This is a genomic window from Variovorax sp. GW458-11-26-14-LB1 (assembly GCF_059423965.1).
This window is the reverse complement of record NZ_JBWKYW010000020.1, coordinates 1-55,628: the sequence shown is the minus strand read 5'-3', so window position 1 is coordinate 55,628 and position 55,628 is coordinate 1. Positions and strand designations below refer to the sequence as shown.

Here is a 55,628-nt window from a genome sequence, read left to right as displayed (position 1 = left end):
CTGTTCAAGCTGGGGCTGGTGACGGTGCTGGCGCGGGTGCTGGGCGCGACCTCGGGCGTGTCGCTGCGCACTGGCCTGTACCTGGCGCAGGCCGGCGAGTTCGGCTTCGTGCTGCTGGCGCTCGCGCAGGACCGCAACCTGCTGCCGCCGTGGCTGGCCAACCCGGTGCTGGCGTCGATGGTGCTGTCGATGCTGGCCACGCCCTTCATCATCATGTACAGCAACGCCATCGTGCGAAAGCTGGTGGCCAGCGACTGGCTGCAGCAGTCGCTGCAGATGACGAGCATCGCGCGCAAGACCATCAACACCGCGCAGCACGTGATCATCTGCGGCTACGGGCGCTGCGGCCAGAACCTGGCGCGCATCCTGGAGCGCGAAGGCATCCCCTACATGGCGCTCGACCTGGACCCCGACCGCGTGCGCCAGGCCGCAGCCGCCGGCGATTCGGTGGTGTTCGGCGACGCGGCGCGGCTGCAGGCGCTGATGGCCGCGGGCCTGGCGCGCGCCAGCGCGGTGGTCGTCACCTACCTGGACGTGGGCGGCGCGATGAAGGTGCTGGCCAACACCCGCGCCCACGCGCCGCACGTGCCGGTGATCGTGCGCACCCAGGACGACCACGACCTCGAGAAACTGCAGGCCGCCGGCGCGACCGAGGTGGTGCCCGAGGCCATCGAAGGGTCGCTGATGCTCGCCAGCCATGCGCTGGCGCTGGTCGGCGTGCCGATGCGGCGCGTGATCCGCGTGGTGCAGGACCAGCGCGACGCGCGCTACAACCTGCTGCGCGGCTACTTCCACGGCGCCGACGACGACAACGCCGACGAGATCGACCACGAGCGCCTGAACAGCTTCACGCTCACGCCGGGCGCACGCGCCATCGGCCAGACGCTCGGACGGATTGCGCTGCCGACGCTGGGTGTGCGGGTGGCCAGCCTGCGCCGCCAGGACGGCCAGGCGCGCGTGCCGGCCGACGACACGCTGCTGTCGGACGGCGACACCCTCGTGCTGTCGGGCAAGCCCGCCGCGCTGGCGATTGCCATCGAGCGGCTGCAGAAGGGCTGAGGCCGCCGGCGCGGGCTCAGTTCAAGAGCGACGGGTTGCGCTTTTCTTCTTCGATGCGCTGCTGACGGCGCACCGCTTCGCACTGCGCGTGCGACCTGTACTCGGGCTTCACGCACTGGGCCGCCATGCATTGCGCCTTGGCGATGAAGTTGCGGTCGCCGCATTGGGCCTGCGGGTCGGCCGGCGGGGCCGGTGACGCGGGCGCAGGTGCCGGTGCAGCCGCCACGGGCGCCGCTGCGGCTGGGATCTGCGGCGTCGGTGGGGGAGGTGTCACAGGCTTGCGCGGCTTCGCGGCGGGCGCGGGCTTGGGTGCGGCTTCCGCCGGCTCGGCGACCGCTTCCGCGGGTGGCGCTTCGGCCACGGGCGGCGCAGGCTCGGTCGCGGCCGGTGGTGCTTCGACCGCCGGCGGCGTCGCGGCGGGCGCCGGCGCTGCGACAGGAGGCGGTGCCACGGCCGGCTCGGGCGCCTTGCTGCCGGTCCCGTAGCCCAGCCAGCCCGCGACCACCAGCAGCAGCGCGACCGCGAGCAGCCCCAGCCACAACCCGATGCCGCGCGGGCGCAGCACCGGTTCGGGCGGCTTGATGCGCTTGACCTTGATCCGCGTCTTTGGCCGGTCGGCCCGCGGGGACGGAGGCAAGGACGATGCGGCACCCCCGCGTCCCGGCGCGACGATCACGGTTTTTTCATCCGCGGGCGGAGGAGGTGGTGGCGGCTCGGACCTCCAGCCACTGGACGCCGGCGACGACGCGCGCTTCGACTCGGCGGGGTCGAACAGCGGCGCGGGAATGGTCGGCGCGCGCAGCTGGGCCGGCGCGGTGGTGGCCCATTCGCGGTCGGAAGGGCTGGGCGCCGGGGGCGGCACGCGGTCGGCGGCCGACAGCCGGCCGCCGCAGTTCCTGCAGAAATTGGCACCCTCGCGGTTGTCCGCGTCACAGACCGGGCAGATCAAGGCCATGGCTCACCAGCAATTCTCGGGATCGGAAACGAAGACTTGTTCTTGTTGTTGTGGGGCGGCTGGCAGCGCGCGGCGAGCCGAAAGGCTCAGGTGACGGCCACCCGCTTGGAGCGGTGCGCCATGCGCTTGGCGATCACGGCGCCGAGCGCCATCGCGATGTCCAGCGCCATGTTGGGCTGGCGGTTCGACATCTCGGAGAACCGCACGGCCGTGAGGCGCCACACGCGCCCCGCGCCGGTGACCACCACGTTGGCCGCATGCGGCTCGCGCGAGAAGAACGAGCCTTCGCCCACCACCGAGCCCGGCGACAGCACGGCCAGGCGCATCTGTTCCTTGCTGCTGACGCGGTGCACGCTGATGGCGCCGCTTTCGACGAAGAACACCGAGCGGTCGTGCGTGCCCTGCGAGATCAGCACGTCGCCGATCGCGGTTTCGATGGGCTGCAGATAACCCGCGAGCGTGTCCCACTGCGCGACGCTCAAGGTCAGCGCGAACGCGTCGGCGCTCAGGTTCTCCGCAATGGAGCGGCTCAGGTTCTGGATGGACATGTTTTTCTCGACCCCCGCAAGTGATCCGAAGTATCCGCGAAGGCCCCGAGGTTCGGCTACAACTGTTTACGCTTTCACCAGCGAAGCGCACGCATGTGTCGCTATTTCCCGATACAGAAGCGCGAAAAGATGACCCCCAGCAGGTCGTCCGCGCCGAACTCGCCGGTGATCTCGTTGAGCGCGTTCTGGGCCAGCCGCAGCTCCTCGGCCAGCAGGTCGAGCAGCTGGGCCTGCGCCGCCAGGTGGGCGGCCGCCAGCGCGAGGTGCGTCTCGACACGGGCCAGTGCCTGCACATGGCGCGCGCGCGCCAGGTAGACACCTTCGGGCACGGCCTGCCAGCCGGCCATGGCCAGCAGCTGGTCGCGCAGCGCCTCGATGCCCGCACCGGTCTTGGCCGACAGGGCGATGCCTTCGGACGGCGGCGCGGCCGACGCCGCCGCGTCCTGCTTGTTCCACACATCGAGCACCGGCACGCTCGCCGGCAGCTTGCGCTGCAGGCCGGCCAGGATCTCGGCGTCGGCGGCGGTGTAGTCGGGCTGGCCGGCGCGCGTGAGATCGTGCAGGAACAGCACGGCGTCGGCGCTTTCGATCTGCCCCCAGGCGCGCGCCACGCCGATCTGCTCGACCTCGTCGGTGCTGTCGCGCAGGCCCGCGGTGTCGGCCACATGCAGCGGCACGCCGTGGATCTGGATGGTCTGCGAGACCACGTCGCGCGTGGTGCCCGCGATGGCGCTCACGATGGCCAGCTCGGCGCCAGCCAGCGCATTGAGCAGCGAGCTCTTGCCCGCGTTGGGCTGGCCCGCGATCACCACCTTGATGCCTTCGCGCAACAACGCGCCTTGCTTGGCGCGCTGTTGCACGGCGGCCAATTGCGCCTGCAGCCGCTCCAACTGGCCGTTCGCGTCGGCTTTCTGCAGGAAGTCGATCTCTTCCTCGGGGAAATCGAGCGTGGCCTCGACCAGCATGCGCAGGTGGATCAGCGCGTCGCGCAGCGTGTGGATCTCGCGCGAGAAGGCGCCCGACAGCGAGCGCCCGGCGCTGCGCGCGGCGGCCTCGGTGCTCGCGTCGATCAGGTCGGCGATGGCCTCGGCCTGCGCCAGGTCGATCTTGCCGTTGAGAAAGGCACGCTGGCTGAACTCGCCCGGCTCGGCCACGCGCAGGCCGGGCAGGCGCGGGCGGCCGGTGGCCGGATCGATTTCGGCCGCGGCCTCGAGGCAGCGCGACAGCAAGAGCTGCAGCACGACCGGGCCGCCGTGCGCCTGCAGTTCGAGCACGTCTTCGCCGGTGTAGGAATGCGGCGTCGGGAAATGGATCGCCAGGCCGTGGTCGACCGGCTCGCCCTGCGCATCGCGAAAGGGCAGGTAGGTGGCTTCGCGCGGCTTGAGGGCGCGGGCGCACAGCGCCTGGACCAGCGGCGCCAGCCGGGCGCCCGACACGCGAACGATGCCGACCGCCCCGCGCCCCGGGGCGGTGGCGATGGCGACGATGGGATCGGTGGTGCGGGCGAGGGTCATGACAGCGCGATTCTTTCAGCAAAAAGCAAAGGGCCGCGGATGCGGCCCTTTGCGGGTGGCGGAGGCCGGCGGGCTTATTTGCCGAGCACGCCCAGTCGCTTGTTGATGAACCACTGCTGCGCGATCGACAGCACGTTGTTCGTGATCCAGTACAGCACCAGGCCGGCCGGGAAGAAGATGAACATCACGCTGAACGCGAGCGGCATGATCCACATCAGCTTGGCCTGCATCGGATCGGGCGGCGTCGGGTTGAGCCAGGTCTGGAACAGCGAGGTGGCCGTCATGACGATCGGCAGGATGTACCAGGGATCGGGTGCCGACAGGTCGGTGATCCAGCCGATCCACGGGGCGTGGCGCATTTCAACCGACGACAGCAGCACCCAGTACAGCGCGATGAACACCGGGATCTGGATCACGATGGGGAAGCAGCCGCCCATCGGATTGACCTTCTCGGTCTTGTAGATCCGCATCATTTCCTGCTGCATTTCCTGCGGCTTGTCCTTCAGCCGCTCGCGCATTTCCATGATCTTCGGGTTGATGGCCTTCATCTTGGCCATGCTGGCGTAGGCCTTGGCGTTGAGCCAGTAGAAGGCCGCCTTCAGCAGCACCACGAGCGCCACGATCGCCCAGCCCCAGTTGCCCAGGATGCCGTGCAGTTGGGTGAGCAGCCAGTACAGCGGCTTGGAGATGATCGCGAAGATGCCGTAGTCCTTCACCAGGTCCAGGCCGGGGGCGATGGCTTCGAGCTTCTTTTCTTCTTCGGGGCCGGCGAACAGCGCGCTGTTCACGACCTGCGTGGCGCCCGGGGCGATCTTCGGCAGCGTGGCCACCATGGCGACGGTGAAGAGGTTGTCGCCCAGGTCCTTCACGCGGAATTCACGGCGCAGCTGTTCGCTGGCCGGATCGCCCTTGAGCAGCCAGGCCGACGCGAAGTAGTGCTGCACCATCGCGATCCAGCCGTCGTTGGCCGGCGGCGGCGGCTCGACCTTGCCCTTGGCGATGTCCTTGAAGTCGAGCTTGTGGAACTTCTTCTCGTTGGTGTACGCGGCCGGGCCGGTGAAGGTGTTGGTGCCGAACATGGTGCCGGCGGCCACGGTGCCGTGGCGCAGCAGCTGCATGTACAGCTGCGCGTCGCGCGGCTGGTCGCTCACGTTGACCACTTCGTGGCGCACGCCGATGACGTAGTCGTCACGCTTGAACACGTAGGTCTTGATGTACTTCAGGCCGCCGACGGGGGCGCTTTCGAAGCTCACCTCGAGCGTGTTCTGGCCGTCGGCCATCGTGCGCGGACCGGCCTTGGGCGTCATGGCCGTCAGGTGGTTGGGGAAAGCGTCGCCGGCGACGGGGTTCAACAGGCCGGTCTGCGCCACGTAACGCGTGGCGGGCGAGCCGTTTTCGAACAGCACGACGCGCTTGGTGCGGTCGGCTTCGTCGTACTTGAGCAGTTCGAGGTGGTTGACCGTGGCGCCTTCGCTGTCGATCGTCGCCTTGAACAGGTCAGAGGTCACCACAACCTGCTCGCGCGGTGCGGCCGGGGCCGCCTGCGTGGGCACGGCGCCCGCGGTGCCGCCGGCTGCGGCTGCCGCGGTCGGCACGCCGTTGTTGGCAGCGCTGCCCGTGGCCGGTGCCGTGGCGGCGGGCTTGGTCGACGGCAGGAAGGTCGGCTTGTTGCCGTTGAAGACCTGCCATTGGTCCCACAGCAGCACGAGCGAGAAACCAAAAATCACCCACAGGATCGTGCGGCGGATATCGTTCATGACGAAGACTTCTTGTCGGAGGAGAGAAGAGACGAAAACAGCGATCCTGACTTGTCAGTGCGACGCTGTGATTTCGGTGGAACCGGATCGTGGCCGCCCTGGCACCAGGGCTGGCAGCGCGCGATGCGGTGCAGAGTCAGGTAGCTGCCCTTGAGCGCGCCGTGCACTTCCAGCGCCTCGATCGAATACACGGAGCAGGTCGGCGTGAAGCGGCACGACTGCCCGAGCCAGGGGCTCAGCAGCAGGCGGTAGCCCTTCACGAGGCCGATCAGCAGGCGTTTCATGCGGAGGCGGGTGCGGGGGAGGCGGCAGCCGGTGCTGGCGGACGCCCGGCGCGCGCCAGCAATTGCTGGAGCTCGGCGCGCACGGCGGCCTTGAGCTTGTCCGAGGAGGCGCTCACGAACGCCTTGCGATCGAAACCGGCGCGCAGACGCACCACGTGCGCGGCACGCGGCAACACGACGCCGGGCGCGGCGCTCACGGCGTAGATCTGGCGCTTGATGGCGTTGCGCGTCACCGCGCGGCGTGCCCAGCGCTTGGGCACCATGGCGCCCAGCCAGACCTCATCGGACGGAAACAGCGAAGCGGCGCCCGATGGAGAAACATCGAGCGCACAGCGGTGCAATGCGAAATGGGCAGTGCGCGCCACGGTGGCACCTGCGAGGACGGCCTGGAATTGCGCGCGGGTCTTGAGCCGCTGCAAGGAAGCCGGGCCGCGGACGTCGCTGCTGGCGGGGCCAGGCGCAGAGGCTGCAGGAGCCTGCGCGGACGTGTCGGCGGCTGACAACGGCAGGTGGGGTGCCGTCAGACGGCCAGGCGCTTGCGGCCCTTGGCGCGGCGTGCGTTGATCACGGCGCGGCCGCCACGGGTCTTCATGCGGACCAGAAAGCCGTGGGTACGGGCGCGGCGGACTTTGGATGCTTGGTAAGTGCGTTTCATGATGGTTTCCTGATTCCCTGTTTGCGCCGGTTTCCGCATGAAGGCATGCAAAAACCCGGCGAGCGCTGGGGGAGCGAGTTTCGGATGGCCCCCGAAAGACGCTGTGAAGGCTTTTCAGGGAAACCCGCAATTATCGCAAACATTGGCCGCCGGAACAATCTTCGACTGGATTTGCGGGCCTTTCCATGTGCAGCGCAGCATGTGGATAAGGTTTTGACAAGTTAGAATGCCCAGCGCCTTCCAGCAGAGAATATCCACAATACCTATACAAGAAATGCCCGAGGGTTCCATCACTTTTTCAAGCGCCCATGTCGACTGACGGCATCGGCGAAAGCCTGTGGCAGGCCTGCGTCGACCAGCTCGCGCAGGAGCTGTCCGAGCAGCAGTTCAACACCTGGATCAAGCCCCTCACCGCGCAGGTCGCCGACGACCTTTCGCGCATGACGGTGTTCGTCGCCAACCGCTTCAAGCTCGACTGGATCCGTGCCCAGTACGCGGGCAAGATCGCGGCCATGGCCGAGAAGATGTACGGCCAGCCGGTCACCATCGAGTTAGCGCTCGCTCCGCGAGAAACCCCCGTCCGTGTTGCACCCATGGCCATCATGGCCGAAACGGATGTGCCGCGCGACGTGGCTGGCCCAGGCGAGGAACCGGCGGCGGCCGGCTTCAAGAACCGGCTCAATTCGGGGCTCACGTTCGACACCCTGGTCGAGGGCACGGCCAACCGCATGGCGCGCGCCGCGGCCATGCACGTGGCCGGCATGCCGGGCCACCTGTACAACCCGCTTTTCATCTACGGCGGCGTCGGCCTGGGCAAGACCCACCTGATGCACGCTGTGGGTAACCGGCTGCTGGCCGACCGGCCCGATTCCAAAGTTCTCTACATCCACGCCGAGCAGTTCGTGTCGGATGTGGTCAAGGCCTATCAGCGCAAGACTTTCGATGAGTTCAAGGAGCGCTACCACTCGCTCGATCTGCTGCTGATCGACGACGTGCAATTCTTCGCCAACAAGGACCGCACGCAGGAAGAGTTCTTCAACGCCTTCGAGGCCCTGCTGGCCAAGAAGTCGCACATCGTGATGACCAGCGACACCTACCCCAAGGGGCTGGCCGACATCCACGAGCGGCTGGTGTCGCGCTTCGATTCGGGCCTCACGGTGGCGATCGAGCCGCCCGAGCTCGAGATGCGCGTGGCGATCCTGATCAACAAGGCCCGCGTCGAAGGCACCGAAATGCCCGAGGAAGTCGCCTTTTTCGTGGCCAAGAACGTGCGCTCCAACGTGCGCGAGCTCGAAGGCGCCCTGCGCAAGATCCTGGCGTACTCGCGCTTCAACCAGAAGGAGATCTCGATCGCCCTGGCGCGCGAGGCGCTGCGCGACCTGCTGTCGATCCAGAATCGGCAGATATCGGTCGAAAATATCCAGAAGACGGTGGCCGACTACTACAAGATCAAGGTCGCCGACATGTACAGCAAGAAACGCCCGGCCAGCATTGCGCGGCCGCGGCAGATCGCGATGTACCTGGCCAAGGAGCTCACGCAGAAGAGCCTGCCGGAAATCGGCGAGCTGTTCGGCGGTCGCGACCACACGACGGTGCTCCACGCAGTGCGCAAGATTTCGGGCGAGCGCCAGCAGCTCACCGAACTCAACCAGCAGCTGCACGTCCTCGAACAGACCCTCAAAGGCTGAAGCCGAATGTCATCAAGAACGCCCCTCGCGACAGCGGAGAATGGCGTCCTGAAAGCTGATTCAAAGAGATAAGAGAAGAGGAAGAAGACATGATCGTTTTGAAGGCAACCCAAGACAAAGTTCTTGCCGCGCTGCAGTCGGTGGCCGGCATCGTGGAGCGGCGTCACACCCTGCCGATCCTGGCCAATGTGCTGATCCGCAAGACCGGCGGCCAGCTGCAGCTGACCACCAGCGACCTCGAGATCCAGATCCGCACCACCGCCGAACTCGGTGGCGACGAGGGCAACTTCACGACCACCATCGGCGCGCGCAAGCTGATCGACATCCTGCGCACCATGCCGGCCGACCAGACCGTGAGCCTCGAGTCGAGCGCCAGCAAGCTCGTGCTCAAGGGTGGCAAGAGCCGCTTCACGCTGCAGTCGCTGCCCGCCGAAGACTTCCCGCTGGTGCAGGAAGCCGCCAATTTCGGCCCCGTGTTCAGCGTCCCGCAAAAGACGCTGAAAGACCTGCTCTCGCAGGTCTCGTTCGCGATGGCCGTGCACGACATCCGCTACTACCTGAACGGCATCCTGTTCGTGGCCGAAGGCAAGCAGCTGAGCCTGGTGGCCACCGACGGCCACCGCTTGGCGTTCTCCTCGGCCATGCTCGACGTCGAAGTGCCGCGCCAGGAAGTGATCCTGCCGCGCAAGACCGTGCTCGAAATGCAGCGCCTCTTGTCCGACGCCGAAGGCGCCATCGAGATGCAGTTCGCGAACAACCAGGCCAAGTTCAGCTTCGGCGGCATGGAATTCGTCACCAAGCTGGTCGAGGGCAAGTTCCCCGACTACAACCGCGTGATTCCCAAGAACCACAAGAACACCGTCACGCTCGGCCGCGCGCCGCTGCTGGCCAGCCTGCAGCGCACTGCCATCCTGACCAGCGAGAAGTTCAAGGGCGTGCGCCTGAACATCGAGCCGGGCACGCTGCGCATCGCGTCGAACAACGCCGAGCAGGAAGAAGCCCAGGACGAGCTGGACATCGACTACGGCGGCGACAGCATCGAGATCGGCTTCAACGTCACCTACCTGATCGACGCGCTGTCGAACATGGACCAGGACATGGTCAAGCTGGACCTGGCCGACTCCAACAGCTCGGCCTTGTTAACCATCCCCGAGAACGCATCTTTCAAGTACGTCGTGATGCCGATGCGCATCTAGACCCTGGAAAACACAGCGCCTTGCGCACACGACCCGCGGCCCCCCGCGGGTTTGCGCTTTCAAGAGGCGGCGAATTGAGCTTTTGAGAGCCCGAAAAATCACGGGAAACCCGTGAGAGACAGAGGAATATCCGAATGAGTGCAGAAGAGAACAAGCCCGACGTGCCGCACACCGAGCCGGTCTATACCCCCGAAATCCAGATCGTGGCGCCCGAAGGCGTCCCCGCCGACTCCAGCTACGGCGAAGGTGCGATCACGATCCTCGAAGGTCTGGAAGCCGTGCGCAAGCGCCCGGGCATGTACATCGGCGACACCTCCGACGGCACGGGCCTGCACCACCTGGTGTTCGAAGTGGTGGACAACTCCATCGACGAAGCGCTCGCGGGCCATTGCGACGACATCGTCGTCACGATCCACTCCGACAACTCGATCTCCGTCACCGACAACGGCCGCGGCATTCCCACGGGCGTGAAGATGGACGACAAGCACGAGCCCAAGCGCTCGGCCGCTGAAATCGCGCTCACCGAACTGCACGCCGGCGGCAAGTTCAACCAGAACAGCTACAAGGTGTCGGGCGGCCTGCACGGCGTGGGCGTCTCCTGCGTGAACGCGCTGAGCGTGAAGCTGCGCCTCATCGTGCGTCGCGAAGGCAAGATCCACGAGCTCGAATTCAGCCGCGGCTTCGTGCAGAACCGCCTGCTCGAGACCGTGAACGGCTTCGAGGTCTCGCCCATGAAGGTCATCGGCGACACCGACAAGCGCGGCACCGAAGTGCACTTCCTGCCCGACACGGAAATCTTCAAGGAAAACAACGATTTCCACTACGAAATCCTGAGCAAGCGCCTGCGCGAGCTGAGCTTCCTGAACAACGGCGTGCGCATCCGCCTGCTCGACGAGCGCACCGGCAAGGAAGACGATTTCTCCGGCGCCGGCGGCGTGCGCGGCTTCGTGGAGTTCATCAACAAGGGCAAGACCGTCCTGCACCCGAACTCGTTCTACGCCGCGGGCGAGAAGCCGGCCGACACCTACGGCGGCATCCCCGGCACGCACATCGGCGTCGAAGTGGCGATGCAGTGGAACAGCGGCTACAACGAGCAGGTCCTCTGTTTCACCAACAACATCCCGCAGCGTGACGGCGGCACCCACCTCACGGGCCTGCGCGCCGCGATGACCCGCGTCATCAACAAGTACATCGAAGAGAACGAATTCGCGAAAAAGGCGAAGGTCGAGGTCACCGGCGACGACATGCGCGAAGGCCTGTGCTGCGTGCTGAGCGTGAAGGTGCCCGAGCCCAAGTTCTCCAGCCAGACCAAGGACAAGCTGGTGTCCAGCGAAGTGCGCGCGCCGGTGGAAGACATCGTCGGCCGCCTGCTCACCGACTACCTGCAGGAGCGTCCGAACGACGCCAAGATCATCTGCGGCAAGATCGTCGAGGCCGCCCGCGCCCGCGAAGCCGCCCGCAAGGCCCGCGAAATGACGCGCCGCAAGGGCGTGCTCGACGGCATGGGCCTGCCCGGCAAGCTGGCCGACTGCCAGGAAAAGGACCCCGCCCTGTGCGAGGTCTACCTGGTGGAGGGTGACTCCGCCGGCGGTTCCGCCAAGCAGGGCCGCGACCGGAAGTTCCAGGCCATCCTGCCGCTGCGCGGCAAGATCCTGAACGTCGAGAAGGCACGCTACGAGAAGCTGCTCACCAGCAACGAAATCCTGACGATGATCACCGCGCTGGGCACCGGCATCGGCCGCGCCGGCGCGACCACCGCGGGCGGCGGCGCGGACGACTTCAACGTCGCCAAGCTGCGCTACCACCGCATCATCATCATGACCGACGCCGACGTGGACGGCGCGCACATCCGCACGCTGCTGCTCACCTTCTTCTACCGGCAGATGCCCGAGCTGGTCGAGCGCGGCCACATCTACATCGCGCAGCCGCCGCTGTACAAGGTGAAGGTCGGCAAGGAAGAGCAGTACCTGAAGGACGGCCCCGCGCTGGACGCCTTCCTGCTCAAGGTGGCACTGAAAGACGCGAGCATCGAGACCGGCGGCGCCGCCTCGACCACGCTGTCGGGCGACACCCTGGCCGAGCTGGCGCGCAAGCACCAGGTCGCCGAGGCCGTGATTGCGCGCCTGCGCAACTTCATGGACGCCGAAGCTCTGCGCGCCATCGCCGACGGCGTGGCGCTCGACCTCGACACGCCGGCCGCCGCCGAGGCCTCGGCCGTGGCGCTGCAGGCCAAGCTGCGCGAGCTCAACACGACCGGCGTGCCGGCCGAGGTGAGCAGCGAGTTCGACGCTCGCACCGACAAGCCGCTGCTGCGCATCAGCCGCCGCCACCACGGCAACATCAAGTCCAGCGTGATCTCGCAGGACTTCGTGCACGGCGCCGACTACGACGCGCTGGCGCAGGCCGCCAACACCTTCCGCGGCCTGCTGAGCGCCGAAGGCGCGCTGGTCAAGCGCGGCGAGGGCGAGCGCGGCAAGGAAGAAAAGGTCGACGACTTTCGCCAGGCCATGAAGTGGCTGATCGGTGAAGCCGAACGCGCCACCTCGCGCCAGCGCTACAAGGGCCTGGGCGAGATGAACCCCGAGCAGCTGTGGGAAACCACCATGGACCCGACCGTGCGCCGCCTGCTGCGCGTGCAGATCGACGACGCGATCGAAGCCGACCGCGTGTTCACGATGCTGATGGGCGACGAGGTGGAACCGCGCCGCGAGTTCATCGAGCAGAACGCGCTGCGCGCGGCGAACATCGACGTCTGATCGATCGATGGCGCGGCACCGGCGGTGTCGCGCTGTTCACCAAGGGGGCGCCTGCAAGCGCCCCTTTTTTTTTGCCTCCTCCTACTGCTTGCGCTGCACGAACAGGTTGCGCTTCGCGTCCTCCGGGTACGCGAAGCTGATCTGCCCGTTGCGCACCACGCCCATCACCAGCATGTTGGGCGACAGCGCATCCTTGTCGTTTTCCGAGAACGACTTGTCGTAGGTCGTGACCACGCCGTAGTAGGGCCGCTTGGGCTGCTCGAGCGCGGCCTTGATGAACGGGCCTTCGAGCTTGCCGCTGGGCACGTTGAACATCGCGTGGGCCAGCAGGTAGGTGGCGTCGTAGGCCTGCGCGGCGGCCATCGGCACCGGGATGCGCTTGGTGTTGAATTTCCGCGCGTAATTGGAAAGAAACGACGAGCGGCGCTCGTTGCTCGGCTCGGCGATGAAGCTCTGCGCCATCAGCGCGCCCTCGGAGGCTTCGCGGGCGCCCTCGATGAAGGACGGAAAGGACAGCGTCCAGGCGCCGACCTGCGGCACCTTCCAGTTCAAGGCCTGCCGGCTGCGCGCGATGACGGCGTTCTCGGGGCCCACGGTGTAGCTGAAGATCACGTCCGCGCCGGCCGCCTTGGCCTCCGACAGTTCCTTCGTCAGGTCTTTCACGCCGAGCGGAAATTTCCCCACGTACACGGGCTTGAGGTGCTTGGCCGCCAGCGCCTTCTCGACATCCTTGGCGCCCGCCTCGCCGTAGCCGGTGCTGTCGTGCAACACGGCGACCCGTTTCCAGCCGCGCGCCAGCAGGTCGTCGACCACGAAAGGGGCCTGGATGCTGTCTTTCGGCGAGGTGCGAAATACGTAGCTCGTGGCCGGCGGATAGGTCGAGGTCAGCGGCGAGCCGGTGGCGCAAGGCACGATCAACGGCAATTTCGCGTCATTGAAAACGGCCAATGAATTCATCGCCACGCCGGTATTGCAGAAGCCGATGGTGGCGACCACTTTTTCGCTCACCAATGCCTGGGATTGCGAACGGCCGGTGTCCGGATTGGCCTGGTCGTCCTTGATCACCAGTTCGAGCGAGCGGCCCAGATACCCGCCCACGGCATTGATTTCGTCGACGGCCATCTTCACGCCGTTGAGCATGGGCAGGCCGAAATCGGCCGACGGCCCGGTGAAAGGGCCGATGACGCCGATGCGGATCGGCACCGGCTGCTCTGCGCTTGCCTGGGCGGCCAGTCCCAAAGCCATCAGCAAAAAAACGAATCGGCGATTTGAATGAAGCATTTGGTTTGCGCGCTTTGAAAGGAAGCGCCGAGCCTAATTTCTTTGCGCGCCCTCCAATAGCTAGGGAATGCCCAGTCAATTGCGCACCAATTCCGTCTTGTGTTGCCAATTCAGCACAGGCTGTGAGGCTGGCGCCGGATCGGAAAGCGCTCGTTCTCGGCGCGTCCGCGAGCCCCGTCTCAGGGTTTCCGATGAAAGACTCCCGAAAAGCGGGACTGGCGCCCGTCACACGGGCGTCACCAGCTATGAAAACAATAGCATTCACCTGCGCAACGCAGAAGCTTCCTCGTAAACGCTATATCTAGCCCGACTCTTGCTAAGCAAAATTCCTGACGGATTTCCTGTCACGCAAGATCGAGGACACACAGAGCAATGAACCCCAAGCGTTTCCAACAGCCCGTGGCTGCACTGGTTCTGGGCGCCGCATCGGTCGCCGCGGCCTTCCTCGTGGCCGTGTCGCCGGCCCATGCGTTCTCGAACCCGCCGATCCAGGTCGCGCAGGGCATCGAATACATGTGCGGCGGTGCCGCCAAGGGCGAGGCCGCCTTCCTGGAAATGGTCGCGCCGCGCTGGGCCGCGACCATCGACTTGCGCGTGAACGACGGCAAGGGCGCGCAACAGGCCGGCTTCCCGGCCAAGGCCTCGATCCAGGTGCGCCAGAAGTACACGGGCCAGACGGTGATGGAAGTGCAGACCCAAGCGCCCTACATGCTCGCGCGGCTCGAACCGGGCGCCTACGACGTCGACGTGACGCTGGGCGGGCTCACGCTCACGCAGCAACTGGTCGTGATCGCCGGCATTCCGGCACGTGCCTCGTTCGTCTGGCCGTCGAACTTCGACATGGCCTCGGTCGCGCCACCGCTGCCCCAGGCGCTGGCACAAACCGCCGCGCGCTGATCACCGGACGCGGGCCGCTGCGGCCCGCGCGCAGTTAAGTCTTCCTTAAGTCGTGCCCGGCACAGTGCCTTCCTGCGTGGCGTGTCGCCACCACCGCCCGGAAAGGAAGGCTCCGATGTCTCTCACCACCAATCCCCTGTTTCTGTTCTCGCACGCCCGGCCCGTGGCCGCGGCGGCCGGCGCCGCCTTGCTGGTGCTGCTCGGCGGCGCGCTCTCGGCGCAGCCGGCCCAGGCCGCGATGAACCCACCGATCCACATGGCGCACGGCGTCGAGTACATGAGCGGCGGCATCGGCCAGGACGAGGCGCAGTTGATGGAAACCGTGTCGCCGCGCTGGCCCGCGAGCTTCGAATTCGCGATCAAGGACGGCCGCCGCGCCGATTTCGCGGCCGGCGTGCACGTCACCGTGCGCGACAGCCACGGCACGGCGCTGCTCGACAACGTGGTCTCGGGCGGACCGTTCATGGTGGCGCGGCTCGAGCCGGGTCGCTATGAAGTGGAGGCTCGCATCGGCGGCCAGACGCTGAAGCAGACGCTGCTGGTGTCGCCCGGCGCGCCGGCCAAGGCGCTCTTCGAATGGCCGGCGGGCACCGACATGGCGTCGGCCGGCACGCGCGCGGTGCGGTAAGCACGGCGCCGCCACGCCGCAGCCGACACCGAAACGTCACGCCCGAGGCGCCATAACGCCCGCTATCCGGTTGCCCTGCGCTATAGAAAAAATAGCGACCCAGGCAGCTTTCGACGCCTTGAATGCGCGGCATGCGCCTTGCAGATGACGTGTCCCGGGCAATGCCCGCGTCCCCCCAGTCCTCATGCCGATCCGTCCCCTGAGCGTCCTGACCGCGCTGCTGCACGTCTACATCGCGCTGCGCCTGCTGCCCGCGCTGGCGTCGCTCACGCCTGCGTGGCCGCTGGCGCTCGTGCTGCTGGCGGTGTCGGCGGTCACGATGCCGCTGCCCTTCGTGTCGCGCAGCCACCGCGCCGACCGCAAGGCGAAGCCGGCGGGCGAGACGCTGCACTGGATCGGCCTGATCAGCATGGGCTGGTTCTCCTCGCTGTTCGTGCTGACGCTGGTGCGCGACCTCGGCCTGCTGCTGGCCTGGCTGGCGAGCGCACTCGGCGGCCTGCAGGTGCCCTGGGATCGGGTGACGCCCTGGAGCGCGCTGGCGGTGCTGGCGCTGGCCACGGGCGTGTCGCTGGTCGGCTTCGTCAACGCGCGCCGCACGGCCGGCGTGAAGCAGGTCGATGTGCCCATTCGCGGCCTGCCGGCGGCGCTGGCCGGCTTCACGATCGCCCAGCTCAGCGACATCCACGTGGGCCCGACGATCCGCAACGGCTACATCCAGCGCATCGTCGACGCGGTGAACCGGCTCGGCGCCGACGCCATCGCGATCACCGGCGACCTGGTGGACGGCAGCGTGCCCGAGCTGCGCGATCACATCGCGCCGCTGGCGGGGCTGCGCGCGCGCCACGGCACCTTCGTGGTCACGGGCAACCACGAGTACTACGCGGGCGCGCACGCCTGGATCGACGAGCTGCGCCGCCTCGGCCTGAAGGTGCTGCTGAACGAGCACGTGGTGCTGCAGACGCGCAACGTGCGCGGCGCGCAGACCGACGAAGAGCTGTTCGAAAGCGCGCTGGTGCTGGCCGGCGTGACCGACTTCACCGCCGGCCACTTCGACGCCGCGCACGCAAGCGACCCGCACCTGGCGCTGTACGACGCGCCACCGCTGGTGCACACGCGCGTGCTGCTGGCGCACCAGCCGCGCAGCGCGCCGGTGGCGGCCGCGGCCGGCTACCAGCTGCAGCTGTCGGGCCACACGCACGGCGGCCAGTTCTTTCCGTGGAACCTGTTCGTGCCGATGCAGCAGCCGTTCACGGCCGGCCTGCACAAGCTGCACGACATGTGGATCTACGTGAGCCGGGGCACCGGCTACTGGGGGCCGCCGAAGCGTTTCGGCGCGCCGTCGGAAATCACGCTGGTGACGCTGGTCCCGGCGCAACCCTGAAACGCAGCGGCGTCAGGCCTGCAGTTCGGCCAGCAGTCGCCGCGCGTTCGACGTGGCGGCCGCGTGGATCGGCTTCAGGCCTTCGCGCGCAATGCGCACCGCCACACCCGTGAGCTGACCCGCCGTGCTGGCACCGCGCGCCGTGGCCTGCACGAGCGCGTCGCCATGCGTGGCCGCCTGCGCCGGCGTGAAACTGCCGGCCAGTGAGAAGAGCGCCGTGGCGCCCTGCAGCCATTGCTGCCATGCCCGCTGGGCCAGCGAGGCCTGGCTGCTGTGCCACTGCCGGGCCATCGCCAGGCCCGATTCACTCGCCGCGGCGAGCTTTTCGTGGCCCATCAAATGAAATTCCGCGAGGTCGGCGGCGCTGGGCGTGAGCCCGGCCTTGGCGATGCGCTCGGTGCGCATGCGGATCACCGTGCCGGACGACAGCAGGGTCTCGTGGGTCTTGAGGGCCAGGTCGACCCATTGCATCAGCGGGCTGGCCACGCGGGCGGTGGTACTGAAGGACGACATGGGAAGAGGGCACGTAGGGGAACAGAGGGCCACTATAGGCCTGCAAAGTGAAAATTGTTGCAGTGCAACAATTCCTGACCGTCATTTCACCGATTGATTGCTTTCTGCGGGCAATATTTGACGTTTGTTGTGGTTGTTGCCGGCATCCGCGCGCAAGCGCCGTGCACGCGCCTCGGTGACGAGGTAGGCGACGAGCGCCACGGCCAGCGGCAGCAGGTAGTACAGCGCGCGGTAGGCCAGCAGCGCCCCCAGCAGCCGGGCGCTGGGCACCTCGTGCGCGAGCAGCGCGACGAACACCGCCTCCAGCACGCCGAGCCCCGCCGGCACGTGCGTGACCACGCCCGCCACCGCCGCGACCAGCAACACCGCGAGCACCTGCGGATACCCGACCTCGCCCTGCAGCAGCACCCAGATCACGCCGCCGATGAGCGACCAGTTGACGCACGACATCGCCAGCTGCAGCAAGGCCATCGGCAACCTCGGCGTGCGCAGCGCATGGCCGCGCACGCGCCAGACGTGGCCATCGGAGAACGCGCACAGCGCCAGGTAGGCCAGCGACACCATGAGCAGCACCGCGCCGAGCATGCGCAGGCCGCCGCCGTCGATCTTCCAGTCGGGCGGCAGCGCCATCGGCCAGAAGCAGAACGCCGCGCCGGCCACCACGAGGTAGCCGAGCCAGTTGGTCAGCATGCTGAAGCCCAGCACGCGCGTGATGGTCTCGTTGCCCAGCCCCAGGCGCGAGTACAGCCGGTAGCGGAAGGCCACGCCGCCCACCAGCGAGCCGAAGTTGAGGTTGAAGGCGTAGCTGATGAAGGTCACGCCGATGACGGTGCCCGCGCCGAGACGGTGCTTCGTGAGGTGGCGCCCAAGCAGGTCGTAGGTGCTGTAGAGCGCGAAGCTGGCGGCGGCCAGCGCGCCGGCCGCGAGCAGCGTGAGGGCCGGCAGCGCGCGCAGCGCAGCGAACACCTCGGCCCAGTCGATGGTGCGCGCCTGCTTCAGCAGCAGCCAGGCGATGCCGCCGAAGAATGCCCAGATCGCCACGCGCCGCGCCCACGGCCACCAGGGCCGGTGCGTGAGGGCGAGGGATGCGCTCATGCCGTCTCCGTGCGCGCCGTGCCCTCGTCGCCGCGCTTCTTCTGCTGCGCCATGAGATCGGTCGCCTCGGCCGGCGTCAGGCGCGGCGCATGGCGCGGCAGGCGGTTCAGCCACGACGGGTACCAGCGCAAGAAGTGGAAGACGAAGAAGCTGCGCACCAGCCGCCAGCCGCTCCATTCGCTGGCCAGGTCGTGCGTGCCGATCTGCTTGCAGCTGTGCTGCATGAGATGGTCCATGCGCTCCCACAGCACCTTGTTGAACGCGGTGTCGCGCACCACCACGTTGGCCTCGAGGTTCAGCGACAGGCTCAGCGGGTCGAGGTTGCTCGAGCCCACCGTGCTCCAGCGGTCGTCCATGAGCGCGACCTTGCCGTGCAGCGGGCGATCGCAGTACTCGTAGATGCGCACGCCCGCGTGCAGCAGGTGGTGGTACAGCATGCCGGCGGCCGTCTTCACGATCGGCATGTCGGGCTCGCCCTGCAGGATGAGGCGCACATCGACGCCGCGCCGCGCCGCGCGCCGCAGCTCCTTGATGAGCCGGTAGCCCGGAAAGAAGTACGCGTTGGCGATCACGATGCGCTCGCGCGCGGCGCGGATCGCGGCGCGGTAGTGGCGCTCGATGTCGTTGGTGTGGCGGCGGTTGTCGCGCGTGACGAAGATCGCGTCGGCCTCGCCCGCCGCGGCCTGCAGCTGCGACGCGGGCGGTGCCTGCTTCAGCCGGCGCCGGAACCAGCCCACGCCCTTGCCGCCGACCGCGATGGCGCGCAGCACGAACTGATGGATCTCGGCCACGATCGGCCCGGCCAGCTCGACCGCGTAGTCCTGCTTGGCCTTGGGACCGAAGTCGAGCAGGTGGTCCTCGGAGTAGTTGATGCCGCCCACGAAGGCGCGTTCGCCGTCGACCACCACGATCTTGCGGTGCATGCGGCGGAACACGTTGAGCCGCTGGCCCAGGAAGCGCTGGCCCGGGTCGAACACGCGCACCTTGACGCCGGCCGTGGCCAGGCTCTCGAGGTACGCGTGCGAGAGATCGGGCGAGCCGAAGCCGTCGATCATCAGGTCGACCTTCACGCCGCGCTGCGCCGCCGCGCGCATGGCCGCGTGCAGCGCCAGGCCCACCTTGTCCTCGAACAGGATGAAGGTCTCGATGATCACTTCGCGCCGCGCCGCGCCGATAGCCTCGAACACGCGCGGAAAGAATTCCTCGCCGTTCTCCAGCAGGTCGATGCGATTGCCGCCGGTCCAGTGGCCGGCGCGCTCGGGGGTGTCGCGCATGGGGGCCTCGCTGCTCACAGGTCGATGTCCGCCACCAGCGGGGCATGGTCCGACAGGTGCGACCAGGGCCGGCGCGGCAGCACCACGGGCGCGTGCGCGCCCGCGTTGCGCACGTAGATGCGGTCCAGCGGCAGCAGCGGCAGGCGCGCCGGAAAGGTGCGCGCGGCGCGGCCGTGGGCATGCACGAACACCTCGCGCAGCGACGCGCCTTCGGCCAGCACGTCGTGCGCGCGGGCGCGCCAGTCGTTGAAGTCGCCCGCCACGATCAGCGGCGCGTCGGCCGGCACCTCGTCGCGCACGATGTGGCACAGCAGCTCCAGCTGCTGCTGGCGGTGCGCCTCGGCCAGCCCCAGGTGCGCGCAGATCGCATGCACGTCGACCGTGCGCCCGGGCAGGCGCAGCACGCAGTGCAGCAGGCCGCGCTTCTCGGGGCCGCTCACCGACACGTCGTGGTTGCGGAAATGCACGATCGGAAACTTCGACAACACGGCGTTGCCGTGGTGCCCCTTCGGATACACCGCGTTGCGCCCGTAGGCGAACTGCGGCCACATCGTGTCGGCCAGGAATTCGTAGTGCGGCGCCTCGGGCCAGTTGTTCACGGTGCGCGAATGGCGCGCGTGCGTGCCCATCACCTCCTGCAGAAACACCACGTCGGCACCCACGGTGCGCACCGCGTCGCGCAGCTCCGGAAGGATGAAGCGGCGGTTGAGCGCCGTGAAGCCCTTGTGGGTGTTCACGGTCATGACCTTGAGCGAGGCCGGTGCGGCGGCGACAGCGGCCTCGGGCAGCGGGGAAGTGATGGGGGAGGACATCGGTGTTCCCGTTGTACGTGCCCGCGCCCGCGCCGACTGTAGGAACGCGCCACCTTCTTCGCGTGCCTTTCACGCAAGGGCGGCGGGCTCCTACAGGCAGGCCTGCCGCACCCCCACATCACGCCCTAATCGAGGCTCCTACGGTGGTTTCAAAGCCGATGCCAACGCGCTCGTGCTTTGTGCCTTTTTCCATCTGCAAAGGAGCTTTCCATGATGACCACCCTGCAACGCCTGACGATCCCCACCGCGCTGCTCGCCGCCCTGCTGGGCGCGGGCGTCGCCCAGGCTCAGAAACCGGCGCCCGTCGAACCGATGGCGGGCGACAGCTCGATGCCCGTCTCGCGCGAAGCCGTGAAGGCCGAGGCCCGCGCACAGAACCGCAACAACGCCAACAGCGTGGTACCCAAGGGCGAGGCCAGCACCACCGTGAACCACCAGCCCAACGCGATGCCGTCGCCCACCGGCGAGCGCTCGCGCGCAGAGGTGCGCGCCGAGACGCAGCACGTGAAGCCGCGCTTCGGCCAGCCGGGTGAACGCCCGGCGGTGCCGACCAACCCGACCGAGAAGACGGGCACGCCGCAGTAACACCGCGCGCCCACGAAAAAGCCCGCGATGCTTTGCGCATCGCGGGCTTTTTTCCTGCCCTTTCCTGGAGGCCGGCTCCCTTCAGCCGGCCGCCTGGTCAGCCTCAGCTCTTGGCAGGCGCTGCACCGTGGTGGCCTTCATGCCCACCGCGATGGAAGCGATGGCCGTGGCCTGCGAACTTCGCGGTCTCGGCGTCGAAGGTCTTCTGCTGCTCGGGCGTCAGCGCGGCGTAGAAGGTCTTGGTCGCTTCGGCGCGCTTGGCGAACCGGGCGCTGCGCTCGGCCTGGCGGGCCTGCATGTGCTCCAGGCGCTGCGGCGTGGTCAGCTTGGCGAACTCGGCGCGGTCCATGCGCTGCGGGCGGGCGGCACCGGCCGGCGGCTGGCTGGCCTCGGTGAAGCTGCTCCACGCGCCTTCTTGGGCGCTGGTGAGCTTGAGCTTGTCTTTCAGCGCGGCCAGGCGCTTGGCACGGTGCTCCTTCATGCGCTCCATGCGCTGGGCCGGGTCCATGCGCTTGTGCTGCGCCTTGGGTGCGGCGGTGGCATCGGCGGGGGCCGTGGCGGCCGTGGGCGCGGCGGTCGACGGCGCGGTGGCGGCCGGCGCCTGAGCGAAGGCACCCGAAGAGGCGAGGGCGGCCGAACCCAGCAGGCTGGCCCAGACGATGCGTTGGCGAAGAGAGATCATGAGAGTCGCTTCCTTTCGAAGAAGTCCGCCACCAAAGGGCAGCGGGTGAGACGAAGTGTGGAGCGCCTCTGTAACGCGTCCGTGAGCCGAACGTGAGCGTGCGTAAAGAAGCATGAACCGCAGCGCGGGCCTGCCGCCTGCAGCGTGACTTATTTGGGCCGGGGCGCCTTCAAGCCGCGGTCGGGCACCTGCAGCTTGCCGGCACGCAGCGCGGCCACCGCCAACACCACGGCGCGCGCGACATTGCGCACCTCTTCCTGCACGTCGGCATCGGCGTCCAGCGCCTCGTGGCTGGTGGCGTAGGGCGCGTAGTAGCCGATGTAGCGATCGAGCCGCGCCTGCGCGCCCGCGTCGACCAGGCCCATCCAGTCGAGCCAGTCCGTGAGGTTGCGGCGCAGGCCCTCGGGGCCGGCCACGTCGCCGTGCACCACCACGCCGTAGACGCGGCCTTCCAGGTGCTTGGGATAGCCCCAGCCTTCGAGCTCCAGGGCCTTGGCCTCGTCGGGCTTCTTGCCGTGCGTGCTGGTGGGGTCGGGGTTGCCGCCGTCGGCGCACACGAGGCGGTCGATCATGAGCTTCAGCGGGCTCGCGGCCTGGTACCAGTGCGTGGGCGTGAGCACGATCACGCCGTGCGCGGCCACCCAGCGTTCGTAGATCTCGTTCATCCAGTCGCCGGTCTGGCGCAGCGCGTGGTTGGGGTAGCAGCTGCAGGGCCAGTGGCACAGCGGCATCGCGGTGGAGACGCAGCCCTTGCACGGGTGGATGTGGCGGCCGTAGTCCGACGTGAGCCGGCTCAGGTCGAGCACGTCGACCTCGATGCCGCCGCCTTCGAGCACCTCGCGCGCGCACTGCGTGAGGCGCCAGGTCTTGGAGATTTCGCCGGGGCAGGTGCCGTCGTTGCGCGGCGAGCCGTTGACGAGCAGCACGCGCGAGCGCGTCTCGGGCCGGCCCCAGGCGTCCTGCGCCGCGTCGATGCGCGCGCGGGCGTCGAGCCAGTCGACCGAGAGCTCGTAGTCGGGGTCGGCATAGCCCGGCCCGGCGCGGCGCGTGACGGGCGCCTTGCGGCCTTCGTCGTAGGCTTTCCAGGCGATGTCTTCCAGGCGACGCAGCGCCTCGGTCTCGGCCCGGAACGCCGGGTCGTGGAAGCTCTGCATGAAGCGGTCGTGGAACTCGGCGCGCTGCAGCATGGGCGGCGCCTGTCCCTTGCGTATCGTGGGAGGCATGACCGCAATCTAGGCCGCGCACCGGCCGGCGCGAACCGCACGCGACGCCGACTTGCGGTAGGCGAGCGACTACAGAGGCTTCGGGCTCAGCCCAGCTTGCCGTTCTGGAAGTCGTGCACCGCCTGCTTGATCTGCTCGGGCGTGTTCATCACGAAGGGCCCGTACTGCGCGATGGGCTCGTTCAGCGGGCGGCCCGCGATGAGCAGCGCGCGCGCCGGGCTGTGGTTGCTGGCGCCGGCGCGCAGCACCGTGCCGTCGCTGCCGGGGTCGTTCGCGAGGATGGCCATGCGCCGCGTCGGCACCTCGCTGCCCGCGATCCACAGCGATTCGCGGAACACGTAGACCAGCGCGTTGTGGTCAGGCGGCAGCGGCTGCGCGAACTCGGCGCCGGGCGGCAGCGTGATGTCCAGGTACAGCGGTTGGGTGTGCGCGCGCTGCTCCGCGCCCACGACGCCGTGGCTGGTGCCGGCGATCACGCGCACATGCGCGCCGCTGGCGGTCGTGAACTCGGGGATCTCGCTGCTGCGGATGTCGCGGTACCAGGGCTCGCGCATCTTGTCCTTGGCGGGCAGATTGAGCCAGAGTTGAAAGCCTTCCATCAGGCCTTCTTCCTGCTCGGGCAGCTCGCTGTGCACGAGGCCGCGGCCGGCCGTCATCCATTGCACGCCGCCGTTCTCGAGCAGGCCTTCGTGGCCCGCGCTGTCGCGGTGGCGCATGCGCCCGGCGATCATGTAGGTGACCGTCTCGAAGCCCCGGTGCGGGTGGTTCGGAAAGCCGCCGATGTAGTCGCCCGGGTTGTCGCTGCCGAAGGCATCGAGCATCAGGTAGGGGTCGAGCCGCTTCTGCAGCGGCTGCTGCAGCACGCGGGTGAGTTTGACGCCGTCGCCGTCACTGGTGGAAACACCGGCCACGATGTGGTCGATGCCGCGCGGGGTGGCGACGGGATCGGTGGGGTGGTGGTGGGCATGAACGTTCGTCATGCCGCCCATGGTGGCACCAAAGCCCCGACCGCGCCACCGGTGGGGATGCCCGCCGCCCGGAGCCGTTCAGCTCAGCGCGGCCACTGCTGGCGCTGCCAGTAGCAGTACTGCCAGCGCGTCTCGAAGCCCGCGCGGCGGTACAGCGCCAGCGCCGGCTGGTTCTGCGCGTCGACCTGCAGGAACACCCGCTCGACGCCGCGCGCCAGCGCCGCCTGCGCCAGGCCCGCCAGCACGCGCCCGGCCAGGCCGCGCCCGCGCTGCGACTGTTCGGTGCGCATGCCATGCACGCTGGCCCAGCCGTGGCCGAAGGCCATGGCGCCGGCCGCCACGGTGGCGCCGTTTTCGCGCACGCTGGCAAAAAGCGAGCCCGTGGCGCGCGACAGCGAACGCACGCGGTGCACGCCGTCGACCGGGTCGAAGCCCTCGCCCAGGAACAGCGCGGCCCAGTCCGGATCGGGCGTCGCGTCGACGTCGGCCAGCCGCGCGTCCGCCGCGACGAGGTCGCGCATGCGCCGCGCCGAGCCGGTCTGCACGCAGGTCGGGCTGTCGGCCATGTAGTGCCGGCGCGCGAGTTCGGCGCGCAGGGTGTCGAAGCAGGCGGCGTCGGCCAGCCGCAGCGCGGGCGCGACCTGGCGGCTGTCGCAGCGGTCTTCGATGCGGTCGAGCGTGGCGGGCTCGACCGGGTCGCGGTGCAGCGGCACGGCCGAGCGGGCGCGCTTGACGGTGCCGCGGTCGAAGGGCAGCAGCCAGCCGTCGAGTTCCTCGCAGGCTTCGGGTGCGACCGCCGCGACGGTGGCGCGCTCGATGGCTTCGATGTCGTGCGGGGCAATGCTCATTGCACGGCCTCCGGCGGCGCGTACTTGGCCGCGGCCACGCTCTTGAGCAGCGCCTCGCGCTGGTTGCGGCTGATGCCGCGCACGCTCTCGGCCACCCACTTGGTGCGGTCGGCATCGATGTGGCCGTCGCGCCGCCATTGCTCCAGCACGGCCTGCGGCTTGTGCAGCATGGCCGCGAGCCAGACGGCCTGCGCCGGTTCGAGCGTGCGCGCGCTGCGCTTGAAGTAGCGCCGCGCCGCGGCCTCGCCGCCGCAGAGGTTGCCACCCCACGGGGCGTTGTCGAGGTACAGCTGCAGGATGCGGGCCTTGCCCAGCGTCTGCTCCATCTCGACCGCATAGAGCAGCTCGCGCAGCTTGCGCTCGGCCGTGCGGTCGCTGCCGGTGACCAGCAGCTTGGCCAGCTGCTGCGTGAGCGTGCTGCCGCCGCGCCGGGTCTGGCCGGGCTTCTGGTTGTGGTCGATCGAGGCGAGGATTTCGGTCAGGTCGTAGCCGGCGTGGCTGAAGAAGCGCTGGTCTTCCGCCGCGATGACGGCGCGCGCCAGCCAGCTGTCGTTGGCCAGCTTGCCCGACGGGCCGCAGCTGGTGCGCGCGCCCAGCATGGCCTCAGTGCCCAGTCCTTCGACCGTGAACTGGCCGATGGTCGGCTGCACCGCGAAGGTGGCGTCGGGCAGCAGCAGCTGCGCCTGCAGCGCCAGCGTGCCGCCGATGCGGGCGCGCTGCAGCTCGGGCAGCGCCGGCACCAGCACGGCGTACCAGCGGGCGATGGGCGCGTCCTGCACGCGAACGTCGAGCTGCAGGTTCTTCGGCGCGAGGCGGCCGGTCCAGGTGCCCTGCAGCAGGGCGTTGCTGTCGGCCGCCTGGGGCGTGGCCTCGAAGGTGCCGGCCAGCGTGTTGCCGTCGCGCCGCACGGTGGCCACCAGCCGCTCGACCTTGATCGGCTGCGTACCGAGCGCAGGCACGTCGGCGCTGCACGGCGCGCAGCGCATCTGCTGCTGGCCGGTTTTCTCGTCCCAGGTGAAATGCACGGTGCCGAAGCGGGTGTCCAGCGCGTGGCCGTTCAGCCGCGGCGCGAACCAGGACGAAGTGGCCAGGCGCACCGCGGTGGGCACGCCGATCTCGAACGAGAGCGGGCCGGCCTTCACCGTGGTGCTCCATTCGCCCGCCGCCGGCGCAAGGGCGATCTTGGCGATCAGGAAGATGGCCACCAGGGCGGTCAGGACGAGGGCCAGCAGCCCGAAAAGCACGAATCGCAGGGTCTTCTTCACAAACACGTTCTCATCACATCGGTCTTGCCACGGTGACAGCTTGCCACGGACCGTGCGACTGGCCGCTGGCCGCCGCCCAGTACCAGGCCGAAGTGTCGGTGAAAGCCGTGCCTTGGGCGTCGACGATGCGCTCGCAGACGCGGAAATTTGCCGTACCGTGCCGTTGCGCCACAAAACAGCGCCACATCCGCGCCTGCGCGTCGCGTTCCAGCCGCGCCTGCTCGATGCGGTAGCCCAGCGCGCGGTAGCAGTCGGCGGCCGGATGCAGCATGCGCGTGGGCCGGTTCACGGCGCGCATCACCAGCGTCTGGTGGCCGTCGGTCATGCGGCCGATGGCGCCCGGGAAGCGATCGGCAAAGCGCTGCTCCACCTCGCTCAGCGCCAGCGGGCGCAGCGGCACGCCGTCCCACTGGCTGGGCCATTCGTGGGCGCCCACCGCGTCGGCTTCGGCCACCGGCGCGCGCAGCGCCGCGGCGGCCGACCAGAGCACGCACAGCAGCATCGCCAACGCGAAGGCGCTCTTGTGGCCCACGCGGTTGATGAAATGGTTGGCGAACCAGCGCTCAACGAACGGTATCGACACGGTGGCCTCCTTCGGCGGTGATCAGGCCCGGCAGCGGGCGGTCGAATTCGATGCGCGGTGCGACGCGCGCCGGCACCATCAGGCGCGCGATGGCGCCGCACACCACGGCCAGCAGCACCAGCCCCAGCGCGTTGTGCGCCCACGGCGCGAGCGCGTGGCCGGCGCCTTCAAAAGCGATCAGCACGCTGTTGCGCACGATGTTGCCGGCCAGCACCAGCAGGCCGACGGCCGGCAGGCGGCGCAGGAAGGTGCGGTCGCTGCGCCGCGCCCACAGCGCGACCGCGCAGGCCGTGAAGTAGCCCAGCCACACCATCTGCACGCCCGAGCAGGGCGCGTCGACGATCACCAGGCGCCCGTCGACCATCAGCGTCGCGCCTTCGCGCGCCACCTCGAAGCCCGGCGCGAGCAGCCAGCGGCTGGCTTCGGCCGTCACCACGCGCAGCGGGTAGCCGGCGTAGAACTGCAGCGACGACAGCAGCGGCAGCGCCAGCACCGACAGCCCGGCCACCGGCAGCGCCGCCACGCCGCGCGGCAGGAAGGCCAGCAGCCCGGCCGCGAGCGAGAGCACCGCCACCAAGCCCGAGGCCAGCGGCGGCAGCGCGGGCAGGCCGCCCCCGCCCGTGCGCAGGAGCGTGGCGAGCACGGTGCCGGCGCCGGCCAGCGCCAGCCAGCCCAGGCGCGGCGAGGCGCGCAGCTCGCGCCGGCACTGCCAGGCGAGCGCGGCCAGGGCGACCAGCGCCACGAGGCCCAGCGGATCGTCGGAACCGTCCTGCAGGCGGCGCGCCATCCAGGCCCAGGTGGGCGCGAGCGCGGCGCACTGCAGCGCGAGCCAGCCGAAGGCCGGCGTGCGGTCGATGCGGATGGCCCAGTCCACGACGCGCGGATGGTGGTGGGCCAGGGTTGCCAGAGACATGGTCGTGCGTCCTGTGTTCAAGCCGTGAAACGACGGGGATCGTTGCGGCGTGCGCGGCGGCGCAGCATGGCCAGCATCGACAGCACGACGGCGATCGCGCCCAGCGTTTCCGGCTCCGGCGTGCTCGGCACCTCGGCGCCCAGTGCCAGGTCGCTCACGCCTTGCGGCATCGGCAGCGGCTGGTTCACGTCCACGCTGTTCTGCGGCGCGACGTTGCGCACCACCTTGTCCACCGCGATGAAGCTGGTGTACTGCGTGAGCAGGCTGTACTTCAGGCCCAGCTCGGTGATGCGGTCCTTGAAGGCGGCGCTGCCCTCGAGCGCTTCCTGGTCGCTCAGGCTCTGGATGCGGTGGCGTGCCCACAGCGTGCGCAGCGCGGCCGTGTCCTGGCGCGTCTGCGGCGTGATGCGCACCTCCTCGCGGTACGGGCCGGTGGCGCTCTGGCCTTCGATGATCACGCGGCCCTTGGGCTCACCGCGCCATTTTCCGAAGACGATCACGGGGCGCTCGCCCAGCACGTCGGGCAGCGCCTGCGGCTCCACGTCGTACACGTCCAGGCCGCCGAAGGTGGCCTTCACGTTCGTGAGCACGGGCGACTCCACCATGCGGCGAAAGCGCGCGGCCTGCTCGGGTGCCTGCACCGGGTCGGTGATGATGAAGGGCTCGCCCATGCCGGCGCGCGCAATGCCTTCCATGAGGCTGCGGTTCACCGACGAGCCGATGCCGAAGGCGAACACGTTGGCCTTCGACAGGTTGTTGCGCACCAGCTCGAAGGCTTCGCGCTCGACCGTCACGTAGCCGTCGGTCACCATCACCACGGTGCGCGACACGTTCGCGGCCTTGGGTTCGGCGTACACGCGCTTGAGCGCGGGGATCAGCTCGGTGCTGCCGCTGCCACTGTAGTTCTTGATGGTGGCGAGCGCCTGCTCGATGTTGGCGCGCGTGGCCGGCACCGACTGCGGCGACAGCATCTTGTTGCTGCCCGAGAACAGCAGCACGTTGAAGGTGTCGCTGGGGCGCAGGCCGCCGATCAGACGTTCGAGCACGGTCTTGGCCGTGTCCAGCGGAAAGCCGTGCATCGAGCCCGAGATGTCGACCACGAAGATGTAGTCGCGCGGCGAGATGGCGCTGGCGGTCACGGCCTTGGGCGGCTCGACCATGGCGAGGAAGAAGTTTTCTGCGTTCTCTCCCTGGCCCTTGTAGAGCATGAGGCCCGATTCGATCTTTTCACCCGCCAGGCGGTAGTCGAGCACGAAGTCGCGGTTGTCGGCGGGGCGGCCGTCGGCGCTGAGCGCGATGTCGGCGTGCTGGTCTTCGTCGCGCTTCTTCACGTCGATGGTGTGCGTGGCGGAGCGGATTTCCTTCAGGCCCATCGGCGTGTCGATGCTTGCCGTGAGCTTGAAGCTGGTGCTCGGTGCCACGCCGGCGCGCAGCGTGGGCTGCGCCGGCCATGAGGCCTTGGCGTTCTCAGACTGCGGCGAGTTGTAGCGCGGGCCGACCACGGTCGGGAACACGAACTGGTAGTTGCCCGACTGCGGCACCAGCAGCTCGGTGTAGCGCAGCTCGACCTTCACGTCGTCGCCCGGCAGGATGTTGGCGACGTTCATCTGGAACACGTTGGGCAGGTGCTGCTCGAGCAGCGCGGCGGTCTTGCCTTCCTTCTTGGCGGCGTCGTATTCGATCTTGGCCTGCTGCTTCTCGCGGATCTGCGCCGTGATCAGGCGGTCGGCCAGGCGAACGTTGAGGCCGCTCACGGCCGCCTTGGTGGAACCGGGGAACACGTACTTCGCCTCGATGGCGCGCTGGCCTTCGTTGCGGTAGGTCTGCGTGACCGTCACGTCGGCGATCACGCCCGAAATCTTGACCGAGACCTCGGTGCCCTTCAGCGGCAGGCGGTCGACCGAGGGGTCGTCGCTCTTGACGAAGAAGTACGGGCTCTCGGTCTTCAGGCGCGGACCGGCGGGCGCTTCCTGCGCGTGGACCGGGCGGGCGCCCATGGCGATGAAACCCACGGTGGCCAGGCTCACGGTGGCGAGCCAGAGCCAACGGCCGGGGCGTGGGGTGGTGGGGGTGTCCATGGCGGGTGTCCTTCTGCGTGCGAACTTGCACGGCCCTCACTGTCGTGAGCGTGCGAGAAGGCAGTTGGAAGGCGCGTTGAAGTCGCCACAAGCGGATGCGCCGCTGTGTGAAGTCTGTGTGAAGTGCGCGGCGCGGCGGCTTCATACGGCCTTCGGATCGGCCGGAGAGCATCGGCGCCTCATCACGAAAAACCCGGAAAGGAGGGGAGAAACCCATGCTTCAACTGTTGAAGGCCCTGCAGGCTTCGGTGCTGGTCAAGGTGGCCGGCCTGTTCTTCCTGCTGCTGGTGCTGTGCATCCCGCTGGCGCGGATCGACGACCTGAACCGCGCCCGCGGCGAAAGCCAGCAGGAGGCCGCGCGCGAACTGGCCGAGTCCTATGCCGGGCCGCAGGCCATGGTCGGCCCGCTGCTGCTGGTGCCGTACGTGGAGCGCTGGATGGAGCCGCTGCGCGACGCGCAGGGCAAGGTGATCGGTCAGGCCCCGCAGAGCAAGGAGATGGTGCACGCCGTGTTCCCCGACAAGCTGCACATCGAAGGCGACATGGCGCCGCAGGAGCGCTACCGCGGCATCTTCCGCATTCCGTTCTATACGCTCACGGCCGCGCTCGGCGGCGGCTTCGCGGGCTTCGACCCGCAGGCCGTGCCGCACAGCGAAAGCGGCTCGTCGATCGAGTTCCGCCCGCCGTTCATCGCCTTCCACGTGAGCGACCTGCGCGGCCTCGACGGCTCGCCCGCGCTCACCGTCAACGGCGAGGCACTGCGCTTTCGCCAGCGCGTGCCCGGCCTGCCCGACAACGCCACGTACGCCGACGGCATCCACGCGCCGCTCACGGGCGCCGCGCTCGCCGCCTGGCAGACGGGCAAGCCGCTGGCCTTCGACATGAAGCTCTCGCTGGTGGGCCAGGACACGCTCTCGATGGTGCCGATCGCCGAGGAAACCACCGCGCACCTGCGTTCGCCGTGGGCGCACCCCAGCTTCGGCGGTCGCTTCCTGGCCACGCAGCGCGAGGTGACGCCGCAGGGCTTCGACGCGCACTGGCGCGTGTCCTCGCTGGTGACCACGGCGCGCGAGCAGGTGCGCGCCGGCCTGTGGGGCGGCGAAGGCGATGCCGCGCAGAACGCCGCGGCGGCGGTCGTGCGCACGGCGCCCCCGCCACGCCATGCCTCGGGCCCGCTGCAGACCTTCGACGTGTCGCTCGCACAGCCCGTCAACGTGTATTCGATGAGCACGCGGGCCGGCAAGTACGGCGCGCTCTTCATCGGCCTGGTGCTGATGGCGGCCTTCATGTTCGAGCTGTTCCGCAAGCTGCGCCTGCACCCGGTGCAGTACGGGCTGGTGGGCCTGTCGATCGCGCTGTTCTTTTTGCTGCTGCTCGCGCTGTCGGAGAAGTTCGCCTTCTGGATGGCCTACGCGGGTGCGGCCGCAGCCAGCGTGGCGCTGCTGGCCATGTACTTCAGCGCGGTGCTCGAAGGCTGGCGCCGCGGCCTGTCGTTCGCCGCCTTCGTGGGGCTGCTGTACGGCGCGCTCTACGGCCTGCTGGCTTCGGAAAGCAATGCGCTGCTGCTGGGCGCGCTGCTGATCTTCGGCATGCTGGCCGCGCTGATGCTCGTGACGCGCAAGGTCGACTGGTATGCGCTGTCGCGCCGCAACGAGGCGGCGCCAGCCGCCACGGTGGACGCATGAGGCTGCTGCGCGCCATCCCCGGCGTGCTCGGCTGGCTGCTGCTGGCCGTGCTGTGCGCCTGGGCCTGGCACCTGAAGGACCCGCACCTGCGCTTCCTGCGCGAGGAGGAGCTGCCGCTGCTGCTCGCCGCGCTGTGCGCCGCCGCCGCGATCGCCTGGCGCAGCGCGCGCGGTGCGCGCCGTGTCGTGGCGCTGGCCCTGACGGTGGGCGCGATGCTGACGGCGCTGGGCCACGAGCTGGCCTCGCGCCAGCACCGGCTGGAAGTGAACGCGGCCTCGGGCCCGGTGGCGCAGGCACTCGACGCGCGCTTCATCGTCGGCTACGACGACGCGAACGACCTGCGCGAGCTGGCGCGCCGGGGTCTGATCGGCGGCATCTTCGTCACCGGCCGCAATGTGAAGGGCCGCAGCGCCGACACGCTGCGCGCGGAAATCGCCAGCCTGCAGGCGCTGCGACAGGCGGCCGGCCTGCCGCCGCTGGTGGTGGCGACCGACCAGGAAGGCGGCGGCGTCTCGCGCCTGTCGCCGATGGTGCCCCGCCAGCCGGCACTCGCCAGCCTGCTGGAGACCGACGTGCCCGCACACGAACTGTTGCAACGTGCCCGCGCCTACGGCGCGCAGCAGGGCGGGGCGCTCGCCGCGCTGGGCATCACGCTGAACTTCAGCCCGGTGGTCGACCTGCGTCCCGGCCGCGCCCCGGGCCGCTGGGACCTGCACACCCGCATCGAGGAACGCGCCATTTCGAGCGACCCCGACGTCACCGCGCAGGTGGCGCTCGCTTACGAGCAAGGCCTCGAATCGGCTGGCGTGCGCGGCACGCTCAAGCACTTTCCCGGCCTGGCGGGCGTGACCGAAGACACGCACCACATGGGTGCCGAACTGCGCACGCCCGTGGCCCGGCTGGCCGCGCACGACTGGAAGCCGTTTCAAGACGTGTCGAAACATTCGGATGCCGCGATCATGCTCGGCCATGTCATCCTTCGGGAACTCGACGCGGACGCGCCGGTCTCTTTCTCACGCAAAATCGTGCGGCAGGTGATTCGAGGCGAATGGGGCTTTCAGGGCCTGCTCGTCACCGACGACCTCACGATGGGCGGGGCCTACAACCGAGGTCTTTGCAACGCCACGCTGGGCGCACTCGACGCCGGGGTGGACCTGCTGCTCATCGCCTACGACCACGACAAGTATTTCGATGCCATGCACTGCGCGCTGGAAGGCGTGCGGCGCGGCGCGCTCGATCCCCGGGTGACGGAACGCCCGCGCGCGCCACGGCTCCAACCTCTTCGCTAGCCCCCATCCCATGTCCCAAGAACCTCGCCCTTCCCAACCCGCCGGTGCGCTGCGCCAGCTCCCGTGGAAACGCATCGCCGGCTGGAGCGCCATCGCGGCCGGTGCCGGCGCCGTCGCGCTGCTGGGCGCCGCCATCGTGGGGGTGGTCGCCATCTACCCGAAGCTGCCCGACATTTCCGAGCTGGCCGACTACCGGCCCAAGCTGCCGCTGCGGGTGTACACGGCCGAGGGCTCGCTGATCGGCGAGTTCGGCGAGGAGCGCCGCAACCTCACGCCCTTCGCGAACATTCCGAAGGTCATGAAAGATGCCGTGCTGGCCGTGGAAGACGCGCGCTTCTACGACCATGGCGGCGTGGACTACAAGGGCTTCGCGCGCGCGGCGGTGGCCAGCTTCAAGGGCGGGCGCAAGCAGGGCGCCTCGACCATCACGATGCAGGTGGCGCGCAACGTCTACCTGAGCTCGGAGCGCACGCTCAGCCGCAAGGCCTCGGAGATCGTGCTGGCCTTCCGGCTCGAGCAGCAGCTGAGCAAGGACCAGATCCTGGAGATCTACCTGAACCAGATCTACCTGGGCAACCGCGCCTACGGTTTCGCCGCCGCCTCCGAGGCCTACTTCGGCAAGCCGCTGCAGCAGGTGACCATCGCCGAGGCCGCCATGCTCGCCGGCCTGCCGAAGGCGCCCGGCGCCAACAACCCGGTGGCCAACCCGCGCCGCGCGCGGGCGCGCCAGCTCTACGTGATCGACCGCATGCACGAGACCGGCTTCATCACCGCCGAACAGGCGGCCGAAGCCAAGAAGGAAGAACTGCACCTGCGCGACGCCGCCGACCCGAACCGGCTGCACGCCGAGTACGTGGCCGAGACCGTGCGCCAGATGATGTACGCGCAGTACGGCGACAGCATCTACACCAGCGGCATGAAGGTCTACACCTCGCTGGTGGCGGCCGACCAGGCGGCGGCGTACAAGTCGCTGCGCAAGGGCATCATGGATTACGAGCGCCGTCAGGTGTACCGCGGCCCCGAGAAGTTCGTCGACCTGCCGGCCAGCGGCCAGAAGGAAATCGACGAGGCGGTCGACGAAGCCCTGGCCGAGCACCCCGACAACGGCGACGTGATCTCGGCCGTGGTGCTGGAAGCCAGCGCGAAAGAAGTGACCGCGGTGCGCGCCAACGGCGAAGCCTTCGAGATCTCGGGCGAGGGCCTCAAGCCTGCGCAGTCCGGCCTGGCCGCGAAGGCGCCGCCGAACATCAAGATCCGCCGCGGCGCCGTGATCCGCGTCGCGAAGACGCCCAAGAACACCTGGGAGATCACGCAGCTGCCCGAAGTGGAGGGCGCCTTCATCGCCATGGACCCGCGCACGGGCGCGATCACGGCGCTGGTCGGCGGTTTCGACTTCGGCAAGAACAAGTTCAACCACGTGTCGCAGGCCTGGCGCCAGCCGGGCTCCAGCTTCAAGCCCTTCATCTACTCGGCCGCGCTCGAAAAGGGCTTCACGCCCGCCACCGTGGTGAACGACGCGCCGCTGGTGTTCGATGCCGCCGCCAACGGCGGCCAGCCCTGGGACCCGAAGAACTTCGATGGCGGCTTCGAAGGCCCGATGCCGCTGCGCAACGCGCTCATGAAGTCGAAGAACCTGGTCACGCTGCGCGTGCTGCAGTCGATCGGCGCGCCCTACGCGCAAGACTGGGTCACCAAGTTCGGCTTCGACAAGGACAAGCACCCGGCCAACCTGCCGATGGGCCTGGGCGCCGGCTCGGTCACGCCGATGCAGATGGCGGTGGGCTATTCGGTGTTCGCCAACGGCGGCTACCGCGTGAACCCGTACCTCGTGACGCGCGTGACCGACCTCAAGGACAAGGTGCTGATGGAAACCGAGCCCCCGGTGCTCGACGAAAGCCGCCGCGCCATTCCCGCGCGCAACGCCTTCATCATGGAATCGCTGCTGCAGAGCGTGGTCAAGGGCGGCTCCGGCTTCAAGGCCTACCAGGCGCTCAAGCGCGACGACCTGTACGGCAAGACCGGCACCACCAACGACTCCTTCGACACCTGGTTCGCGGGCTTCCAGCCCACGCGCGTGGGCATCGCCTGGGTCGGCTACGACACGCCGCGCCAGCTCGGCGTGCGCGGCGAGACCGGTGGCAGCCTGAGCCTGCCGATCTGGATCGGCTACATGCAGTCGGCGCTGCGCGGCGTGCCCGTGACCCTGCCGGCCGAACCGCCCGGCGTGGTGAGCATCGACGGCGAGTGGTACTTCGACGACTTCACGCCGGGCCACAACGTGGCGAGCCTGGGCCTGGAAAGCGCCGAGCAGCCGATCCAGCCGGTGGAAGTGCTGACGGGCGCGCCGGTCGGCGCGCCGCCGCCGCCTGAAGAGCGCAACCGCATCCTTGATTTCTTCAGGTAACGGCACTCCCCCAGGCTACGCGCACTTCGTGTCGCTACGCCAACCCCCTCGCCGGGGGCAACACCAGCGGCCCGGCAAAGCCGGTTCCGCGGTGTTTCACGAAAAGACGATCCAGCAGAAGGAAAACGCGGGCGGTCTGCGGTGCCTACACTCGGTGCCGCGGCCCCCGCGTTTTTTTCGTCTCTTCTCTTTTCTCCCCTTTTCTCGCATCCATGGAAATCCTCACCCTGGTGGCCCTGATCGCCGCCGGCTTCTACATCCTCAAGTCCAAGGAACAGCGCCAGCGCATCGCGCTGCTCGGTCGCCATCTGGGCCGCTACCAGATCGAGAAGCTGATGGAGAGCCTGACCCAGGGCTACCTGCGCTGCCTCGGCGAAGACGACGCCGAGCGCCGCCAGCAGATCTGGCACCTGCTCGACGCCACCGAGGAAAAGCTCGCCGCCCAGTTCGAAACCTTCGCTGCCGAACTGGCGCGCGAACCCGAAGCCGACACGCGCGTGAGCCGGCTGCCGGTGGCCCTTCCATTCGCCACCACGCTGTTCCCCGCCGCCAGCTTCAACCTGCGCGAAGCGCTGCGCATTCATGCGCGCGGCATCGCGGGCGTGGCGAAGAACGCCGCCGGCCGCTCGCCGAAATCGAAGGCCTTCACGATGTCGGCCGAGCTGTTCCTGATGCAGCACACCTGCCACTGGTTCTGCAAATCGAAGGCCGTGGCCTCGGCGCGCATGCTGGCGCGGCACCAGACTTCGTACGAGCAGCTGCTCGACGCGGTGAGCCCCGAGACGCGCGAGGCGTATCGCGCGCTCGTGGGTCAGTGATGGGTTGACAGCAGCGGCAGCGTGAGCGTCGCCACGGCGCCGCCACGCGTCGCGTTGCCCAGGTCGATGCGGCCCCGGTGCAGGGTCGCGATTTCCTTCACGAACGCCAGGCCCAGCCCCGTGCTCTTCTTCTGGCTGTGCGGCCGGGCGAGCGAATAAAACTTCTCGAAGACTTTTTCCTGCGCGTAGTCCGGAATGCCCGGGCCATGGTCGCGCACGTTGATGCGCGCCAGCCGCGAGGTGGTTTCCAGCGTCAGCAGCACCTCGCTGTCGGGCGGTGAAAAGTCGAGGGCGTTGTCGAGCAGATTGCTGATCGCGCGGCGCAGCAAAAACGGATCGCCCTCGACACGCGCAGGCTCTCGAATATTCACGATCAACCGGATGTTGCGTCGCGACGCGGCGGGTTGCGCGCTGGCGGCAATGTCCTCGATGAGCGGCCCCAACGCCACCGGTTCGGTGCGGTCGAGCGTGCGCCGCGTCTCGAGCGCGGTGAGCTCCATCATGCGGTCGACGATTTCCTGGATGCGCTGGGTTTCGCGTTCGATGTTCTTCAGGAAACGCTCGCGTTGGTCGTGCGGCATCTGCGGTTCCTGCAGCAGCTCGGCCGCGCCGCGGATCGCCGACAGCGGGCTCTTCACTTCGTGCGTGAAGGTCTGCACGTAGTCGGCCACGTAGTTGCGCCCGGTGAGCGCATCGCGCATTTCGCCGAAGCCGGTGCGCACGGCATCGACCGCGCGCCGCGCCATGCGAGACAGGCTCAGGCTGCGCTGCGCGCGCACCCAGGTCCAGTAGTCGCGGATCAGGCCGAAGGGCCGCACCAGCCAGACCGAGACGATCACCGTGAGCAGCAGCAGCGCCAGCGCCGAACCCACGCCGACCCAGATGGTGCGCACGCGCGCGTCCTCGACGAACTGGCCGAAGCTCTGCACCGGCTTGCCGACGCTGACGACGCCGACGATCTCGTCGTTCCAGCGGATGGGTGCGCCGACGTACATCACGGAAGTGCGCGGGTCGCCGTCGACGTCGCGCGAAGTGCGCGCGCCGTACAGGCCGCCGAGCGTGCGCTTCACGTCGCTCCACTGCGAGTAATCGTTGCCCAGGTGGCGGCCGAGCGAATCGAACATCACGCGGCCAGTGCGGTCGGTGACGTACACGCGCAGCTCGACCCGGCTCTTGTGCAGGTTGTAGATCTGGGCCGAGAACTCGCGGGTGTAGACGCTGCGAAACAGCGGCTCCAGCCGCGCCGTGTTGATGGCGCCGGCGATCACGTCCTGCTCGACCAGGCTGGCCATGAGCTGCGAGGTCTCGACCAGCGATTCCTCGGCCGACTCGCGGTAGCGCGGGTCGATGTCGGAAACGACGCGGTACAGCAGGAAGGCGATGCCCGCCGTGTAGATCAGCAGGATGCCGATAAAGATCCGGGTCCGGCGGGTCAAGTTTTGACTCTCCCCCAGGCTTGCCCACTTCGTGTGGCCTCCTTCCCCCTCACCGGGGGCAATACCAGCGGCCCGGCAAAGCCGGTTCCGCGGTATTCCACGAAAAAGCGGGCCCGCGCCGATGTCATGGGCTGGTCGGCAGATCTTCGTGCAGCGCGTAGCCCGTACCACGCAGCGTGCGGATCGGCTCCACCTCCGGCGCGATGGTCTTGAGCTTGGCGCGCAGCGTCTTGATGTGCGCGTCGACCGTGCGGTCGAAGCTGTCGCTGGCGTCGTCCCAGACGAGTTGCAGCAGTTCGTCGCGCGTGAACACGCGCCCCGGGCGCTGGACCATGAGTTTCAGCAGGCCGTATTCGTAGCGCGAGAGTTCGAGCAGCCGTCCGTAATACCGGATCTGCATGCGCTCGCTATCGAGCGCAAAGGGGGTTGTGGGGGTCTGTGGCGCCGCTGAAGGCGGCGTCGGCGCGTTTTGATGGGGTACCCCATGAATCGGCGCTGCGGCCACTGGCGGGCTTCCTGGGCCGTTTCTGGCGCTGCGCCGCAGGATGGTGCGCACGCGGGCGACCAGCTCGCGGGGGGAAAACGGCTTGGCAATGTAGTCGTCCGCACCCAGTTCGAGGCCCACCACGCGGTCTATTTCGTCGCTGCGGGCCGTCAAAAACACCATCGGTACCTCTGGGCCGCCCATCGACTGGTTCAGCGCCTGGAGGCGTTTGAAGAGCTCGAAGCCGTTCAGGTCGGGCAATCCGATGTCCAGGATCGCGAGGGCGGGGCGCTCCTGCGCGAACTGCGCGATGGCTTCTTCGGCCGTGGCGCACCAGATCGGCTGGAAACCGTCGCTGCTCAAAACGTACTGGAGCGTGTCGGCGATGCCCGATTCGTCTTCGGCAATCAGGATCCGGGGTTTGAAGCTCATCCGGCGATGTTAGCGAGGGCCACGGACGACCCGTGCCCGGTTTTCCGCCCGAGGCGCCGGCGACCGGCGCGGCCTTTCGCGGCTTTTTTTTCGGGCGCGGCTTTTCCTCTTCCTGTCTTCTTATTCTTCTTATTCAAATTAGTAGTAGTAGATAAGGGTCGCACCCGTCTGTGGAAAGGTCGCTTTTTCCTTGACGTGACAACGACTTGTCATGCCCGCGTCACTGTGCGCACCCGCGCTTCCGTGGTGTACCCGCAACTTGGACAACATGGGGTAACCCGCCGGCCCTGTGGATAACCGATGGCTTGTGCAAAAACTCTCCCCAGAGTTGTCCTTTGACAGCCCTCCGGAATTCTGCGAAAGACGGTTTTCGGGTCGAGAAATTCATTGCCTGTTAATTGAGCAGGCTGTAGATTTCCCTTGCAAATCAATGACTTGCGACGCCCCTACAGAGCAGTGCCGGGGTTATCCACAGAGTTGCCCCAGTTTTGTGGGGAGAACGCGTGGAGGAACCTTCGGGCGCCGGGCGGACCCAATCCGCTCCTTCACATGACGAAAAAACTCGAACATGACACCTTCTGAAACAAAAGCGATCGTCACCTTGAGCCTGCTGGCGGCCTTCGTCGATGGCGAAAAGCACGAGCGCGAGCGTGCCGAGATCAAGCGCATTGCCGAGGGCCTGTCGCAGGCCGACGGCGTGAACCTGCCGACGATCTACCAGGACGTGCTGATGAAGCGGGTGTCGCTGGCCTCGGTGGCCGGCGAGCTGAAAAGCGCCGAGTCGCGCCAGCTGGCGTACGAGATGGCGGTGTGCATGTGCGACGCCGACGGCGTGCAGTCGGAGCCGGAGCGGCTCTTTTTGATGGACGTGCGCAGCTCGCTCGGCCTGGACGCCTCGGCGGCGCAGTTCTCGCAGCGGGCGGAAGACATTGCCGCCGCGGTGCCGGCGGCGGTGGCAGTGACGGCCGGAGCGGCGGCAACCTCCGCGGCGCCGCAGGCGCCCGACAGCACCGAGCTGGACCGCGCGATCCTCAACGCCGCCATCCTCAACGGCGCGCTCGAGCTGCTGCCCGAGACGCTGTCGACCATGGCGATCATTCCGCTGCAGATGAAGCTGGTCTACCGCATCGGGCAGGCGCACGGCTACCAGCTGGACACCGGCCACATCAAGGATTTCCTGGCCACCGTGGGCGTGGGCCTGACCTCGCAGTACCTGGAGCAGGCGGGTCGCAAGCTGCTCGGCGGCCTGCTGGGCAAGGTCGGCGGCGGTTTGCTGGGCGGTCTGGGCAAGCAGGCCGTGAGCTCGGGCATGAGCTTCGCGTCGACCTATGCGCTGGGCCACGTGGCCAAGCGCTATTACGCGGGCGGGCGCACGCTTTCCACGCAGATGCTGAAGGACGCGTTCTCCAGCGTGGTGAAGGAAGGGCAGGGCCTGCAGACGCAGTACCTGCCGGCGATCAAGGAACGCGCGCGCACCCTCGACACGAGCCAGGTGCTGTCGCTCGTCAAGAACGCCTGATCGCGGGCTCGCCCCCAGGCTTCGCGCACTTCGTGTCGCTTCTCCAACCCCCTACCGGGGGCAACACCTGAGGCCCGGCAAAGCCGGTTCCTCGGTGTTCCACGAAGGGACCGCCGGCTAGACCTGGCTCAGGTCGTCGAGGATGGGGCAGTCAGGCCGCGCATCGCCGTGGCAGCAATGCACGAGGTGCGCGAGCGTGCTGCGCATCGATTGCATGTCGGCGATGCGCTGCTCCAGTTCACCCAGGTGCTTTTGCGCGATGCGCTTGACGCTCGAGCTGGCGCGGCGGCGGTTGTGCCACAGGCCGACCAGTTCGGCGATTTCTTCCATCGAGAACCCCAGGTCGCGCGAGCGCTTGATGAAGCGCAGCGTGTGGATGTCGGCGTCGTTGTACTGGCGGTAGCCGCTTTCGGTGCGCGCCACCGCGGGCAGCAGGCCCAGGCCTTCGTAGTGGCGCACCATGCGCGCCGACACGCCCGACAGCCGCGCGGCCTCGCCGATGGCGATCTGGCGGCCGTGGGCGGAGGTCGCCGTCATCATTGAACGGTGTAGCCGGCGTTCTCGATCGCGACCACGATGTCCTGGCGCGGCTGCTGGCTCAACACGTCCACATGGCCGGTTTCGAGATCGACCGTGACCTGCGCATGCGGGTCGACCGTCTGTACCGCGTCCTGCACCGCCTCCACGCAGTGGTTGCAGCTCATGCCGGAGACCTGGAATTTCTGGCTCATCGTCGTTGCTCCTTGTCGGAATGAATGAAGGGTGGAAGGATTGAACACCCGAATCGGGGACAACGCCAGTTTCAACCCTCTCACGATGTCAACGTCCAGCCAAGGGCTTTGAAGCCACCGCGCTTGACCTTGCCATGGTGTCAGGCTTTAGCCTCGGGACCATGGAACACATTCAGCCTCAACCTTCCGCGGCCGCCGCCACGCTGGACCTCTCGGTCGGCGGCATGACCTGCGCCTCGTGCGTGATGCGCGTGGAGCGCGCGCTCAAGAACGTGCCCGGCGTGCAGAACGTGAGCGTCAACCTCGCGACCGAGTCGGCCCGCATCGTGACCACCGGCGGCGAGGACATGGCCCTGCTGCTGCGCCGCGCCGTGCGCGCCGCCGGCTACGAGCCGCGTGCCGAAAGCACCGCGCAGGACGAGGCCGCCGCGCTGTCGCCCTGGCACGGCTTCATGCCCGTGGCCATCGGCCTGGCGCTGTCGATCCCGCTGATGGCGCCGATGCTGGGCGACCTGGTCGGCCAGAGCTGGATGCTGCCGCCCTGGGTGCAGCTGCTGCTGGCGACGCCGGTGCAGTTCTGGCTCGGCGCGCGTTTCTACCGCGCGGGCTGGCATGCGGCCAAGGCCCGCACTGGCAACATGGACCTGCTGGTGGCGCTGGGCACCAGCGCGGCCTTCGGCCTGTCGCTGTGGCTGTGGTGGCGCGCCGCCACCGGCGAGCATGCGGGGCACGGCATGGTGCCGCACCTGTACTTCGAGGCCTCGGCGGTGGTGATCACGCTGGTGCTGCTGGGCAAGTGGCTCGAGGCGCGCGCCAAGCGCCAGGCCACTTCGGCGATCCGCGCGCTGCAGCAGCTGCGGCCCGAAGTGGCGCACCTGATCAACGCACGCGGCAAGGAAAGCGACGTGCCGCTGGCCGAGGTGATGGTCGGCGACCGGCTCGCCGTGCGTCCCGGCGAACGCGTGCCGGCCGATGCGCGCGTGCTCGAAGGGCAGTCCGAAGTCGACGAATCGATGCTCACGGGCGAACCGCTGCCCGTGGCCAAGAACCCCGGCGACGCGCTGACCGGCGGCGCCGTGAATGGCGACGGCCGCATGGTGATCGAAGTGCGCGCGGTCGGCGCCGAGAGCGTGCTGGCACGCATCATCCGGCTGGTCGAGGACGCGCAGGCCGCCAAGGCGCCGATCCAGCGCATGGTCGACCAGGTGGCGGCCGTGTTCGTGCCGGTGGTGCTGGTGATTGCGCTGGTCACCTTCGCGGGCTGGATGGTCGCGGGCGCCGGCGTCGAGACCGCGCTGATCCATGCGGTGGCGGTGCTGGTCATTGCCTGTCCGTGTGCGCTGGGCCTGGCGACGCCGGTGGCGGTGATGGCGGGCACGGGCGTGGCCGCGAAGCACGGCATCCTCATCAAGGACGCACGGGCTTTGGAAATTGCACACCGCGTCGACACCGTGGCCTTCGACAAGACCGGCACGCTGACGGTGGGCCGCCCCGTGCTCACGGCGCTGCTGCCCGCGGCCGGTGCGCTGGCGAAGGAGAACGACCTGCTCGCCACGGCCGCCAGCCTGCAAGGCGGCAGCGAGCATCCGCTCGCACGCGCCGTGTTGTCTGCCGCTGCCGAACGCGGCGTGCAGGCACCGCCGCTCGGTGCGATGCAGGCGATGCCGGGTCGCGGCGTGCGCGGTGAGGTGAACGGCGCAACCTGGGCCATCGCCAGCCTGCGCTGGTGCCGCGAACTCGATGCGATGCCCGCCGAAGCCGACATCGAGCGCCTGCAGTCGCAAGGCGCCACGGTCTCCGCGCTGCTGCGCTTCGACGACGCCGGCTCCGCACATGTGCAGGCGCTGCTGGCCTTCGCCGACGAACCCAAGCCGCAAGCCGCCGAAGCGATCCGCACCTTGCGCGGTCGTGGCCTGCGCGTGGTGATGATCTCGGGTGACAACCTGCGCGCGGCGCAGGCGATGGCCGCGCGCCTGGGCATTCCGGCCGAGGACGTGCGCGCGGACGTGCTGCCCGCCGACAAGGCCGAGCAGGTGAGCGCGCTGCGCAAGAACGGCCATGTGGTCGCGATGGTCGGCGACGGTGCGAACGACGCGCCCGCATTGGCCGCGGCCGACGTGGGCATCGCGATGGCGCCTTCGGGCGGTGGCACCGACGTGGCGATGGAAGCGGCCGGCATCACGCTGATGCGCGGCGACCTCGCGCTCGTGGCCGAAGCGCTCGAGCTCTCGGGCCGCACGGTGGCGAAGATCCGGCAGAACCTGTTCTGGGCCTTTGCCTACAACGTGGCCGGCATCCCGCTCGCGGCCTTCGGTTTGCTGAGCCCGGTGGTGGCCGGTGCGGCGATGGCGCTGTCGAGCGTGAGCGTGATGGCGAATGCGCTGTTGCTGCGGCGCTGGAAGCCGAAGCACCAACAACATTGATCCGACAGCGGATCAGTCGAACAGCAGCGCCATCAGGTGCTCGTCGATGAAGTCCGCTTCACCGGCCCGGCGGTAGAACTGGCGCAGCGTGCCTTCCTGCACGAAGCCCAGCCGGGCATAGAAGCGCAACGCCGTGGCGTTGTCGCTTTCGGCCATCAGCTCGACGCGGCGAACGCCTTCGGCCTTCAGCCGCGCGAGCACGTCGCTCACCATGGTCTGCGCGATGCCGCGGCCATGGAATGCGGGATCGACCGCGAGCGTGCCCAGGCTCGCCACATGCTGCGCGCGGCCCGGGTAGCGTGTGACGCGGTAGAAGCCGGCGAGCTGCCCATCGACTTCGAAGATGAAGAACGCACCGCTGTCGAGCAAGCCCTGGAAGATCGGGCGAAAGTCATCGCGCGGCATCGGGTCGTAGCCCAGGTAGGGCACGACCCGCTCATGCATGTAGAGATCGAAGACGGCGTCGAAGTCCGAGGGGGCGGCAGGGCGGTGCAGGGGCATGTCGCGCTTCTTCCGTGAGGTCTGCAGGGCAGGATGCGGCCGAGCATAGCAAGGCGGTGCCGACGACCGCACCGCTTTTGTCCTCCCCCGAAGCTCAGCCCTCCGAGACGCGCTGGCTCGCAACGATCACCGCGTTGGTGCCGCCGAAGGCGAAGGAATTCGACAGCACATGGCGCAGCCCCCGCGCCTCGCGCGCCGCGCCGCGCACGAAGTCGACGTCGCCGAACGCAGCGTCCGGCGTGTGCAGGTGGGCGATGGGCGGCAAGGTCTCGCGGGCCAGTGCGCGCAGTGCGGCCACGAGTTCGATGGCACCGCCGCCGCCCAGCACGTGGCCGTGGATCGCCTTGGTCGCGCTGACCGGTGCGGCGTCGCCGAACAGTTCGCCGATCGATGCGGCCTCGGCCGCGTCGCCCGCGCTCGTGGCCGTGCCGTGGGCGTTGATGTGACCGATGTCCGAGGGCACGAGCCCGGCGTCGCGCAGCGCGGCACGCATCGCGCGCACCTGGCCGGCTGGGTCGGGGTTGGTGATGTGCGTGCCGTCGCAGTTGCTGGCGTAGCCGCTGAGCACGAAGGGCTGCGCGCCGGCGCCACGGGCGCGCGCATGGGCTTCCGATTCGAGCACCAGCGCCGCCGCGCCCTCGCCGATGGCGAAGCCCGCGCGGTCGCCCGAGAACGGACGGCAGGCGGTGGCGGGCGCATCGGCCGGCGGCGGCGCCATGACGCGCATCGCGTGCCAGCTGGCCATCACGCCGGGCGTGAGCATCGCGTCGTGGCCGCCGACGATGGCGATGTCGATCCAGCCGCCGCGGATGGCGCGCATGGCCTCGCCGATGGCCACTGCCGATGAAGCGCAGGCGCAAGCATAGGCCAGCGCCGCGCCGCGTGCGCCGAAGTGCAGCGCCAGTTCAGCGACCGCGGCGTTGGGCATCACGGTGAGCACGGTGGTGGGGCGCATGCGGCGCTGTTCGCCGTAGAGCGCGCGCGTGGTGGCGTCGAAAGTGCCGGCGCCGGCCAGGCCGCTGCCCCAGAAGACGCCGAGGCGGTCGCGGTCGATGGTGTCGAGGTTCAACCCGGCATCGGCCGCGGCGTCTTGTGCTGCGGCCAGGGCCATCGCGGTGCCGCGGTCCAGCGGCAGGCGCGAGGCACTGCGCACGCTGCTGGCGTCGAAGTCGCAGGTGGCGGCGGCGATGGCCATCGGGTCCATGCCCGGGATCTCGAGGGTCTGAGCGCGCACCGCGGAGCGGCCGGCGAACAACGCGTCGTCGAAAGCTTCGATGCTGCGTCCGAGCGGCGTGATGAAACCGAGCCCGCTCACGTGCACGGGCGCGGCGGCGGTGTGGGCCGTGGCGGTGGCCGCCAGCACGGCATGGGCGGCGCCGCTGCTCATGCGGCCGCTGCCATGGGTTCGGCGCGTGCGGCGGCGGCCTCGCCCTCGGCGTCGATCACCTCGCACAGCCGCTGCAGCGTGATGCCGGCTTCGCGCGGGTCGAGCCGGTCTTCGGGAATGCGCAGGTGGAAGGCGTCTTCCACCGCGAAGACGAACTCCATGAGTGCCAGCGAATCGAGGCCGAGGTCCGACAGCGCGGTGGTGGGCGAGATGTTCACGCGTTCCACACGGAAATCGGTCTCGAGGATGGTGGCGATGCTGTTGAAGGTGGGAGAGGAAGACATGAGGAGGTTCCTTTCTTTCAGGCGTGAAGGGCAAGTCCGCGGACGCGGAACACGGGTTCGGGCACCGGGCCGTGGGCCACGGTCTCGGCGAAGGCGAGGGTCTCGCGCACGACCTGCTGGCGGTCGTTGTCGATGCTGATCATGTGGTAGCTGTTGTTCAGGACCACGGTGCGCAGCGAGGCGCAGCGCAGCCCGCGCACCAGCAGGTCGAGGTTGGACAGGCTGGCCACCTCGTCCTCGCGCGCATGCAGCGCCAGCACCTGCTCGCACTGCACGTCGTTCAAGCGTCGCCGCACGTGGCGGATCAACCGGTCGTGTTCGCGCAGGTGGCCCACGCCGATCACCGCGCTGCCGGCGCGCGAGACCTGGCGATGCCGCAGCTCGCGCTCGATCCAGGTGCGCACGCGCTCGTTCTTCACGCCATAGGGCGGGCGCTCGCGGTACTGCCAGAGGCGGCCCAGCGGCGTGTAGAAGGCCAGCGGCAGCAAAAAGCGCGTGCGCGGCACGGCCCAGCCGTCGAAGCGCAGCGTGGTCGACATGAGCACCAGCGCGTCCACCTCGCGCCCGCAGCGGATGGCACCGCCCAGGGCCAGCGAGGCGCCGGCCGAGATACCGACCAGCATCACGCGGTCGTGCGTGCACCGCAGCGCCTTCACGTGCGCCTCGAGGGTGTCGAGCCAGCGTTCGAAGGGCACGGCCTGCTGCAGCGGCGCGGCGGCGTCGAACGAGTAGCCGGCGATGCACAGCGGCTGCACCGCATACCCGTGGCGCTGCAGGGTCGATTGCACGGTCAGCAGCTCGTCAGGCGTGCTGCATAAACCATGCAGCAGAACCACCGCGGTGCGCTGCACGGCGGGGGACACCAGGCTCAAGGGATCGGAGGGATCGCGTGCACTCATCGGAAGGTGTGTCGTATGCTCATGTCGCGTTTATCGCGGTGAGCGACTGACCGGCCGCTGACGCGTCCATCGCCAGGGCAGACCCACAAATCACCCACCACTCATTCACTCACCATGCGAATCCTGCTTGTGGAAGATGACACCGTGCTGCGCGACGTGATGCTGCGCAGCCTCGCCGACGCGGGCCACCGGGTCGACGTGTCGACCAACGTCGAAGATGCCGACCACCTGTGGCGCGTGCAGCCCTTCGATGCCGTGCTGCTTGACCTCAACCTGCCCGCCACCGCCAGCCCCACCAGCGGCCTGGCGAGCGGCCTCACGGCCTTGCGACAGGCGCGTGCGCGCGGCGACCGCACGCCGGTGCTCGTGCTCACGGCGCGCGGGCGCACCGAAGAACGCATCGCCGGGCTCGACGCCGGCGCCGACGACTACCTGGGCAAGCCCTTCGACCTCGCCGAGGTGGAGGCGCGGCTGCGCGCCCTGGTGCGGCGCGCCAAGGGCACCGAGGACATCGTGGTGCTCGGCCAGCTCAAGCTCGACCGCAAGGCGCGGCGCTTCGCGGTCGCGAACGCGCCGCTCGACCTGCCGGCGCGCGAGTTCGAGGTGCTGTGGGAACTCATGAGCCCGCCGGGGCGCACGGTGAGCAAGCGGGCGCTGTCGGACAAGCTCTCGGGTTTTGACGAATCGCTGGGCGACAACGCGCTCGAGGCCTTCATCTCGCGCCTGCGCAAGAAGCTGCTCGGCTCGGGCGCGGGCATCCGCACCTTGCGCGGCATCGGCTACCTGCTCGAAGCCGAGGTGTGAGAAGCGACCCGTGAGCGAGGCCACCACCCCACCGGTCACGCGCACTGCACCTTCGCTCACGCGGCGCGTGCTGCGCAACGTGCTGGTGCCGCTGGCGCTGACCTGGATGGCCGGTGCGGTGATCGCGCTGGTCATCGCCAACTACTTCTCCGAGCAGGCCTTCGACCGCGGCATGCTCGACGACGCCTATGCGCTGTCGGCCAACGTGCAGGCCGGCGAGCGCGGCATCGAGCTGCTGCTCACGCCGCGCGAGGTGGCGACCGTGCTGTTCGACCAGACCGACAAGGTCTACTTCTCGGTGCAGCGGCTCGACGGCACGCTCATCTCCGGCAGGGGCGACCTGAAGGCGCCGTTGCCCGACGAAGGTTCGCGCTACCGTTTTTCCGACATCGACTACGACGGGAACGTGCTGCGTGCCGTCGTGCTCGATCACGACGCCGAGCCCGGCCTGCACATGCCCTACCGCGTGATCGTGGCGCAGACCACGCTGAGCCGCGCCGCCCTGGTGCAGCGGCTGCTGTTCTATGCCATGGCGCCGCAGGTGCTGCTGCTCGTGCTGCTGGCCGTGTGGCTCTGGCACGGCATCCGGCGCGATCTGCGACCGCTCGGCGAGTTGCAGCGTGCACTCGACACCCGCGACGTGCGCGACCTCTCGCCGGTGGCCGTGGCGCAGACCTCGAAAGAGTTGCAGCGCCTCGGCGATGCCGTCAACGCGCTGTTCGACCGGCTGCGCTACAGCGTGCGCGCGCAACGCGAGTTCGTGGGCAACGTGGCGCACGAGCTGCGCACGCCGCTCGCCGGCATTCGCGCGCTGGCCGAGTACGGGCTCGCGCAGCACGACACCGAGGTGTGGCGCGAGCAGCTCACACGCGTGTCCGAACGGCAGGCGCGTGCGAGCCACCTCATCGACCAACTGCTCGCGCTGGCATTGGCCGACGAGGCGCGCACCGACCTGCAGCGCACGCCCGTGTCGCTCGACATGCTGGCCGAGCAGACCGTGCTGCGCCACCTGGCGCGTGCCGACGCGCGCGGCGTCGACCTGGGCGCGCGCGGCCTCGACGACGGCGTGACGGTGCTTGCAAACGAAGCGCTGGTGGAGGGCATCCTCGACAACCTGATCGACAACGCGCTGCGCTACGGCGGGCGCACCATCACCGTCGAACTCGCGGGCCGCACGCTGAGCGTGATCGACGATGGGCCCGGCATTCCGCTCGAGGCGCAGCGCGACCTCATGCAACGCTGGGCGCAAGGGCCCGCGGGCCAGAAGCTGGGGCAGGGCGCGGGGCTGGGGCTGTCGATCGTGGCGCGCTATGCCGAGCTGCTGGGGGCAGAACTGCGGCTCGATGCCGCGGAGCCCACGGGCCTGCGCGTGAGCGTGACCTTCGGGGACGACGCCTGACAGGTCACGCGCTTGTCAGTGGCTTGCGCAGATAGACGCGCGTGCGCCCGTCGAGCGATTCGCGCCGGAACTCGACATAGCCGATGCGCTGGTAGAGCGCGAGGTTCTCGGTCATTTTCTCGTTCGTGAACAGGTAGATCGATGCGTGGCCCTGGCGCAGCGCTTCGCGCTCGGCCAGTTCGAGCAGCGCGCGGCCCGCGCCACTGCCCTGGTGGTCGGGGCGGACCGCGATCACGTCGATGAGGAAGCCTTCGTCGGTGACGTCGAGCAGCAGCGCCGCGCCGATCTGTTGCTCCGGCCGCTCGGCCACCCAGACCTGCAGGTGCGCGATGGCCTGCGCGTAGTCGCGCGTCATCGGCCGCGGCGTGAGGCCCAGGCGCGGGATGTAGGTGCGGAAGGCTTCGACGGCGCACGCGGTGACGGCCGCCACGTCGTCGGCGGTGGCGCGGCGCAGATGCCAGGGTGCAGCGTTGTCGCTCACGCGTCGAACTCGACCTCGCCCTCGATCTCCACCGGGATGCCGAAAGGCAGCTCGGCCATGCCCACGGCGCTGCGCGGATGGGCGCCAACCTCGGGACCGAAGAGCTCGAGGATCAGATCGGAAAACCCGTTGATGACCGCCGGCTGCTGCTGAAAGCCGGGTGCCGAAGCGACCATGCCGAACACGCGCGTCCATGCGGTGATGCGGTCCAGATCGCCCAGCGCACGCTGCAGGCTGCCGAGCATCGCGAGCGCGGTGAGGCGCGCGGCGGCGTAGCCCTGCTCGACGGCCAGCTCGGTGCCGAGTTTGCCGAGCGGCGCGGCGATGCGGCCATCGGCATCCAGCGGACCATGGCCCGAGACGATGGCGCGCCGGCCGACGAGGCGGACGAACTGGAAGGGAAGGACGACGCCGGGTGGTGGCGTGACAGGGGGAGGAAGGGCGAGGCCCAACGCAGTGAGGCGATCGGTGATGCGAGGCATGGCGATGGTCGGAGGCGCGTGATGGACAGGCGCCGAGGGTATGCGCGGACGTCCTGGGTGGCAATCCGGAATGAGCACTTCAGCGCTGGGCGCGAGGCTCTAACTCGATGTTCGAGCCATCCATCTGATCGACGCGTCCGAGGGTACTGCCAGCGCGCAAATCGACTTTCTGCTTCACGGCCTGGGTTCCACGCAAATCGAGTTTGCCGGTGATGCTGGTGCTGGAAACCTCCAGATTTCCAATGCGACTGTTCGAAATGTTGGCACGCGTGATCTGGTTGTTTGTCAGCACGAAACGCTGGGTGTTGAGGTAGCTTGCGTCAAGCGTGGGGATGGTCGAATTCCTGATGTCGATCGATTGACTGACATTCGAAATCCGGTCGGCGCTCTTGAGCGAGAAGCCACCCGCAATCATCACTGGCTCGGAGGAGAGGTCGCCGCCAAAGACGACCCCGTCGATTTCGATCGACAGAATCCCTCCGGCATAGGCCTCGAAGATCTTCTTGCCGTTGCCCTGAATCTGGCTGTTGCGTACGCGAAGGCTGCGAGCTTGTTTGACATAGGCGTTGATGTAGCCGCCCTTAACTCGCTCCACAACCAAGTCACCTTTGATGGTGGTGTCGCTCAGGTCCAGACGTTCCAGCAAGGTGTCGCGAACAGTGAGTGAATGCAAAAGTGAGCCGGCCCCCGATAGATCGACGAGGCCCTTCAGTTTGCACTTGTCGATAAGTACGTGGGAGCCGCCATGTTCATGCCAAGGCGCTGCATTCACATCCTCAATGTTGCAATCGACGATATCGAGTTTTGTGTGACCACGCAAGTTGAACCACTTTGCCTTGCAGGCCAAAAACATGGCTTGGGCATAGCTCCCGACAGAACCCCATTCATTGGGTTCAGCGGAATTCCCCGTGAAGGAACACTCTTCGAAGACGAGATTCTTGCTATCGGATTGCCCTTGTAGAAAGGTGCGTCCCCGGACCTGACATCGCAAAAATTTGACGTCGACCATGTTGCCGAAACTGTGAATTCCGACGAATCGACAATTCTCGAGGAGGGCCTGCTCCAAGCGTTCGAGTTTGGTTTCATAGGCCCCAATGAAATCGCAGTTCACCAGCCTGACTTTTCGCCATGTCAAGTCCATGAAGTTAACGTCGCTGAACTCCGCGTTCTCGATGGTGAGCACGCTGTCACCGATTTCTCTGGCGCGCAACGTTGGGTCTGCCAAATAACTGTAGCTCTTGCCAAAGCTCTTGATGTTTGGGTTTTTCATAGAACAAAACCCAGGTGACACAGATGCTCCTCCGGCAAGGGCGGCCGCGCTCTCGAGAAAAAAACGACGTTGCATGGCTGCCCCCTCATTGTTTTTTCTCGCTTGCTTTGGCGGGATCGATGGCCTCATCCGCCGGTGTATATCCCTTGCCCGCGTAGTACTTCGCCAAGAACTTCCAATCGGGAACTTCCCCTCGTTCTTCCGCGGGTCTGCGGAAGAACCACTTCGAGCTCCCCGTTGCTCCGTAGGTCATGCCTCCGCCCTTGAGCGCCGTGCCGAAAACGCCGATCTCGAGTGGAAACATCCAAGGGTCGGTGCAGTCCATGTCCTTGCTCCAATCGTCCTTGCCGACCTTAGGTTGCTTGAGCAGCACTTCGCAAAAGGCCTGCGTGGTGATCGAGCCTTCGCCTAGAGCTCGGATCAGCACGGCATGATCTTCCGCTGTGAATGCGATGGAGGGCGCTTTGGTGTCCGGGTTGAATGTGGTTGTCAGCATGTTCCATTGCTTCACGACGCGCTTCTCTTCATCTTTGCCACTTTCGAAAACCCAAAACCTGATCCCCGAAATGCACTCCAGCTTGGCCACGGTTCCACTCAACGTTATCGGCACCTTCCACCCTGCCTGTATGAGCGGTGTGGGCGCAAAGGCCAAGGGCGGATCAATGCCTTTTTCTGGATGCCGGCTCATCACGGCCATGTAGTCGAGTGCCACCGCGAGGCGCGGCTTCTCGTTCAGTGGGGCGCCGGCGCTCTTGCTTGAGCGTTGCGTCATGACCTGGGTGATGACGCCCGTCGCGGGGTCCAGGAGCGTGCCCGAGGGCGGACGCAAGGTCCAGCTGTCGAGTTCTCGGTCGAGGTTCTGCTTGCCGACCGGACCGCCGCTGCTGCTGACGATGAAGCGCGTGCGCTGGCGTGCCGGCGCTTTCACGGTCTCCTTGCGGATGCCGGGGTCGACAGCACTGGTGACCTGGACCATGCGCGCGCCACTGGACGGCTGGCACCACGCGACGTCGTAAACGCCGCTGCGATGGCTGTGGCCACTGAAGTGCCAATCCACCGCGGTCTCGGGTGTTGCCTTGCCCGTGCTGCCACCGTCGACGCACACGAAGCGCTCGAAATAGACATCCTGGTTGACTTCGCACGTGCCGGTGTTGACGTGATTGAATCCGGGTTGCCCGCGAAGAGGGGCGCCCAAGGGACTGCTCGAAGGAATAAAGCGTGCCTGTTCGGGCGTGGCCGAGTAGGGCAGCGGTTCGTCGTAGTTGATGATGGTGAAGTGCGTCGCCACCGTGAGGCTGGCACTCGGGCTTGCGCGTTTGTGGCTCTGGGCCTGCCCCAGCAACTGCAGCTGCTTGTTGCTGAAGGATTGGGTTGCGCGGGGCAGGATGCCGGTTCCCTGGCGGTCGGTCGAGGTGATCAGCAGGCCACTCACCGTGAGGTTCTTGAAGTTCTCCCCTTGCCCCCAGCCCAGCGCCGCGATCACCTGGGTGGCCGGTCCGGGCCGGTCGGGTTCAACGCCCAGCGCGATCAGCACGTCCTCGAGCGGCGTGAAGAGGGCGTAGAACCAGTCGTAGTTCTCGGTCCTGTAGTTGTTGCCGGTCAGGGCCTGTGCATAGGTGGGGCCATATGCCAGCGTGGTCTCGTAGATGCTCATGTTGTGGTCGGCCGAGATGCCTTCGTTGGCCTTGTTGTTGTGCCATTGGCTGGCCTTGTCGAAGTCCCGGTAGGTTTCCGCCAGATCCCCGATATGGAGGTTCTTGTTGCTGTTGACGACGCGTCGACCGATCTCGGCCTTGATTCCGATCCGGCGGGCTTGGTGCGTACCTGCGTGCGTAGCGACGGTGGTGGTGGGCTCGAAGGCGCGTTCCCTGCCCCAGCCATCGGTGTCGAGTGTGTCGGTGGTGTCTTCGAGCACGCCCATGGCGGCGCCCCAGTCGTTGATGCGCGGGCTGATGCCGTAGGGCACCGTGTATGCCTCGTGGTTGCCGCTGGTCATGAACACAGGCAGCTTGAGTTCGTTGTAGGCGTAGCGAACGAGGCTGAAGGCGAGCATGTCGTCCTGCCCGCGTGGGTACAGGCCTGGCGTGTTGAAGTGGTTCAACACGTTGAACTTCTTCCATTGCTCGCCGATGCCGTCGCCGACCTGCCGGGGATCGATGTTGCGATTGAAATCGATCAGGTCGCCGGTGAAGAGCAGGGCCGTGTCGGGCTTCTTGCCGGCACCGATCTTGTCGAAAAGCTCCTTGAGCGCGTTGAAGCTGTTGCACACGCGTGCGCCCACTGCAGGGCCGTCGAAGCTGCTGTTGTCTTCGATGATGCGCGCCGGTGACTTGGCCAGCGCGTTGTGCCGCACGTTGATGTGAACGTCGCTCAGGTGCCCGAGCTTCAGTGGTCCGTCACTGGCGAGTCGGATGACGGGGTGCCACGCCGCCAAGCGCTGGGAGTCGTCGAGGGCCAGCGTGCGGGCTTTCTGTGCCGTTTGTGCGACGTCGTATTCCATCAGGTTGGTTTCCTTCCCTTTGGGCGCGCCGTTGGTGTTGGTGGGCTGGTGCCGGTGCCGCAGGTCGTTGACCTGGGCGGCAAGGAAGGACTCGACCAGCAGGTCTTGAGAATGCACCGTGCTGGCAGCACACAGCGTGGGAAAGCTTTCCTTTTGCTGGCGGGTAGGTTCGACCATCCAGGCGAAGCTCTTGAAGCTGTCGGTCTCGGGCTGGACGGCCAGTTTTTCGATGTCGAGCTCCACTTCGTAGATGTGCCCGCCCGCGAAGCCCGAGGCGGTGTACGCGCTCGCAGCCTGCGGACTGAGGGTGGCGAAGATTTCGCCTTTCTGGTTGTAGATGAGCGCGCCGGCTTCGAACTTGGCGACGCGCCAGACCTTGATGGCGCCCTTGGCCTTGGCGCAGTCTGCGCCGTCTCCGGTCAGTCCACCCACGCGGATGTCGGCGTCAGGTTTGGTGCCCTTCATGCCGACGAGGCGCAGGTGACGCGCCACGGTGGCCGCGGCGGCCTGCTCTTCGTCGCCATCCATAGAGACGACCTCTGCGCGTTTGTCATGCGTGGTTCGTCGGCCAGCGCTGTTGGCCACGCCGAGCGTCGCGGTGGCGATGAAGAGGCTGCACTTTTTCTGGCTGGAAGAGATCAGCATCGGCGTGCCGAGGCTGGGATAGAGGATCACGGGCACTTGCTGCGCCGAGTCGCTGCAATCGCACACCGATGCGCCGGTCTTGGGTTCGTTTGCCATGGATCAGAAGGTCTTGGCGTCGGACATGAAGCCACCGCCCGTCGTGTTGAAGGCAGACAGAAGGGCGTTGGACTGTTCGTCGCAGAGGCGAACCAGCATCGCGTCGCGGTCGCACGCCCAGCCTTGCTGCACTGCCGATGGCGTGTGCGCCAAGACATCACGGAGATTCAGCGGAGTGCGTGCAACCGACAAAGCGTCGAGGAAGCCGGGGTGGGTGTGGAAGCGCGCGTGCTTGAGCAAGGCAAGGCGGCATGCGTGTGCCTTGTTGTCCCAACCCGCCAGGCCTACACGACGGGTGAATGCCAGCGCGGCTTGTGCGATCTTTCGGCGAAGCAATGGATGCATCTGTGCGAGCAGGTCGGCCGCGGGGGGATTCGATGTTTCCAGTTCTTCGCAGAGCAGGGCGATGACAAGATTCGCTTCCCCTGCCTTGTCGATGGCATGGACCCATTCGGCAGTAAGTTCGACTCCCTCGTTCGACGGCGTGATCTCGGTGTCTGCGCCACCCTTGATGTACCGAATGCGAAGGTCACCGTCCCAGCCTGCCCACCAGGCGAGCGGACGGCTGAATTTGCGCTGCACGGGGTCTGACCAGTGCGCGAACATGTCGAAGCCGATGCGGGGATCGAAGTAGCGCAACAGAACGGACGATCCATCGAGCAATGTGCCGGACAGGAAACCGCGCAGATGCGCGGAAAGCTTCTGCAAGCGCAGCGGGCTGGCCATCAGGGTGAGCGCTTCGGCCGCAGCCTGATGCGCAAGCGCATGGCGCAGCGACTCGGAAGATGAGGCGGGGATCTCGATGAGCCAGGGGCCGATGTCGGCCATCTCCGCTTCGGGTGTCTGCATGAACAAGCGTTCGCAGGCGAGCTCTTGCATCGCGACCATGCGAGCGACGACGCCTTCTTCGCATTGCCCCGCACTGACGAGTGCGTAGCGGTGCATGGGCGTGGCGGTCGCAGCGCTTTCGGCACTGAGCCAGTGTTCGATCTGCGTCGACATGGCTCGATGCAGCGCCACATCGAGTCTGGTTCGTGCAGCGTGTGTGAGGTCGGATGACTGTTGCGCGGTGTGGTTCGGCATGTCACTCCCGAGGTGCAGCCGCGGTCGCGCGGCGCATGGCGCGTTGCATGCACTCCCAGCACACGGTCGGTGCGGTGGGGCCTGACTTCTTGTCCGGCCCCGGCGTCCCATGCATCGCGGCATGTTCGATCCATGTGCCCAGCGTGCCGTGCCGGATGCCGCCTTCGCTCCATTCGCTGAAGCTGGTGCCGCCGTTGATCGTGACCTTCTTCTTGGCGGTGATGTAGACCGTGTCTTCGGTGCTCACGATGTCGATGTCTTTCAAGGCCGTGGCCTCGATGGCGTCGCTTTGGGCTTCGATGCGGATGTCGCCCTGCGATGCAAAGGCCTTGATGCCGCTCTTGAGCGTGAAGATGCGCATGCCTTCCGCCACGCTGGCGAGGATGCGCTGGGCGGCACTCAAGGAGGTGTGGCCGGCACTGGTGAGCTGGATGTGCGCGCCGGTGTGCGCATGCAGGTGCGTGGCGGTGGTGGCAGCGATGCCTGCGGGGCTGGCGAGCGCGAGATGCGGTGTGGCCAGTTCGGGAAAGCGGCCTTCGGTCGATGGGCTGCCGTGGCCCCGGAGGTCTTCGTTCTGCTGCTTGATGGCATGGGCGACGGTGGACTGGTCGTCGTTGTCGTCCTGGGCCTCGGCTGTGCGGGCCGCTTCGGCCAGGCCTTCGATCTGGTCGCGTGCGCTCGTCAGGCGCTGGATGGTTTCGCCCATGTCCTTGGCGTGGCGAGCGGCATCGGGGCGGCCTTCAGTGGTGATGAGCATGCCGTCCTGCGCCCTCAATACGCCATGGGCGTCAGTGCGCAGCTCGAACCCTTCGCCCCTGGGGTCCTTTCTGCCCGCGTTGTCCTCGATGCGCGTGATCGCCCCCAGGCTCAGGCTGCTGGATTGGTGATCGCTCTTGAGCTGCGCCTGGATTTTTTCGGCCGTGTCATCCAGGATCAGGTGGTTCGACCTTCCCGCCGCACTGTTGCCCCCAGCCTCGTTCAACTCCCGGCTCCTGAACCCGCTCAATGCGCTCTGGCCGGGGAGTTGCCACGGCGGCAGGTTCACCTGGTTGTGCACCCTGCCCATGCAGATCGGCAGGTCCGCATCTCCCGCGATGAAGCTCACGATGACTTCCTGCCCGATGCGCGGGATCTGGAT

Annotated in this window: 50 protein-coding genes (1 of these 50 running past the window's edge); 16 read left to right on the top strand and 34 right to left on the bottom strand. The window is 67.9% G+C overall.

Annotated elements, in window-relative coordinates:
• Nucleotides 1-1,059, top strand: partial view of a monovalent cation:proton antiporter family protein gene (locus AC07YS_RS15375; RefSeq protein ID WP_495269215.1) — the 3' portion only. It extends 927 nt beyond the left edge of the window; 1,059 of the gene's 1,986 nt are visible here — the last part of the coding sequence; the start codon falls outside the window, past its left edge; it ends in the stop codon at nucleotides 1,057-1,059.
• Nucleotides 1,060-1,075: 16 nt separating this feature from the next.
• On the opposite strand, the gene AC07YS_RS15370 is transcribed toward AC07YS_RS15375, so the two are convergent.
• The 7 genes from AC07YS_RS15370 to rpmH all read right to left on the bottom strand — a co-directional run bounded on the left by AC07YS_RS15370 (nucleotide 1,076) and on the right by rpmH (nucleotide 6,772).
• On the bottom strand, nucleotides 1,076-2,014 hold the full coding sequence (locus AC07YS_RS15370) for a zinc ribbon domain-containing protein (protein WP_495269214.1): 939 nt from the start codon (nucleotides 2,012-2,014) through the stop codon (nucleotides 1,076-1,078).
• A gap of 86 nt (nucleotides 2,015-2,100) precedes the next feature.
• Nucleotides 2,101-2,562: a Crp/Fnr family transcriptional regulator gene (locus tag AC07YS_RS15365; RefSeq protein WP_070063366.1), complete on the bottom strand. Its 462-nt coding sequence runs from the start codon at nucleotides 2,560-2,562 to the stop codon at nucleotides 2,101-2,103.
• A 101-nt stretch (nucleotides 2,563-2,663) separates the two neighbouring features.
• Nucleotides 2,664-4,076 carry a tRNA uridine-5-carboxymethylaminomethyl(34) synthesis GTPase MnmE gene (gene mnmE, locus AC07YS_RS15360; RefSeq protein ID WP_495269213.1) on the bottom strand — a complete coding sequence of 471 codons (1,413 nt, stop codon included), beginning with the start codon at nucleotides 4,074-4,076 and terminating at the stop codon, nucleotides 2,664-2,666.
• Nucleotides 4,077-4,150: 74 nt separating this feature from the next.
• Entirely contained in the window at nucleotides 4,151-5,833 is a 1,683-nt protein-coding gene (yidC, locus tag AC07YS_RS15355; protein WP_095948401.1) for a membrane protein insertase YidC, read from the bottom strand.
• Nucleotides 5,830-6,117 carry a membrane protein insertion efficiency factor YidD gene (gene yidD / locus AC07YS_RS15350; RefSeq protein ID WP_056574909.1) on the bottom strand — a complete coding sequence of 96 codons (288 nt, stop codon included), beginning with the start codon at nucleotides 6,115-6,117 and terminating at the stop codon, nucleotides 5,830-5,832. Before yidD ends, yidC begins: the two co-directional genes overlap by 4 nt.
• Entirely contained in the window at nucleotides 6,114-6,536 is a 423-nt protein-coding gene (locus AC07YS_RS15345) for a ribonuclease P protein component (protein ID WP_062480416.1), read from the bottom strand. The genes yidD and AC07YS_RS15345 overlap by 4 nt, the downstream gene beginning before the upstream one ends.
• Nucleotides 6,537-6,637: 101 nt before the next feature.
• Entirely contained in the window at nucleotides 6,638-6,772 is a 135-nt protein-coding gene (rpmH, locus tag AC07YS_RS15340; RefSeq protein WP_007834827.1) for a 50S ribosomal protein L34, read from the bottom strand.
• Nucleotides 6,773-7,080: 308 nt separating this feature from the next.
• Here rpmH and dnaA point away from each other — a divergent pair, with 308 nt between their 5' ends.
• The 3 genes from dnaA to gyrB all read left to right on the top strand — a co-directional run bounded on the left by dnaA (nucleotide 7,081) and on the right by gyrB (nucleotide 12,412).
• A complete protein-coding gene (gene dnaA, locus AC07YS_RS15335) occupies nucleotides 7,081-8,460 on the top strand; it encodes a chromosomal replication initiator protein DnaA (RefSeq protein ID WP_062480418.1) in 1,380 nt (459 codons plus the stop codon).
• A gap of 89 nt (nucleotides 8,461-8,549) precedes the next feature.
• Complete coding sequence (dnaN, locus tag AC07YS_RS15330) at nucleotides 8,550-9,656, top strand: DNA polymerase III subunit beta (protein WP_056574900.1); 1,107 nt, start codon at nucleotides 8,550-8,552, stop codon at nucleotides 9,654-9,656.
• 134 nt (nucleotides 9,657-9,790) lie between these two features.
• Entirely contained in the window at nucleotides 9,791-12,412 is a 2,622-nt protein-coding gene (gyrB, locus tag AC07YS_RS15325) for a DNA topoisomerase (ATP-hydrolyzing) subunit B (protein ID WP_062480420.1), read from the top strand.
• A gap of 81 nt (nucleotides 12,413-12,493) precedes the next feature.
• Here the strand turns inward: gyrB and AC07YS_RS15320 are convergent, their stop codons facing one another.
• Nucleotides 12,494-13,657 (bottom strand): ABC transporter substrate-binding protein, encoded by a 1,164-nt coding sequence (locus tag AC07YS_RS15320; RefSeq protein WP_495269212.1) that lies wholly within the window; start codon nucleotides 13,655-13,657, stop codon nucleotides 12,494-12,496.
• A gap of 408 nt (nucleotides 13,658-14,065) precedes the next feature.
• Here AC07YS_RS15320 and AC07YS_RS15315 point away from each other — a divergent pair, with 408 nt between their 5' ends.
• The 3 genes from AC07YS_RS15315 (at nucleotide 14,066) to AC07YS_RS15305 (ending at nucleotide 16,599) form a co-directional block, all read left to right on the top strand.
• Nucleotides 14,066-14,590, top strand: coding sequence for a hypothetical protein (locus AC07YS_RS15315; protein WP_307695326.1), 525 nt, complete (start codon nucleotides 14,066-14,068; stop codon nucleotides 14,588-14,590).
• Between the two features lie 115 nt (nucleotides 14,591-14,705).
• Nucleotides 14,706-15,218 carry a hypothetical protein gene (locus AC07YS_RS15310; protein ID WP_492742954.1) on the top strand — a complete coding sequence of 171 codons (513 nt, stop codon included), beginning with the start codon at nucleotides 14,706-14,708 and terminating at the stop codon, nucleotides 15,216-15,218.
• 184 nt (nucleotides 15,219-15,402) lie between these two features.
• Nucleotides 15,403-16,599, top strand: coding sequence for a metallophosphoesterase (locus tag AC07YS_RS15305; RefSeq protein WP_172438323.1), 1,197 nt, complete (start codon nucleotides 15,403-15,405; stop codon nucleotides 16,597-16,599).
• Nucleotides 16,600-16,611: 12 nt separating this feature from the next.
• Here AC07YS_RS15305 and AC07YS_RS15300 read toward each other — a convergent pair whose 3' ends face one another.
• The 4 genes from AC07YS_RS15300 to AC07YS_RS15285 all read right to left on the bottom strand — a co-directional run bounded on the left by AC07YS_RS15300 (nucleotide 16,612) and on the right by AC07YS_RS15285 (nucleotide 20,293).
• Nucleotides 16,612-17,112 carry a polyhydroxyalkanoate granule-associated phasin gene (locus AC07YS_RS15300; RefSeq protein ID WP_307582449.1) on the bottom strand — a complete coding sequence of 167 codons (501 nt, stop codon included), beginning with the start codon at nucleotides 17,110-17,112 and terminating at the stop codon, nucleotides 16,612-16,614.
• A gap of 81 nt (nucleotides 17,113-17,193) precedes the next feature.
• A complete protein-coding gene (locus AC07YS_RS15295) occupies nucleotides 17,194-18,207 on the bottom strand; it encodes a lysylphosphatidylglycerol synthase domain-containing protein (protein WP_495269211.1) in 1,014 nt (337 codons plus the stop codon).
• Nucleotides 18,204-19,481, bottom strand: coding sequence for a cardiolipin synthase ClsB (gene clsB / locus AC07YS_RS15290; protein ID WP_095948531.1), 1,278 nt, complete (start codon nucleotides 19,479-19,481; stop codon nucleotides 18,204-18,206). The genes AC07YS_RS15295 and clsB overlap by 4 nt, the downstream gene beginning before the upstream one ends.
• 14 nt (nucleotides 19,482-19,495) lie before the next feature.
• Nucleotides 19,496-20,293, bottom strand: coding sequence for an endonuclease/exonuclease/phosphatase family protein (locus AC07YS_RS15285; RefSeq protein ID WP_062480435.1), 798 nt, complete (start codon nucleotides 20,291-20,293; stop codon nucleotides 19,496-19,498).
• A 210-nt stretch (nucleotides 20,294-20,503) separates the two neighbouring features.
• Between AC07YS_RS15285 and AC07YS_RS15280 the strand changes: the two genes are divergently transcribed.
• On the top strand, nucleotides 20,504-20,878 hold the full coding sequence (locus AC07YS_RS15280) for a serine/threonine protein kinase (RefSeq protein ID WP_240531255.1): 375 nt from the start codon (nucleotides 20,504-20,506) through the stop codon (nucleotides 20,876-20,878).
• Between the two features lie 103 nt (nucleotides 20,879-20,981).
• Here the strand turns inward: AC07YS_RS15280 and AC07YS_RS15275 are convergent, their stop codons facing one another.
• From AC07YS_RS15275 to AC07YS_RS15240, 8 genes are all read right to left on the bottom strand, one after another.
• Complete coding sequence (locus AC07YS_RS15275) at nucleotides 20,982-21,560, bottom strand: Spy/CpxP family protein refolding chaperone (RefSeq protein WP_095743018.1); 579 nt, start codon at nucleotides 21,558-21,560, stop codon at nucleotides 20,982-20,984.
• Nucleotides 21,561-21,709: 149 nt separating this feature from the next.
• Nucleotides 21,710-22,783 (bottom strand): flavodoxin family protein, encoded by a 1,074-nt coding sequence (locus tag AC07YS_RS15270; RefSeq protein ID WP_447739742.1) that lies wholly within the window; start codon nucleotides 22,781-22,783, stop codon nucleotides 21,710-21,712.
• An 86-nt stretch (nucleotides 22,784-22,869) separates the two neighbouring features.
• Nucleotides 22,870-23,763, bottom strand: coding sequence for a pirin family protein (locus tag AC07YS_RS15265; protein ID WP_139702965.1), 894 nt, complete (start codon nucleotides 23,761-23,763; stop codon nucleotides 22,870-22,872).
• Between the two features lie 71 nt (nucleotides 23,764-23,834).
• Nucleotides 23,835-24,599, bottom strand: coding sequence for a GNAT family N-acetyltransferase (locus tag AC07YS_RS15260; RefSeq protein WP_495269210.1), 765 nt, complete (start codon nucleotides 24,597-24,599; stop codon nucleotides 23,835-23,837).
• A complete protein-coding gene (locus tag AC07YS_RS15255; RefSeq protein WP_495269209.1) occupies nucleotides 24,596-25,864 on the bottom strand; it encodes a biosynthetic peptidoglycan transglycosylase in 1,269 nt (422 codons plus the stop codon). The genes AC07YS_RS15260 and AC07YS_RS15255 overlap by 4 nt, the downstream gene beginning before the upstream one ends.
• Before the next feature lie 13 nt (nucleotides 25,865-25,877).
• Complete coding sequence (locus AC07YS_RS15250) at nucleotides 25,878-26,447, bottom strand: hypothetical protein (RefSeq protein WP_495269207.1); 570 nt, start codon at nucleotides 26,445-26,447, stop codon at nucleotides 25,878-25,880.
• Nucleotides 26,428-27,360, bottom strand: coding sequence for an exosortase Q (gene xrtQ, locus AC07YS_RS15245; protein WP_495269206.1), 933 nt, complete (start codon nucleotides 27,358-27,360; stop codon nucleotides 26,428-26,430). The genes AC07YS_RS15250 and xrtQ overlap by 20 nt, the downstream gene beginning before the upstream one ends.
• 17 nt (nucleotides 27,361-27,377) lie before the next feature.
• Nucleotides 27,378-29,438, bottom strand: coding sequence for a VIT and vWA domain-containing protein (locus AC07YS_RS15240; RefSeq protein WP_495269205.1), 2,061 nt, complete (start codon nucleotides 29,436-29,438; stop codon nucleotides 27,378-27,380).
• Nucleotides 29,439-29,653: 215 nt separating this feature from the next.
• On the opposite strand from AC07YS_RS15240, the gene creD reads away from it, so the two are divergent.
• The 4 genes from creD (at nucleotide 29,654) to AC07YS_RS15220 (ending at nucleotide 35,634) form a co-directional block, all read left to right on the top strand.
• Nucleotides 29,654-31,123: a cell envelope integrity protein CreD gene (gene creD, locus AC07YS_RS15235; RefSeq protein WP_495269204.1), complete on the top strand. Its 1,470-nt coding sequence runs from the start codon at nucleotides 29,654-29,656 to the stop codon at nucleotides 31,121-31,123.
• Nucleotides 31,120-32,412, top strand: coding sequence for a glycoside hydrolase family 3 N-terminal domain-containing protein (locus AC07YS_RS15230; RefSeq protein ID WP_495269203.1), 1,293 nt, complete (start codon nucleotides 31,120-31,122; stop codon nucleotides 32,410-32,412). Before creD ends, AC07YS_RS15230 begins: the two co-directional genes overlap by 4 nt.
• 10 nt (nucleotides 32,413-32,422) lie before the next feature.
• Complete coding sequence (locus tag AC07YS_RS15225) at nucleotides 32,423-34,816, top strand: penicillin-binding protein 1A (protein ID WP_095743027.1); 2,394 nt, start codon at nucleotides 32,423-32,425, stop codon at nucleotides 34,814-34,816.
• 212 nt (nucleotides 34,817-35,028) lie between these two features.
• A complete protein-coding gene (locus AC07YS_RS15220) occupies nucleotides 35,029-35,634 on the top strand; it encodes a hypothetical protein (protein ID WP_495269202.1) in 606 nt (201 codons plus the stop codon).
• Here the strand turns inward: AC07YS_RS15220 and creC are convergent.
• A complete protein-coding gene (gene creC, locus AC07YS_RS15215; RefSeq protein ID WP_062473809.1) occupies nucleotides 35,628-37,070 on the bottom strand; it encodes a two-component system sensor histidine kinase CreC in 1,443 nt (480 codons plus the stop codon). The genes AC07YS_RS15220 and creC overlap by 7 nt on opposite strands.
• A 124-nt stretch (nucleotides 37,071-37,194) precedes the next feature.
• A complete protein-coding gene (gene creB, locus AC07YS_RS15210; RefSeq protein WP_495269201.1) occupies nucleotides 37,195-37,986 on the bottom strand; it encodes a two-component system response regulator CreB in 792 nt (263 codons plus the stop codon).
• A gap of 568 nt (nucleotides 37,987-38,554) precedes the next feature.
• Here creB and AC07YS_RS15205 point away from each other — a divergent pair.
• Entirely contained in the window at nucleotides 38,555-39,505 is a 951-nt protein-coding gene (locus AC07YS_RS15205; RefSeq protein ID WP_495269200.1) for a YcjF family protein, read from the top strand.
• Between the two features lie 117 nt (nucleotides 39,506-39,622).
• Here AC07YS_RS15205 and cueR read toward each other — a convergent pair whose 3' ends face one another.
• Nucleotides 39,623-40,042 (bottom strand): Cu(I)-responsive transcriptional regulator, encoded by a 420-nt coding sequence (gene cueR / locus AC07YS_RS15200; RefSeq protein WP_495269199.1) that lies wholly within the window; start codon nucleotides 40,040-40,042, stop codon nucleotides 39,623-39,625.
• Nucleotides 40,042-40,236 (bottom strand): heavy-metal-associated domain-containing protein, encoded by a 195-nt coding sequence (locus AC07YS_RS15195; protein WP_062473802.1) that lies wholly within the window; start codon nucleotides 40,234-40,236, stop codon nucleotides 40,042-40,044. Before AC07YS_RS15195 ends, cueR begins: the two co-directional genes overlap by 1 nt.
• Nucleotides 40,237-40,397: 161 nt before the next feature.
• Here AC07YS_RS15195 and AC07YS_RS15190 point away from each other — a divergent pair, with 161 nt between their 5' ends.
• On the top strand, nucleotides 40,398-42,659 hold the full coding sequence (locus AC07YS_RS15190) for a heavy metal translocating P-type ATPase (protein ID WP_495269198.1): 2,262 nt from the start codon (nucleotides 40,398-40,400) through the stop codon (nucleotides 42,657-42,659).
• Between the two features lie 12 nt (nucleotides 42,660-42,671).
• On the opposite strand, the gene AC07YS_RS15185 is transcribed toward AC07YS_RS15190, so the two are convergent.
• The 4 genes from AC07YS_RS15185 to AC07YS_RS15170 form a co-directional block, all read right to left on the bottom strand.
• Complete coding sequence (locus tag AC07YS_RS15185) at nucleotides 42,672-43,160, bottom strand: GNAT family N-acetyltransferase (protein ID WP_495269197.1); 489 nt, start codon at nucleotides 43,158-43,160, stop codon at nucleotides 42,672-42,674.
• Nucleotides 43,161-43,254: 94 nt separating this feature from the next.
• On the bottom strand, nucleotides 43,255-44,547 hold the full coding sequence (locus tag AC07YS_RS15180; protein WP_495269196.1) for a beta-ketoacyl-[acyl-carrier-protein] synthase family protein: 1,293 nt from the start codon (nucleotides 44,545-44,547) through the stop codon (nucleotides 43,255-43,257).
• Nucleotides 44,544-44,831, bottom strand: a complete 288-nt coding sequence (locus AC07YS_RS15175) for a phosphopantetheine-binding protein (protein WP_495269195.1) — start codon at nucleotides 44,829-44,831, stop codon at nucleotides 44,544-44,546. The genes AC07YS_RS15180 and AC07YS_RS15175 overlap by 4 nt, the downstream gene beginning before the upstream one ends.
• Nucleotides 44,832-44,848: 17 nt before the next feature.
• Complete coding sequence (locus AC07YS_RS15170) at nucleotides 44,849-45,730, bottom strand: alpha/beta hydrolase (RefSeq protein WP_495269194.1); 882 nt, start codon at nucleotides 45,728-45,730, stop codon at nucleotides 44,849-44,851.
• Between the two features lie 114 nt (nucleotides 45,731-45,844).
• Between AC07YS_RS15170 and AC07YS_RS15165 the strand changes: the two genes are divergently transcribed.
• Together AC07YS_RS15165 and AC07YS_RS15160 are read left to right on the top strand one after the other, a co-directional pair.
• Entirely contained in the window at nucleotides 45,845-46,534 is a 690-nt protein-coding gene (locus tag AC07YS_RS15165) for a response regulator transcription factor (RefSeq protein WP_056574813.1), read from the top strand.
• 10 nt (nucleotides 46,535-46,544) lie between these two features.
• On the top strand, nucleotides 46,545-47,933 hold the full coding sequence (locus AC07YS_RS15160; protein WP_495269193.1) for a sensor histidine kinase: 1,389 nt from the start codon (nucleotides 46,545-46,547) through the stop codon (nucleotides 47,931-47,933).
• A gap of 4 nt (nucleotides 47,934-47,937) precedes the next feature.
• Here AC07YS_RS15160 and AC07YS_RS15155 read toward each other — a convergent pair whose 3' ends face one another.
• The 6 genes from AC07YS_RS15155 to AC07YS_RS15130 form a co-directional block, all read right to left on the bottom strand.
• Entirely contained in the window at nucleotides 47,938-48,414 is a 477-nt protein-coding gene (locus tag AC07YS_RS15155) for a GNAT family N-acetyltransferase (protein ID WP_495269192.1), read from the bottom strand.
• On the bottom strand, nucleotides 48,411-48,896 hold the full coding sequence (locus AC07YS_RS15150; RefSeq protein WP_495269191.1) for a RidA family protein: 486 nt from the start codon (nucleotides 48,894-48,896) through the stop codon (nucleotides 48,411-48,413). The genes AC07YS_RS15155 and AC07YS_RS15150 overlap by 4 nt, the downstream gene beginning before the upstream one ends.
• A 79-nt stretch (nucleotides 48,897-48,975) precedes the next feature.
• A complete protein-coding gene (locus AC07YS_RS15145; protein ID WP_495269190.1) occupies nucleotides 48,976-50,241 on the bottom strand; it encodes a pentapeptide repeat-containing protein in 1,266 nt (421 codons plus the stop codon).
• 10 nt (nucleotides 50,242-50,251) lie between these two features.
• Nucleotides 50,252-53,407: a metallophosphoesterase gene (locus tag AC07YS_RS15140; RefSeq protein WP_495269189.1), complete on the bottom strand. Its 3,156-nt coding sequence runs from the start codon at nucleotides 53,405-53,407 to the stop codon at nucleotides 50,252-50,254.
• 3 nt (nucleotides 53,408-53,410) lie between these two features.
• Entirely contained in the window at nucleotides 53,411-54,409 is a 999-nt protein-coding gene (locus tag AC07YS_RS15135; RefSeq protein ID WP_495269188.1) for a DUF4123 domain-containing protein, read from the bottom strand.
• Between the two features lie 82 nt (nucleotides 54,410-54,491).
• Nucleotides 54,492-55,628: DUF2345 domain-containing protein (locus AC07YS_RS15130; protein WP_495273749.1), on the bottom strand; the 1,137-nt coding region annotated here is incomplete at its 5' end.

What these genes read in the sequence shown, in the direction of transcription:
- AC07YS_RS15370 (WP_495269214.1), bottom strand. Translation starts at nt 2,014, where the DNA reads ATGGCCTTGATCTGCCCGGTCTGTGACGCGGACAACCGCGAGGGTGCC.
- AC07YS_RS15365 (WP_070063366.1), bottom strand. Translation starts at nt 2,562, where the DNA reads ATGTCCATCCAGAACCTGAGCCGCTCCATTGCGGAGAACCTGAGCGCC.
- mnmE (WP_495269213.1), bottom strand. Translation starts at nt 4,076, where the DNA reads ATGACCCTCGCCCGCACCACCGATCCCATCGTCGCCATCGCCACCGCC.
- yidC (WP_095948401.1), bottom strand. Translation starts at nt 5,833, where the DNA reads ATGAACGATATCCGCCGCACGATCCTGTGGGTGATTTTTGGTTTCTCG.
- yidD (WP_056574909.1), bottom strand. Translation starts at nt 6,117, where the DNA reads ATGAAACGCCTGCTGATCGGCCTCGTGAAGGGCTACCGCCTGCTGCTG.
- rpmH (WP_007834827.1), bottom strand. Translation starts at nt 6,772, where the DNA reads ATGAAACGCACTTACCAAGCATCCAAAGTCCGCCGCGCCCGTACCCAC.
- dnaA (WP_062480418.1), top strand. Translation starts at nt 7,081, where the DNA reads ATGTCGACTGACGGCATCGGCGAAAGCCTGTGGCAGGCCTGCGTCGAC.
- dnaN (WP_056574900.1), top strand. Translation starts at nt 8,550, where the DNA reads ATGATCGTTTTGAAGGCAACCCAAGACAAAGTTCTTGCCGCGCTGCAG.
- gyrB (WP_062480420.1), top strand. Translation starts at nt 9,791, where the DNA reads ATGAGTGCAGAAGAGAACAAGCCCGACGTGCCGCACACCGAGCCGGTC.
- AC07YS_RS15320 (WP_495269212.1), bottom strand. Translation starts at nt 13,657, where the DNA reads ATGGCTTTGGGACTGGCCGCCCAGGCAAGCGCAGAGCAGCCGGTGCCG.
- AC07YS_RS15315 (WP_307695326.1), top strand. Translation starts at nt 14,066, where the DNA reads ATGAACCCCAAGCGTTTCCAACAGCCCGTGGCTGCACTGGTTCTGGGC.
- AC07YS_RS15310 (WP_492742954.1), top strand. Translation starts at nt 14,706, where the DNA reads ATGTCTCTCACCACCAATCCCCTGTTTCTGTTCTCGCACGCCCGGCCC.
- AC07YS_RS15305 (WP_172438323.1), top strand. Translation starts at nt 15,403, where the DNA reads ATGCCGATCCGTCCCCTGAGCGTCCTGACCGCGCTGCTGCACGTCTAC.
- AC07YS_RS15300 (WP_307582449.1), bottom strand. Translation starts at nt 17,112, where the DNA reads ATGTCGTCCTTCAGTACCACCGCCCGCGTGGCCAGCCCGCTGATGCAA.
- AC07YS_RS15295 (WP_495269211.1), bottom strand. Translation starts at nt 18,207, where the DNA reads ATGAGCGCATCCCTCGCCCTCACGCACCGGCCCTGGTGGCCGTGGGCG.
- clsB (WP_095948531.1), bottom strand. Translation starts at nt 19,481, where the DNA reads ATGCGCGACACCCCCGAGCGCGCCGGCCACTGGACCGGCGGCAATCGC.
- AC07YS_RS15285 (WP_062480435.1), bottom strand. Translation starts at nt 20,293, where the DNA reads ATGTCCTCCCCCATCACTTCCCCGCTGCCCGAGGCCGCTGTCGCCGCC.
- AC07YS_RS15280 (WP_240531255.1), top strand. Translation starts at nt 20,504, where the DNA reads ATGATGACCACCCTGCAACGCCTGACGATCCCCACCGCGCTGCTCGCC.
- AC07YS_RS15275 (WP_095743018.1), bottom strand. Translation starts at nt 21,560, where the DNA reads ATGATCTCTCTTCGCCAACGCATCGTCTGGGCCAGCCTGCTGGGTTCG.
- AC07YS_RS15270 (WP_447739742.1), bottom strand. Translation starts at nt 22,783, where the DNA reads ATGCCTCCCACGATACGCAAGGGACAGGCGCCGCCCATGCTGCAGCGC.
- AC07YS_RS15265 (WP_139702965.1), bottom strand. Translation starts at nt 23,763, where the DNA reads ATGACGAACGTTCATGCCCACCACCACCCCACCGATCCCGTCGCCACC.
- AC07YS_RS15260 (WP_495269210.1), bottom strand. Translation starts at nt 24,599, where the DNA reads ATGAGCATTGCCCCGCACGACATCGAAGCCATCGAGCGCGCCACCGTC.
- xrtQ (WP_495269206.1), bottom strand. Translation starts at nt 27,360, where the DNA reads ATGTCTCTGGCAACCCTGGCCCACCACCATCCGCGCGTCGTGGACTGG.
- AC07YS_RS15240 (WP_495269205.1), bottom strand. Translation starts at nt 29,438, where the DNA reads ATGGACACCCCCACCACCCCACGCCCCGGCCGTTGGCTCTGGCTCGCC.
- creD (WP_495269204.1), top strand. Translation starts at nt 29,654, where the DNA reads ATGCTTCAACTGTTGAAGGCCCTGCAGGCTTCGGTGCTGGTCAAGGTG.
- AC07YS_RS15230 (WP_495269203.1), top strand. Translation starts at nt 31,120, where the DNA reads ATGAGGCTGCTGCGCGCCATCCCCGGCGTGCTCGGCTGGCTGCTGCTG.
- AC07YS_RS15225 (WP_095743027.1), top strand. Translation starts at nt 32,423, where the DNA reads ATGTCCCAAGAACCTCGCCCTTCCCAACCCGCCGGTGCGCTGCGCCAG.
- AC07YS_RS15220 (WP_495269202.1), top strand. Translation starts at nt 35,029, where the DNA reads ATGGAAATCCTCACCCTGGTGGCCCTGATCGCCGCCGGCTTCTACATC.
- creB (WP_495269201.1), bottom strand. Translation starts at nt 37,986, where the DNA reads ATGAGCTTCAAACCCCGGATCCTGATTGCCGAAGACGAATCGGGCATC.
- AC07YS_RS15205 (WP_495269200.1), top strand. Translation starts at nt 38,555, where the DNA reads ATGACACCTTCTGAAACAAAAGCGATCGTCACCTTGAGCCTGCTGGCG.
- cueR (WP_495269199.1), bottom strand. Translation starts at nt 40,042, where the DNA reads ATGACGGCGACCTCCGCCCACGGCCGCCAGATCGCCATCGGCGAGGCC.
- AC07YS_RS15195 (WP_062473802.1), bottom strand. Translation starts at nt 40,236, where the DNA reads ATGAGCCAGAAATTCCAGGTCTCCGGCATGAGCTGCAACCACTGCGTG.
- AC07YS_RS15190 (WP_495269198.1), top strand. Translation starts at nt 40,398, where the DNA reads ATGGAACACATTCAGCCTCAACCTTCCGCGGCCGCCGCCACGCTGGAC.
- AC07YS_RS15185 (WP_495269197.1), bottom strand. Translation starts at nt 43,160, where the DNA reads ATGCCCCTGCACCGCCCTGCCGCCCCCTCGGACTTCGACGCCGTCTTC.
- AC07YS_RS15180 (WP_495269196.1), bottom strand. Translation starts at nt 44,547, where the DNA reads ATGAGCAGCGGCGCCGCCCATGCCGTGCTGGCGGCCACCGCCACGGCC.
- AC07YS_RS15175 (WP_495269195.1), bottom strand. Translation starts at nt 44,831, where the DNA reads ATGTCTTCCTCTCCCACCTTCAACAGCATCGCCACCATCCTCGAGACC.
- AC07YS_RS15170 (WP_495269194.1), bottom strand. Translation starts at nt 45,730, where the DNA reads ATGAGTGCACGCGATCCCTCCGATCCCTTGAGCCTGGTGTCCCCCGCC.
- AC07YS_RS15165 (WP_056574813.1), top strand. Translation starts at nt 45,845, where the DNA reads ATGCGAATCCTGCTTGTGGAAGATGACACCGTGCTGCGCGACGTGATG.
- AC07YS_RS15150 (WP_495269191.1), bottom strand. Translation starts at nt 48,896, where the DNA reads ATGCCTCGCATCACCGATCGCCTCACTGCGTTGGGCCTCGCCCTTCCT.
- AC07YS_RS15145 (WP_495269190.1), bottom strand. Translation starts at nt 50,241, where the DNA reads ATGCAACGTCGTTTTTTTCTCGAGAGCGCGGCCGCCCTTGCCGGAGGA.
- AC07YS_RS15140 (WP_495269189.1), bottom strand. Translation starts at nt 53,407, where the DNA reads ATGGCAAACGAACCCAAGACCGGCGCATCGGTGTGCGATTGCAGCGAC.
- AC07YS_RS15135 (WP_495269188.1), bottom strand. Translation starts at nt 54,409, where the DNA reads ATGTCGACGCAGATCGAACACTGGCTCAGTGCCGAAAGCGCTGCGACC.